The sequence below is a fragment of the Salinisphaera shabanensis E1L3A genome (assembly GCF_000215955.2).
GTDB lineage: Bacteria > Pseudomonadota > Gammaproteobacteria > Nevskiales > Salinisphaeraceae > Salinisphaera > Salinisphaera shabanensis.
In genome coordinates, this window is record NZ_AFNV02000010.1 from 1 (window position 1) to 57,671 (window position 57,671).

A 57,671-nucleotide genomic window follows, 5' to 3' on the forward strand; every position below is an offset into this window, starting at 1 on the left:
CAATTTACAGAACGAATGGTGCACTCCCCGCTAGTGCTTGAGGGCTCGAGCGCCGACATTCCTGTCGTAGGCGTGGCCTGTCGTGGGCGGCGCCAGGGTGGCTGGCGCACGTCCGCGTGCTACGCCTCGGGCAACATCGAGATGGCGCGTCCAATACTCGCGCGCCGGCGCACTGAACCAATGTCTTGGCGAGGTCGTGAATACCTCGCGCAAATAGTTGCGCCCGGCCAGGTCGACCAACTCGCACACATCGCGATACGTACCCACTGTCATTACTCGCGCTGCGATGCGTTCGGCAAGCTCGATTTCGGCGCAACAACCCGCCGGAAAGTACTTTTGCGCCATGGCAGCAAGAAACGCGTACAGCTCATCCGGGTAAGGTTCGACAGGTGTAACCATGAAGCCACCTCATGATCGATAGGTAGAAGGCGACGTTAGTGACCAGGCGTCAGCAGATCGCGGCAGTCATCACGTCGAATGCCCGATAGGGTGCGCCGCACAGGTGACAGGCATGCGACAGAGCAAGGCATTTTGATAATCGGTGGCGAAATACGAGCCCTAGCGGGGCCTTCGACTCAACTTAGACGGCTGAGTCATCAGCTTGGCCCCCCTACACCGCCTTGCAAGCGATTGGCGAGGCAAATTTATGGCTTGCCCTCCGCCCTCGAACTTGGCCCGTCTCGTGGACACCCAGACAATCTCAGGCTGGGCACGAAATACCGCAATCTCTCCCGTGGATATCAGCCTATTTTGTCGGGTCCCGACAGGCTGGCCAACGTTGTGTTCGGTTGTCACACCAAGCTGCGGATTTCGCCCCGAACCGCGCTCGGGCGGTGCGTACTTGCGAGATCCATGTCTATGCAACGGCGTTCCACGTGCGCACTCCCCGCGGCGGCGTCAGCGCCCGACTTGAAGCGCCGCTCGGTTTAGCGACACTAGCTACCGCGCTTCAATACCAACAATGGATCGATGCGTGTGGAAAACCAGGTCATGCCCCAGTGCAAGTGGGGCCCCGTTGCCCGACCGGTGGCACCGACTTCTCCGATAATATCGCCCTGCGTGACCGTGTCGCCGACCGCAACATCAAGCTTGGACAAATGCAGGAAATTCGAGCCAACGCCATAACCGTGGTCGATTAGAATCGTGCCCCCGGTGAGATACATGTCCGGCTCGGCGAGCACTACGGTGCCCGCCGCCGGCGCTTTGACCGGTGTGCCCTTGGAAACTGCGATATCCATGCCGGAATGAGCTGATCCCGGCGTCCCGTTATAGACTCGCTGGTTGCCGAATCGGCCGCTGATACGCCCGCGCACAGGCCAAATGAAATGCTCGGCAAACCCAAGCCCGTGGGTCGTGCTTGCACGCGCCGCAGTGACTTTCCGCTGCTCGCGTGCGATACGGCGTGCAATATCCGGCGGCGGCGAAACCGTCTTCGGCGGTACACCATTGACGCGCTCGATCGGCCAATCGCGGGGCCGGATCTCAACGTCCACGACGCGTTCGGCCGCCCGCGGCGGCGCTACGTGCAAACGAGCATTGCCGGACGCGTCGCGGCCGATACCAAACACCACGGTGCCGTAATCGGTGACATCGAGCCGGCGCCCGTCGTAGGTCACCCGGCTATCGGGCGGCACGCGCGCATAGACCAGCGCCCCCTGCTGCACATGGGCAGGGACGACAATCTCGCTATCGGCAGCGGGTTCGGCCCACGCAAGCGAAGCGCACATGAGCCAAAACGCCACGAAGGCCACGAAGGTCACGCTACGCAGCGTCACAGCCGCTGGGTTCGTCGATTTGATCAATGTCGGCACCTTGGTAAATATGTTGTTCAGCGAATGAAACCGACTCGCCGCATGCCAAGCGACAACGCGCGCGCATCACGAGCGCGCTAGCCGCGAAACGCGGCCGGCTTCATACGCGCGGTGTAGTGACCGATAGTGAGCTCACCGAGCGCTCTGACAGCGCCGCTGTATGCACGAGCGCCGCCTCGACAGGTTCCGGCCGGTGGAAATAATAGCCTTGGAATTGACGCACGTTCGCTCGCTTGAGCAGTTCCCGCGCCGCCTGTGTCTCAACGCCTTCGGCGATGATATTGATATCAAGCGTGGCCGCTACATCGGCAATCGAGCGCAACACGGCACGATCGATCGGTTCGTGCTCGAGATTACGCACGAATGCGCGATCGATCTTGATGCCATCGACCGAGGCATGCTTGAGAATATCGAAACCGGTATGACCGCCGGCAAAATCGTCAAGCCAGACCTCGAAGCCGCGATCGCGCAGGTTTTGTATCAGCTGCGGATAGTGTTCTCCGAACAGCGCCTCGCTTTCTGTGACCTCGAAAACCAATCGCCCGGCTCCAACCTCATGCTGATCCAGCATCGAGATCAGTTCAGCATGAAATAACGGATCGGCAACGCTGATCGGGCTGATATTGATGCTTAGATAACAGCCCTCGGGCCATAGGGCCCGTTGTTCGTAGGCTTCGATCAGGTGCAGCGCATGACGCAGCACCCAACGATCGATACGACTCATCATGCCCAGCCGGGTGGCGATAGGCAGGAATGTTTCCGGCCGAATCACGCCATCGGGCTCGGACAGACGTAATAATGCCTCGTAGCCTACAGGCGTACCGTCCCCATCAACTACCGCCTGCAGATACAGGATGAATTCATCCTTGTCCAAGCCGCGCTGCAACAGCTCGAGCGCACCCAGGTTTGCCACTGCCTGATCGCCTTCAGCAGCACTATCCTGATAAAACTCGTAGCGATTGCGGCCCGCATTTTTTGCGGCATAGAGCGCAGTGTCGGCATGGAGCAAAACGGAATCCGTGGAGTCCAGGCCCCGATCGAGTTCCGCCACCCCGATACTCACCCCTACCTCGAAACTACGGCCGTCATACGTGAACTCATAGTCACGCACGCGCTGGATGATCTTGTCGGCCACGACCCGTGCCCCGTCGGCATCGCCCGCGTGCACGATCGCCGCAAACTCATCGCCGCCCAATCGGGCGAGCACATCGCTATCGCGCAGCAATGAATACATGGCTTGGGCGATCTGTTGGAGCAGCTCATCGCCCGCGGCATGCCCGCATATATCGTTGACCGCCTTGAAATGATCCAGATCGAGATACATGACGAACGCATGCAGGGCGCCCTGCTGTACGCGCATCCATGTACGCGCAAGCGCTTCGTCGAACCCGCGCCGATTGGGTAGACCGGTCAATGGATCGTGGCTGGCTTCGTGCATGAGCTCCTGGGTGACACGCCGTGCTTCGCTGATGTCCTGAAACACGAATACCGCCCCGCGTACGTCGCCGGTTTCGTCATGAATGGGCGAAATCGAATCGACGATGGAAATGAACTCGCCGTCGCGGCGCCGCAGGCGCGTGAAGATCGGCACCCGCACGCGATCGCCCTCGCCCAGAACGCGCGGCATGGGGTCATCGATCGGGACTTCGTCGTCCGGATCGTAGAAGCGCACGACATCGCCGAAATATTCGCCCAGCATCTGTTCGCGCGTGCCACCCAGCAGCTGCACACTGGCGGAGTTGAGTTCGGAGATACGCCCATTCACGTCGATGCGAATCACGCCCTCGCCAATCGACTCGAACGTGATGTCCGCCAGTTCCTTGGCTTCGAACAATTCGTGCAGGGTGCGTTTGCTCTCCGAAATATCCTGAATATGGCAGATGAAATAGAGCGGCTCGCCGGCATCGTCGCGTAGCAGGGAAACGTCAAGCTGCACGTCGACGCTGTGGCCCTGTTTATGAAAATAGCGTTTTTCCATACGCCCGGTCAGCTTGCGCCCGCTGAGCAGATCGTCCACGTAGTCGAGATCCGTTTCGAGGTCGTCCGGGTGGGTAATGTCCTGAAACGTTCGCTCCAGCAGTTCGAGCTCGTCGTAACCCAGAATCTCGCACAGCGCCCGGTTGACGGTAAGCCAGCGCCCCTGCGGCGATACAAGCGCGATGCCGGTCGGCGCCTGCGTCAGGGTCTGGGTGAGGCGGCGTTTCGAAACGCGCAGGGCATCCTGCGCAGCACGCTCGGCCGTGATGTCGGACACGGTACCGACGATACGCCGGCCTTCGTCGGTATCGACAAGCCTGCCCCGCTCGCGAAGCCACACCGGGTCACGGCCCGGCAGCTGCAGCCGATACTCGCAGCTGTAGTCGGCCGTATTCGCCTCGAGATGAGCATCGATACGCTTTTTGCGTTCGCGTCGGTCGTTCTCGCCAATCCACGAATACCATTTGTCGCGATCGATCGCCGATTCGTCGGCATGGCTGAGCCCGATGCGGCTATTGAAGCGTCCGTAGACGCGGTACAGATCCTCGTAGAGGTCGATGTCGATCAGGCCGAGCCCGGCGTTCTCACCGGCCGTACGCCAGCGTTTGTTTTCCACGGCAAGGCGGCGTTCACGCGCGGCGCTGATATTGCGCTCTTTGACCTGATCGTGAACGTCGAGCAGCGCGCCGGCGAGCAAAGGCTGCTGGCCGTCGCGCAGTTCCACTTGCCCAATGGCCTGAACATGGCGCCGGGCCCCATCGGCACGTATCAGTTCGACCGTGAGACTGTAACCGCTGCCCTGGCGCTGCGCCCGGTCTATCGCCTGGCTGAGCGCATCCCGCGACTCCGACGTATAGAACGACAGGGCCGAGTCGAGTTGCGGGGTAAAACTCGCGCGATCGAGGCCGTGGATCGCATAGATACCGTCGGACCAATGGATCGCCTGTGTTTCCAGGTCGAAAGACCAGATACCCGCGCGGGCATGGCGTTCGAGAATTTCAATGCCGCTCAGCTGCATCGGGCGGCCCGCCAATCCCAGACGCGATCGCGTCGTTCACATCGGCTAAATATCGATAACATAGTCGCATTATACAATTAATGCGCCATGAACGCCCCCAATGGCAGGTGGGTTCGATCGCGCGGCCAAACCGCCCCGCCGCGAGTCCGGTTAAGAGCGTCCCTCAGGCAAGGCGACCGCACACAGCGACTCGGCGAATTCACTCAATCGGATGGTGCAGCGCTCGATGTTCGAGTACTGATTGAGTTCGTCCTCGATATACCCCATCGCGTCGCGCACCAGTGTATCCGCCTCGAGGATCTCGTACTGCGGCTCGAGTTCACGCTCTTCTGGGCCGACCGTAAGCAAGCCAAGCGAATACATATGGGCAATAAAGTTCGGTACTTGTGCGCGAAGAAGAACGCCGGCCTCCTTGCCAACGCTGGATGCATAAGATAACACACGCGTGCTCGCAAGCCCTGGCAATGAACCGGCATTGACATGAACCATCGGCCAGGTGCTGCCATCCGCCATCAATACGAGGATACGTGCCTGCGACGGGTTGAGCTGGCGCAGCAGGCGAACGTAGAAATCCTGTTCGATGGCCTGCTGGTCGGTACCGCGCGATGCATCGAGCAGTTCGGCAAAAATCTGGGCAGGCAGCGTGTCGCTATTCGGGCTCGAGTTGCCCAGCGGATCGGCCGGGCGGATGCCGGCGCGGTCGAGACGATCTCCCAGGCTCTTGAGCGCGCGGTATTCGGCACGGCGCAACGCTCGAATGCCCAGCCCGGCCACCGGCCGGCGGCCCAGCCATAACGCGGTTCGACGCAGCAGATGCAGCGGCAGCGGGGCGGTTTCTTCCGCCTCGAATTCCGGCGCGAACGCATCGTAGCGCTGCTGCTCATAATCGTATTGATTCACACAGGCCTCCTTGCCGTTCCCGGCTTATCCGCCGCCGAACAGGACCATAAACTGGAATACGCCAACCGCCAGACCCAGGCCCGCACCTACAGCGATCAGAATCCATTCGTCTTCTTCGAACGCCGGACGCAGCATGCCTTCGAACTTGCGTGGCGAGAGCTGACGCATGCGCTCGACCAACGTATCCTCGATCGCCATGGTGCGATTCGTATAGCTGATGAATTCCTGCATCGTTGGTGACGCGCTGCCCTGCGCGTCGGGCGTGTACTCGATCAGACGTTCGACCGCAGTTTGCTTGAGCCGGATGTAGTTCACGTCGCCCACGGTCCAGCTCATGAATGAGCCCACCGGCCCCGCGCTTTCATCCACCGCTTCGCCTACATGATGGGCGATGATGGTAAAGATTCGATCGGAGTACGGCCCCTTGAGCACTTGCTGGAGAATATTGGCTGGCGCGAGCACTTCGTTGGCCACAAGATCGCCATAAGCACGAGCGACATCGGCTTGGCGTTTAAAGAACAGCCCATGCAGTTCGAACGGGCCGATGCGATGCTTTTCCTTGGGATTGAAAATCATCTTCAGCGCGGCCCAGTTGGTGAACCACCCCACCAGCATGCCGAACACCGGTAGCAGCCACCACGGCTGAAAGAACATCCACACGAACATCTGAACCATACCCAGCGGAAAGCCGAAATAGGCGCCAGAGCGGGCGATGAACTTGAACTCCTCCTTGCCGGTTTCCAGGAAGATGCGGTTCATCAATTCCTTGTGATGTACCAGGTTGGTGACGACCATATCCTTCAGATCGAAAACCTGGTTCACGTCCGTACGCAGGTCGCGCACCGTATCGGCAATCGCCCCGGGCACAGCGGCTTGGACACGCGCGACGATCGTGTCGCGGGCGGCCTCGGGCGTGCGTGCCCAGACGCTGGGGTGATGTTGTTCCATCACCTCATTGACGAGATCCGCGGTCATTTCATTGAGCGGGCCGGTGAGTTTTTCGGCCACCGCATCCGGATCCAGCCGCGAAAAGATTTCTTCGCTATCGATCAGGTTCTCGGTGATGGTATCGGTCGCTATTGCCGACATCTTGGCGGCCTTGCGCGGCACGATACCCTGCCAGCCGAGAAACGGCTTCCAGATACCGACGAACTCGATCGGATGAAACATCATCCAGATCGCGACGCGGTTGGTGATATAGCCGATTATCGCGCTGATAAAAGGCATGGACGCATACTTCCAGAACGTCGCCGTTCCCAGAAACGCCAAGTCCATCATGAAGCCGGTCTCCTCGTGTCCTGCACTGGCAAGTCTTATTTTTATTTTCGCGATTCGGCGGCCGGCAAACCGGCTCGGAAAAGATCGCGTTTTCGAATTAACATACAGCCATTAACGAGTGCTGTCGCCTGTCGTGCACAATTTTTTGAGCTTGATTCCGGTTAACCACTAAAAAGGCCCCGCAAAGCGGGGCCCGTCGATGCACTCGCGTGGCAAGTGCGGTTCTAGCGCAACACGCCCGGGATACGCACGTTCTCGACCAGCTCCCGCACTTCCGCCGGCGGCGGGGGCGTTACACGGGACACCATGAAGGCCACGATGAAGTTGATCGCCGCGCCGATGGCGCCGAACGACTCCGGCTGAATACCGAGCATCCAGCTCGACGCATCGTCCGCAAACAGGTTTGTACCTGGCACGAAGAATACCCCCTTGTACAAGAAGATATAGACGATGGTCACGGTCAGCCCGGCCAGCATGCCGGCGATACCACCTTCCCGATTCATGCGCTTGGAGAACACGCCCATAAGCAGCACGGGGAACAGTGACGAGGCTGCCAAGCCAAACGCCAGTGCCACCACTTCCGCCGCAAACCCGGGTGGGTTGATGCCCAGATAACCGGCCACCAGAATCGCCCCGGTCATGGCGATACGGCCCGCCATGAGCTCACCCTTCTCGCTGATATCGGGCCTGAGCATGCTCTTGAGCAGGTCATGCGAAATGGCCGACGAGATGGCCAGCAACAACCCGGCCGCTGTCGACAACGCAGCAGCCACACCACCCGCTGCCACAAGCGCGATTACCCATGCCGGCAGCTGCGCGATTTCCGGGTTGGCAAGCACCATGATGTCACGGTCGACATTGACCATTTCATTGCCTTGCCAGCCATTGCTTTCGGCCGTGGCCTGGAACTCGGGGTTCTTGTCGTTGTAGTACTGGATCCGGCCGTCGCCGTTCTTGTCTTCGAAGCCCAGCAGGCCCGTGCCTTCCCAGGTCTTGAACCACTGCGGGCGTTGTTCGTATTCCAGATTGGAATTGGCCTCGCCCACCGGGCCGGTCTGTACCGTTTCCATCAGATTCAAGCGTGCCATTGCACCGACCGCCGGCGCGGTGGTGTAGAGAATGGCAATGAAGAACAACGCCCAGCCCACCGACTTACGCGCATCGCTGACCTTGCGCACGGTAAAAAAGCGGATGATCACGTGCGGCAAGCCTGCCGTACCGATCATCAGCGACAAGGTGAGCATGAAGATATTCAGCGTCGAATGCTCGGGGTTGGTAAATCGGTCGAAACCGAGTTCGGTAATCACCCCGTCGAGTTTTTCCAGCAGATAGACCCCGCTGCCATCGGCCATGGTCGAACCCAGCCCGATCTGCGGCAACGGCACGCCGGTGAGCTGAATCGAGATGAAGATCGCCGGCACCGTGAACGCGAAAATCAGCACGATGTACTGCGCGATCTGGGTGTAGGTGATGCCCTTCATGCCGCCAAGCACCGCATAGACGAAGACCACGCCCATGCCGATCAATACGCCGGTTTCGAACTCCACCTCCAGAAAACGTCCGAAGGCCACGCCCACGCCTTTCATCTGCCCGATCACATACGTAATCGAGGCCACGATCAGGCAGATGATCGCCACCGTACGCGCCACGTTGGAGTAATAGCGCGCGCCCACGAACGCCGGCACCGTAAAGCTGCCGAACTTGCGCAGATACGGCGCCAGCAGCAGTGCCAGCAGCACGAAGCCACCGGTCCAGCCCATCAGATAGGGCGAGGCGTTATAGCCCAGAAAGGCGATCAGCCCGGCCATCGAGATGAACGAGGCCGCACTCATCCAGTCCGCGGCCGTGGCCATGCCGTTGGCCACCGGCCCGACACCACCGCCGGCCACATAGAAGTCCTCCGTGCTCCCCGCACGCGAGGCGATCGCGATGACGAAATACAGCAGAAAACTGCCGCCCACCGCAAGATAAATCCAGGTTTGTGTATCCATGGGTGCGCTCTATTCCTTTTCTTCGACGCCGAATTCCCGATCGATCTTGTTCATGCGAAATGCATAGAAGAAGATCAGGAACAAGAACACGTAAATGGCGCCCTGCTGGGCAAAGAAATACCCCAGCGGATAGCCACCGATATGGAAATTGTTGAGCACGTCCACGAGCAGAATGCCGCAGCCGTAGGACACCACGAACCACACGACCAGCAGCTTGAGCACAAGCCGGATATTGGCTTGCCAGTACGCCGCGGCCGCATCTGATGGCCGATCGGACATATCCCCCTCCATTGTTATGAATTGTCCGCAACCATCCTCGGGTAGCGGTGGAGAAGCGACAATGAGACTTTCGGCTATTCAACCATTTGGGTAGCCAAAGCCGAAAAAAGCGTCGAAGAAGTAACTGTATTGAGCATGCATGAGCTTTAACGCTTTCAGCCCACGCCGTGAGCAACCAACCTTCATCGATGCTTCGGGCTTACTCAGCCGGCATACCACCAGAAGACGTTTAGGGTTGGCAGGCCGCGTATACGAACGCACCGCTTGAAAAACGACCGGCGAAAGTGCCCCGACGTTGGGTCGATGAGGTGGGAAACAGCTGAGAGGCGCAGCTTTTCTGGCGCCGGATCAATTACCCGGCGGCACCGCGACCGATATGGCGCCCAAATCGGTCATCATTGAACTAACCGCGACCATTTACGAATCAACGGACGACATCGCCGCGCGAACACAGGAATGCAGTCAATCAGCTTTTCCAGCGGCCGAATGACCAAAATAGCGGCCTGACTTCAACCGTTCAGGCCGCACCGATATTTTTAGAAGCGGCAATTTGAACCGAAAGGCGCTGGGTCGCGGCGGCTATTAATCTCACCCGGGCGTCGACTGCAAGCGGTTGTCTTTCGGTCATGACGCCCCGTCAGGGTTGTCCACCTGCTCTGGGAGCCTGTTACAGCCCGGACGCCTCATACTGCGTGGTCTCGGGGAACTGTATCCGGCGACGTGAACCGCCCCAGAATCGGGCCGTAGACCCGCCCGTTCATATGGATCAGCCCAACGTTGTCCAGATGCTCGTGGCCGGTGAAGCCTCTTCGGCGCTCGATCGCCAGATCGTAGAGCAGCGGGTCGCTGGGATTGGAAAACCAATCGTCAAAGCGGAGTTTGCCAAACGCGTCGTACGAGTAGTGGTTCTGTACGTCGCCCGAGCTGTCGGTCTTGGCAGTGGCCGACCCTAGCGGCATGAATCAATAGTGGTAGCGAAGCTGCGCAATGAGCAAAGCGCCGTCGGCAACCCGGTAAACGATACGATGTTCTTCGTTAATTCGGCGGGACCAGTAGCCAGCGAGGCCATATTTAAGCGGTTCCGGCTTGCCCACACCGTTAAACGGCTCTCGTTGTATCTCTTTAATCAGCTTATTGATTCGACGCAGGATCTTTTTGTCAGTTTGCTGCCAATACAAATAGTCCGCCCAGGCGTTTTCCGAAAAAACGATCCTCATTCAATAAGCGCTCGCTCCTGGCCTCCATCACGCTCCAGCTCGGCAACGGATTCCAGCAAACGACGGGCATTCCTAGGCGCACGCAGAAGATACGCCGTCTCCTGCAACGCTTCATAGTCTTCAAGAGACATCATGACCACGGATCGTGCCTTGTTCCGGGTAATGATCATGGGCGAATGATCTTCGCAGACCTGCTCCATCGTTCTCGCCAGATTGGTTCGCGCGGCCGTGTAGCTGATGGCATCCATAGAAGCATCCCTGTACCTATATATATTCCTGTACAGGATATTGTACGCCTCACGATTTGGCAATCAGCCGAATCGCCGGGGTCACACAAATCGCCGGAAATCGCCGGGGTCAGGTTTATCATCGTACTATTTAGCCGATTTACTGGCTCGCACGATCCGACCCCGATCCGACCCACCGTCGTGAAATGCACGCCGAAGTGGTCTGCAATCTGCGTGTAGCTGTATCCGCCACTCGCATGGCACGCCACAATCGCCTCTTCGCGCGTGGCGTGCCTGCGGGCAATTAGATCTAGCGGTGGCGGTGGCGCCCGTCGCTGGGACTTCGGAATATTGACGTCGTCCTGAACATTGGCATGCTTCAGGCTACGAGCGACGAATTCGTCATCGCCAAGAAACGACTGGGCCTGTAGATCGCGCCAGATCGAGTCCGCGTCAATTCCGTCCAAAACAAAGGCCTTGTATCGTTGGCGGGCGACACTACGACGCTTTCCAAACGCGGCCAATAGCCCGTCCGTGGCCAACCACGCGGGCGAGTGCACGATGCCCATCATCGCGGCGTAACTACTCCAGGGCCATTCGCCGGGTCGATTGACCATACGTGCGCGAACGGGATTGAGAACAACATATCGCGACAACTCCCGCAGATAGCTATCACCGTCGACGAGAATGCCCTTGAAGCGGCCTTGAAACAGGTGACCCGTGCGTCGATGACGACGGTTGCTGTACTGGGTATAGACGCCATTGAGTTGACGCATCCCCCGGGAGAGGTTGGCATCCGGTGTCTCGATGACCAGGTGGTAGTGATTGGTCATCAAACAATAGGCATGGCACACCCAGTTGAAGTCTTGCACGACCTGCCCAAGAGTTTCGAGAAAACGTGTGCGATCCGTGTCGTCTTCGTAAATCGCCTCTCGGCGATCACCGCGCGAAGTCACGTGATACAACGCGCCAGAAAACTCGATTCGGATGGGGCGGGCCATACGCCCGACATTAGCTTGATTTGGGAATCAATGCTACTTAGCTAGACCTGACCCCGTCATATGGTTCGTCATATGGATCCCGGGCTAAAGGAGCGGCTTTCCGGTCTCCACTCTCCAGCAGGCGGACAGCTTCGCGCTTGAATTCGGCTGAAAACGTTTGTCGTTCGGTCATTGAGCACCTCCGTCAGGATTGTCTCCTGATCTGGGTGTCCGTTACAGCCGGGACGCCTCATACTGTCCCCGGATATCCGGATATCGTGTCCCCGGATATCGGGCGGCGTTATCTGAACATGAACGAGGACGATAGCGAGTAGACCGATTACGCCAACGTCAGGATCGCGTTTTTACAGAACGGGTGTTGCTTATTCAAAATCAAGGATCGACCATTTAAAAAAAACATAAAGAGCGTAATCGATTCCAACCCAGACCATTAGCGCAGATACCAATAAAGCGAATAGTGGATAGACATCACTTTTCTCTTTTTTTAAATTAATTGATGCATAAGGAATCAGGATAGTGGTCTGAGCAAGATAGCCCCGAATATTCATTAAACCTAGCGCTAGAAAAGCCGCGGCAACAAAGTTCATGGCCACTAAACCTTCCCAAAAGCAGGTCATCAAGACATAGAGTATTGTGAGAATAAATACTAAAGCCCAGGCCAATTTATTCAATGAGCGGCTAGTAGCCACCGTGCAATCCATCGGTCACTATACTTGCCCCGATTCCCATCCCATCAGAAGCTGCGCCAAAGCCGGCACGCGCTGCCGTACCAGTTACACCCGCCCCTACTAACGGCGGCAGAGCTGTTTCTAAGCTCGGCTCAGCCGCAAAACCAATAGCATCTGCACCAATTAATACACCGTTAGCAACTCGACCCGCTACCGTGAATGGCGCCAAGACCGCAAACGGCGTCGACGCGACCTGGACTCTGAACAAAGTCTGATCGAGAACCGCCTTATCATGTTGTTTCGTCGCGGCGCCTTCGTGGTTCATAGAGCCTGCCATCATCGCGCACCTTGCGGTCGCACAATGACCGTTTAGGTCTTGTCGCACCATTTTCCCATCGACTATCTTATATTCTGTGTACTCAGGATCCCCGCTCGCAAACGCAAGGTCATTAAAAGCTTTGGCAAATGCTGCACTTACCGCACCATTTGCAAACTTTCCGCCCGAAAGCTCCGCAGCGGTTCCGCCTATCGTTGCTGCAATAATTACTTCTCCAGCAGGGCTAGTATTTTTGAATTCCGCATTGAACTTCGCGGTCGCAAACTGGGACGCTGCGGCACCTATAAATGCATCTGTAAAGCTACCGCCCTGCAGATCACTTGAGGCACCACCCACGACACCATGCACAACGGCTTTTGCAGCATAGTAGCCCGCGCTGCCCTGCCCGCCTAGCACATCTGTAACGCCCGGCAATTCAAAGCCGGCATGTACGCCCGCAAAGGCAGCCGCAGTAGCCGCACTATAAAGGCCGGCCTTTAGGTTGCCGCCACTCGCGGCAAATCCCGAGCCAAAGCCGACGCCCACTGAGGGTAGGAACCCAGGCGTCGCTGCGCCGATGATCGCAAACCCCACTTGCGTAAGTAGCGGCTCATCCAGGACTTCGCCGGTGGCAGCAATCGCCGCCCCGATAATTGCCACGGTGACCGGATCAATAAGATGCCCACTAGCATCCGTATACGACAACGGATTGTTATTGACATACGTATACCGGTTGAACCCCTGCGTGGTCTCCGGGAACTGTACATAGGTATCCGGCGACGTGAACCGACCCAGAATCGGGTCATACACACGCCCGTTCATATGGATCAGCCCGACGTTGTCCAGATGCTCGTGGCCAGTGAAGCCTCTTCTGGGCTCGATCGCCAGATCATAGAGCAACGAGTCGCTGGGGTTGGCAAACCAGTCGTCGAAGCGGCGCTTGCCAAACGCGTCGTACGAGTAGTGGTTCTGTACGTCGCCCGAGCTGTCGGTCATGGCCGTGACCGAGCCCAGATGATCCCGGTGTAGGTATTCCGTGTCGTTGTCGTTGTTGTCGCGTTCGATCCGGATCGCGATGGTCTGGCCACCGGCCTGGATATAGGCGCGGTCTTCGTGCGGTTTTGTTGCGTTGTCGTGGTGTTCGTATATACCGCCGACGTAAATGATCGTGGACTGGAGGAAACCATCATTCGTTTCCTGGTTGCGCAACTGCTTGTAGCGGCTGCGATCCGGGCCGTAGAAGAACGCGGAGGCGTTCGAGGCATAGAGAGCGTGCCGCCGTTGTAGAACGTGCCACTCGGCGGGTTGGCATCCCGCACGATCGCCCGCGGTTTGTTGAAGGCGGTCCATTGGATGGCCCGGTCGGCACCGCTGGTCATGTTGCCGTTGGCGTCGTAACTGTAGGTGGCGTTACGCGGGCCGTCGATGACTTCGCTGACGGCATGGGGGCGGGTGTTGTAGTTGTATTCACCCACGTCAGATTTATAGACGATATTGCCGATGTCGTCGCAGTCGACATACAGCGGTTCGATATAGCTCGGACCCTGCGTAATCGTGGCCTGGATCAGACGATTGAGATTGTCGTACTGGAAGTCTTCGACCAGACCGTTCTGGTTTTCATCAGTGCGCGAGATCAGGTTGCCGACCTTGTCCCAGGCAAAGCTCAACGATTGGGCTTCAGTGCCGAGGGTGGTGCCGGTCAGAACACTCTCCAGATAACCCGTCGCGGCGTTGTAGTCGCGGATGGTGGTGTTGCCGTTGCCCAGGGCCACTTCCACGAGATTACCGCGGGCGTCGCGGGCGTTGGCCTGCCAGTAAACGACTGGGTCGCTGGTGTCGGCATCCGTGACCGTTTTCAGGTAGCCGTACGCGGCCGGGGTCAGGTCTTACATTGTGCGCACGATACAAGACTTGACCCCATAACTCACTTTCAGAATGCTTTCGTGAAATATACAGCCTGATTTTCTTCAGGTATTTTCATGCCGCGTTGATAAATCGGGACAGCTATCTCAGGCCGAAATACCGCTCGGCCGGCCGGAAATCCAAGAGATTATCTGACCCCGCCTTGCGCCCAAGGAACGCGGCAGGTCAGACTAAATCCATCGCTTTATGTACGACCGTCATTGTGCTGAATGTCAAATTTAGTCATAGACAAACAGCCCACTCCAGAGATAAACCTGATCAATAACGACTAACAACAAAGCGATAATAAGCACTGCTATCAAGGTAAATCTTAGGCTTAGTATATTACTTATCTTTTCTTCCTTAATGAATTTTCGCAATTTCTGCTTAGACCACAGACCAGACATAACGTACGGGATTACGCCTTCCGTTTTTTTTAAAATACTCCAATTAGTGTGCTTCAAAACCAAAAACGTATATACGCAAGAAAGCAGAAACAAAAACAAGAACTGGAAAATTATCGCGGCAACCAAAATATCCAGAATAGACATCATGGCTTCCTTACCAAACCTACCGGCGGATTATCGTACGAATAACTTTTTTGATAAGAGGTAACATTTAAATCGACTCCTACCGCAAGATTATACCCGGCAGCCACTCCAGTAGTTCCAGTAAGTGCTTTAGCTCCTATCGCTGTCGACACGCCCGCTGTGGGACCAGTGCCCATTACGCCTGTCAAGTTATATGACACGCCAGCTCCTTCTAACGCAGATGAAGAGGCAATTCTAGCTACACCAATACTTTGCTGCGCGCTGGCTCCGCCACCTAGTCCGCCGCCAACGCTGATGTATGAGTATTGCAGAATCTGATCAGGAGCAAAAACATAAATATCACCAAACCCGTACGAAGCGAGCCCTATGTCAATTGATACGGCATCCACACGTATTGGATAGTAGCCAGCGTCTAATTTGGGCGGCGCCGCGCCATCGCTACCTAAACCAAGATGGGCGTCGCCTTTCGGACAAGTCGGATGTCCACAAGCGTTGAACCCTATGGCAAATGCCGCGGTAACCGCCCCATTCGCAAATTTACCACCGGACAGCTCAGATGCCGTGCCTCCGATGACCGCACCCGCGATAACATTGGCAGCGACACCCTCGACGTTTATGGCGCCAACACCAGCTTCGGCAACTGCCGCCCCGACAAAACCATCGGTAAAACTCCCACCCTGAAGATCGCTGGCAGCGCCACCGACCAGACCGTGCACGACACCCTTCGCGATGAGGCGGTCAACCCCATCCTTCCCGACAGCATCGAAACCAAGCCCACCCTCTTCAAACGATCCACCGACAGCACTGAAGGTCGCTGCCGTCGCCGCGCTATAAAGGCCAGCCTTCAGGTTCCCTCCACTGGCAGTAAAGCCCGAGCCGAAACCAATCGCCGCCGCGCCGAACGGATTACCCCCGAGACCGGCGCGAGCACCGCAAACCCCACTTGCGTCAATAGCGGCTCATCAAACGCTTCCCCGGCGGCAATGAGGGCGGCTGATACCGCAATCTGCGTCGAGTTCGCTGCAATGAAGCTCCCGATCGCAGCCGCGGAAACCCCAATAAAATGCCCGCTGGGATCGGTATACGACAACGGGTTGTTATTGACGTAGGTATACCGGTTGAACCCCTGCGTGGTCTCCGGGAACTGGACATACGTATCCGGCGACGTGAACCGTCCCAAAATCGGGTCGTACACCCGCCCGTTCATATGGATCAGCCCAACATTGTCCAGATGCGCGTGGCCGGTGAAGCCTCTTCTGGGCTCGATCGCCAGATCATAGAGCAACGAGTCGCTGGGGTTGGCAAACCAGTCGTCGAAGCGGCGTTTGCCAAACGCGTCGTAGGAGAAGTGGTTCTGCACCTCGCCCGAGCTGTCGGTCATGGCCGTGATCGAGCCGAGATGATCCCGGTGCAGGTATTCCGTGTCATTATCGTTGTTGTCGCGCTCGATCCGGATCGCAATGGTCTGCCCACCGGCTTGGACCCGCCCCCGCATCAACCCCTTGTGACGACTCGATCGGCTGATCCGGCCCGTCCGGATTCGCCCAAACCATCGGCGCCCCCAACACGATCAGAAAGCTCGCCAACCCCGATACGGCAATACGCCGCATCCTGTTCAATAACAACATTAAATCCCGCTGATTCTTACAGACCTTATCAAGATCGATTCGCACGCCCCATACCGCTCGCTCACGCTAATTGAGCATCCCCGTACAAGCGCACGCCGGTACTAGCGTATACCGCTGACAAACTAGCAAAACCACAGGGTAATATGTGTACCCACAAAAAAGCCCGGCCGCGAAGCCGGGCTTTTTCATAACGGGCGTGTGGCGGGTATCAGCCGTTGGCCCGCTTGGCCTTGAGCTCGCGACGGCGCGCGTGCAGGACCGGTTCGGTGTAGCCGGAGGGCTGTTCCAGACCCTTGAAGATCAGGTCGGAGGCCGCCTGGAAGGCTACGGAATCGTCGAAGTTCGGCGCCATGTTGTGGTAGTTGGCGTCGCCTTCGTTCTGGCGATCCACCACCGCGGCCATACGCTCGAGGGTTTCGCGGACCTGCTGTTCGTTGGTCACCCCGTGGTGCAGCCAGTTGGCCACATGCTGCGAGGAGATACGGCAGGTCGCGCGGTCTTCCATGAGCTGGGTGTCGGTGATGTCCGGCACCTTGGAGCAGCCCACGCCCTGATCGACCCAGCGCACGACATAACCCAGGATGCCCTGGCAGTTGTTGTCGAGTTCTTTCTGGATCTCGTCGTCCGACAGCTCACGGTCGAGCAACGGAATCGTGAGCAGGTCGTCGAGATAATCCTCGTTGCGCGATTCCAACTCGGCCTGGCGTTCCAGCACGTCACAGCGATGATAGTGGATCGCGTGCAGCGTGGCGGCGGTCGGCGACGGTACCCAGGCACAGTTGGCGCCGGCCTTGGGATGGCCAATCTTGGCTTCCATCATGTCGGCCATGTTGTCTGGCGCGGGCCACATGCCCTTGCCGATCTGCGCCTTGCCGCGCAGGCCAACGCTCAGGCCAGTATCAACGTTGTTGTCTTCATACGCCTTGAGCCAGGGCTGCGATTTCATCTCGCCCTTCGGCAGCATCGGACCAGCTTCCATCGAGGTATGCATCTCGTCGCCGGTGCGATCGAGGAAGCCGGTGTTGATGAAGATGGTGCGCTCGCGGGCTTGCTTGATGCAGGCCTTGAGGTTGACCGTGGTGCGGCGCTCTTCGTCCATGATACCCACTTTGAGCGTGTTCGGCGCCATGCCGATGGCCTTCTCGATGGCTTCGAAGAGCTCGACCGTGAAGTTGACCTCGGCCGGGCCGTGCATCTTGGGCTTGACGATATACACGCTGCCGGCACGGCTATTGGTATGCGGACCGTTGCGCTTGAGATCGTGGATAGCGATCGTACCGGTGCACAGCGCATCCAGAATGCCTTCCGGAATTTCGTTGCCTTCGCTGTCGAGCACCGCCGGCGTGGTCATCAGATGGCCGACGTTGCGCACCAGCATCAGGCTGCGGCCGGGCAGCGTAAGCGTGGAGCCGTCAGGCGCGGTGTATTCGCGATCGTCGTTGAGCTTGCGGGTGATGGTCTTGCCGCCCTTCTCAAGCGATTCCTGCAGGTCGCCCTTCATCAGGCCGAGCCAGTTGCCGTACACCAGCGCCTTGTCTTCGGCATCGACCGCGGCGACCGAGTCTTCGCAGTCCTGGATGGCGGTGACGGCGGCTTCCATGAGCACGTCTTTCACGCCGGCTGCATGATCCTTGCCGACCGGATCGTTCGAGTCGATCTGGATTTCGGAATGCAGACCGTTGTTGGTCAACAGTACGGCTTTCGGCGACGCGGCGTCGCCCTGATAACCGGCAAACTGCTTGCTGTCCTTGAGCGTGGTGTGGCTATCGCCGACATCCACGGCCAGCGTGTCGTTGTCGATGCGATACGCGGTGGCGTCGGCATGCGAACCGTCAGCCAGCGGGAAGGTGTCGTCAAGGAACTTGGCCGCCCATTCGACCACTTTGGCGCCGCGTTTCGGGTTGTAGCTCGTGCCCTTCTCGGCGCCGTTGTCTTCGGGAATGATGTCGGCGCCGTAGAGCGCGTCGTACAGGCTGCCCCAGCGCGCGTTCGCCGCGTTGAGCGAAAAACGTGCGTTGGTGATCGGCACGACCAGCTGCGGACCCGGCACGGTGGCAATCTCGGGGTCGACGTTATCGGTCGACACCTGGAAGTCGCCCACATCGCCGACGATATATTCCAGCTCTTCGAGCAGCTTGCGGTATTCGCCCTTGTCGAAGGCGTCGCCGCGATGCTCGCGGTGCCACTTGTCCAGGGTTTCCTGGATGTCTTCGCGATGACGGAGCAGCTGCGCGTTGCGATCGCCAAACTCGGCAACCAGCGAAGCCAGCGTCTGCCAGAACGTGTCGGAATCGACACCGGTGCCCGGCAGGGCTTTTTCGATCAGATCATGCAAGGGCTTGCCAATCTGCAGGCCCGCTTTTTCGATACGGTCGGTCATAAAACGCCTTTTCTTTTGCCTATCGCGACCGTCCTGGCGAGGGGTCACGAAAATTTGTCAGGCCGGCATCATAACAAAGCACCGCCGACCTTGGTTTTTGCGGCTACCCGGCTCGCCGGCGCACACGCGCGCGTGTGCGCTGCTGCAGCCGATGCAGAAACTCGCCCATGATGCGGTCATAAAGGACATCGCCCAGCACGGCGTCTTCGATGCCCGCGTCCAGGCTCGGGTTGTCGTTGACTTCAATCACGCGGATGCCGGCGGCGGTCTGTTTGAGATCGACACCGTACAAGCCGTCGCCAATCAGATTGGCCGCGCGTACCGCAGTTTCCACCACCTCGGGCGGCGCCTCTTCGACCGCCAGGGTGGCCGAATCGCCTTCGCTGTAATCGCCGCTGTCTTCGTGCTTGACGATCTGCCAGTGCCCGCCGGCCATGGCGTATTGGCAGACATACAACGGCTTGCCGGCAAGCACGCCCACCCGCCAGTCGAACTCGGTGGGCATGAACTCCTGGGCAAGCGCGAGTTCGGAGTCGTCGAGCAGGCGTGCGGCGATGGCATCGAGTTCTTCGCGATCGTTGGCCTTGAATACGCCTTTCGAGAACGCGCCTTCCGGGGCCTTGAGCACCATCGGAAAACCCAGCAACTCCGGCAGGCGTTTCACTTCGCGTTCGCCAAAGATACAAGCCTTGGGGGCGGCCACTTTGTAGCGCGTCAATAGCTCGGCGAGATAGACCTTGTTCGTGCAACGCAGAATCGACGTCGGATCGTCGATCACCACCAAACCTTCGCGCTCGGCGCGCCGAGAAAAAGCATAAGTGTGATGCGCCAGGCGCGTGGTTTCGCGAATGAACAGGGCATCGAACTCGGCGAGCCGGCCGAAATCGCGCCGGCCGATGATCTCGACCTCCAGACCCAGGCGCTTGCCGGCCGCCACGAACTTGTCGAGCGCTTCCACGTTCGACGGCGGCTGCGGATCATCCGCGTCAACGAGCATGGCTACATCGAAACGAGCCGCACGGCGTTTGCGCGCGCCGCGCCAGCCCTTGGCCACATGTGCCTGCAGCGCCTGATCGAGAAAGACGGCCTGCTCGGCGTCAAGGGAACGAATCGAAAGCGTACGCAGGCCATCGACGCAGACCTTGTTCTCGCGTCGGCGCAGTTCCACATGCAGCAGTGGCACCGCAAACTGTTCGAACAAGCGGCGCGCCAATGGCCCAAGCAACCGGTTTTCGCACTGGCCCAAATAGACGTTGAACGCCGCAGGCAGGCTCGCGCGTTCGTCATCGCTCAAGCGGTCGAGATACTGTGCCAATGCGGGGATTTCACTGCCGTAGATGATCTTGCGAGACAGATCCTGCAGCGTGGCTACCGAGGCCAGTACGCGATGGCCCCGCGCCTCAGCCAGCAGCGAGCAGTAATAGCCCAAACTCTGATATCGCGTGCTGCGACACAGATTGATGACGTGTAGCTCGGATTCGGCAAATGCCGGGTCGGCCAGATAATCGTCGGCGAGCACCAGGCGCACCGACGGCGCGGGCGCTTTCCAGTCCCGCAGAGATTCCACCACCACGATCGGCTCGGCCATAAAGGCGTTCTACTCGCTAGTTGTTGAGATACTTTTCCAGTCGAACACCGTCTTCATGCCCGCCGTCGGTGCCCGGATAATAATCGACAAGCCGTGCGACTTCGCGATAACCGGCATCGGCAAACAGGCGGCGCGATGCATCGTTCGAAAGCCGCGCCTCGGCCCGCATGAGCCGACACCCCTGTGCGACAGCGTGAACGTGCGCCTGTTCCAGCAGACGCCGTGCCATACCCTGTCCGCGTGCCGCCTGTCCCACCGCGATCGAATACAGCCGGGCCACGCGCGTACCGCGGCGATAGAGCACGATCACGTCGCCCACGATCGCCCCATCGGCGACCGCCACCAGGAAATCACCGTGGGCGTGGGCGATGAGATGGCGCAGGCTGCGCCGGCTTTGCCCGTCGAGGACGAAACACGCCTGTTCGAGCGCATGGACGCCGGTCAGGTCGTCGAGACCGGCCGAGCGAATCGTGGGCGAAGAAGTCACCGGCATCGGCCGAGTATACGCGTGGCGCTATGGCTATTTCGGCTGCAATTGCGCAATGAGAATACGGGCGGTGGCCGCGGACGACGCCGGGTTCTGGCCAGTCACCAGATTACCAGCCAGAACGACATGTGAAGCCCAGTCCTTGCCGCTGGAAAACTGCGCGCCGTTTGCGGTGAGCATGTCTTCAACGCGAAATGGCACCACGTCGGCCAGGCCCACCGCCTGTTCTTCGCTATTGGTGAAGCCGGTGACTTTCAGCCCATGCACGAGTGGCCCGCCGCTTGCGTTCTTCGCATGCCGAAGCGCGCCCGGGGCATGGCAGACCAGCCCGAGCGGCGTACCGGCCGCATACTGGCGTTCGAGCAATGCAATCGAGTCACGATCCTCGGCCAGATCCCAGAGCGGGCCGTGTCCGCCGGGATAGAAGATCGCATCGAAGCCATCGGTGGCCACGTCCGAGAGCTTGCGCGTGGCGGCCAGTGCGCTCTGCGCATCGGCGTCGTTCTTGAATCGCTCGGTCGCGGCGGTCTGTGCATCCGCACTGTCGCTGGCCGGATCCAGCGGCGGCGCACCGCCCGCGGGCGAAGCCAACACGATCTCGGCCCCGGCATCGAGGAATACGTAATAAGGCGCTGCAAATTCCTCCAGCCAAAAACCGGTCGGTTTACCGGTATCGCCGAGGCGGTCGTGCGAGGTCAGTACCATCAAGACCTTCATCCAACATCCATTGTCGTGACGTCAATCAGACAAGAATGCGGCCAGCCAATGCCGCATTCAATTGCCCGACAGCATCAACCGTGCGACGTGTGGTTCGAATGCATCTTTGCCTTGTGCCGGGTACGTCTGATCAGGTCGACCAGCATGCGTGTGAGGATGTCCTGGACCGGCGTATAGATGACCAGAGGCACCGCGACGAGCGCGGTGACCACGCCGCCGATGATCGCGTCGCTGAACCAGTGCGCGCCACTGACCAGCCGCGGCAATACGAAAAGCGTGGCAAATATGGCCGAGATGAGCCCGTAGCGCCGTCCCGCAAAGAACCAGAGCAGGAAGGTGAACGTTGCCACCACAGTGGCGTGATCGCCGGGGAAACTCTGGGTCGAATGGTCTTTGGCATCGAACGGGGCGTGCTCGGAGAGCATCGTGAATGGTTCCAGCACGAGCGACGGGCTGTCCCGTGCGACGTCCTTGAACAAGAACTCACGGGTGATCGCGACCAGCAGAATCAACAGCACGCCCACGACGATGGAGCGGGCGATGCGCACCTCGCGCGGTGCGTTGTCGCCGCGCAGGACATACGTGATCAATACACCCAGGAGAATGACCGCAGCGATGTAATCGAACACTCGCAGGTTCGCGAACGCCCAGAACAACTGCTCCGGATAGCTTGTCTGCACCAAAGAGTTCAGGCCGAACGCAATATGACGGTCGAGACCGTCCCAAAGCATACGCGTGGGCGCCCACAGATAAGACAACACCAGAAGCGCGGCAATGCCATAACTGACGACCAGTCCGCGCAGGTTCCAATAAGGCTCATTCATGGCAGTCACGGCGGCGTACCTCGCTGTCGCGCAACATCACACAAACGGCGTCTTAACTTTTTATTGATATGGTGTATATAACATCTATAGCGCGACTGTCCGCGGTAATCGAATAACGACGGCCAACCCGCCCTGTGGGCGATTGGACAGCGTGATTTCACCGCCGTGGCCTTGCACGACCGAGCGTGCGATCGACAGCCCCAGGCCGGTACCACCAGTATCCCGACTGCGCGAGGTTTCCAGCCGCACGAACGGGTCGAACACGCGCCCCATCTCGTCTTCGGCAATGCCCGGACCCTCGTCCATTACCTGAATCGTGACCGCCTGGTCGTCGTCAAACAACGCGAGTTGTGCGGTCTCGCCGTACGTCAACGCGTTGTCGATGACATTGCGCAGCGCGCGCCTGATCGCCGCCGGGCGGCACACCAGCGCAAGGCGTGCACCCGGTTCGAACACCACCGCCGCACCCGACGCGCGATAGTCCTCGCACAATGCATCCACCAATGCCGACAGATCGACGTTACGCGTGGCCTCGGTTGCGGCTTCTTCACGCATGAAGGTCAGCGAGGCCTCGCTCATGCGGGCCATATCTTCCAGCGTCGCGGCCATCGACCGCGTGTTGTCGTCGTCGGGTAAAAACTCCAGCCGTAGCCGCAATGCCGTGATCGGCGTCCGCAGATCGTGGGCGATGGCAGCCACCATGCGCGTGCGATCGGCAACGAAACGCGCCAGCCGTTCGCGCATGCGATTGAACGCGGCCACCGACCGCCGGATATCCTCGGCACCATATTCCGGCAACGGCTCCACGTCTTCGCCGCGGCCAAAGCGTTCGGCCGCGCGCGCCAGATCGCGCAAGGGCGCGGTGATACGGCGGCTGGTCAGCACCACGATGACGACCATTAACAGTGCGCTCACCACTAACGTCATCAAGGAAGAACGCGCCCAGTGCCGGGTTGGGTCGAACACCATCTGGCGCGCGCGCAACCAGACGCCATCATCGATCTGCACAGCCATACGCAGGGCATCGCCCGCGCGCCGGTTCGGCCCGCGTGCCAGGCCAGGGCCGATCGCCACCCGAACGCGCGTTGTCTCGATGCCCATATTGCCGGCCATGTCGTGCGCAAACGTATTCGCTGCGTCACTCCGGCCTGCGAACGCGCGCCCTGGCGCGGCGGCCAGGCGATAACGCAGATCGCGGGTCGATAGCGCGGCCACTGCTTCGGCACGGTCGCCCTCGGGCACGAATTCGAGCGTACGCATGGCGGCGGCGACGTTGTCGGCCATATTGCCGAGGATCACGCGTTCGAGAAAACGATCGCGCTCGTGCATGAACAAAAAGAAACTCACCAGTTGCGAAATCACCAGCGCCAGCAGCGTGAGCGCCACGATCCGTCCGGACAGACTGCGCGGCCACATCCGCATCAGGTGCCCTCGCAGGCGGCGGCGAAACGATAACCACCGCCCCATACGGTCAATATCAGGCGCGGGTTGGCCGGGTCGATTTCGATCTTGCGGCGCAGCCGACTCACCTGATTGTCGATACTGCGATCAAAGACCTGGGCTTCCTTACCCTGAGTCAGATCGAGCAGCTGATCGCGCGAGAGCACGTGGTTGGGATGACGCACGAACGCCAACAGCAGTCGATATTCGCCAGTCGACAAGGCAACCGCCACGCCGTCGTCGTCGACCAACTCCTGCTGCGCGGCATGAAAGGTCCAGCGATCAAATCGCACCGCACTGCTGTCGGGCTGGTTGCGCTGCGCCGGCAACGCGGTCGCACGACGCAGCACCGCACGGATACGCGCGAGCAGTTCGCGCGGCGAAAACGGTTTGGTGACATAGTCGTCCGCGCCCATTTCCAGCCCGATAATGCGATCCGTCTCGTCGGCTACTGCCGTGAGTAGTACGATCGGAATTTCATGGGTCTCGCCCAGCCACCGGCACAAACTCAAGCCGTCTTCGCCGGGCATCATGATATCCAGCACCACCAGATCGAACGCCGATTCGCGCCCCAGCCGGCGTGCGGCCGACGCGTCGGCCGCCGCCGAGGTCCGGAAACCGTGATCGCGCAGATAGCGCGTGAGCGAATCACGAATATCGCGATGATCGTCGACAACGAGAATATGCGGCTGCGGCTCGGCCATGACGGCTCGTGAACGAATGGCCGCGCCAATATAACGCGCTCGGCGGGCCCGCTAGCGGCCGCCTTGTATCGAATCTCCCCCATACCGGGGCAGCGACACACTTTGCGACAAATTCGGGGCGCGCCGACAGATTTGCACGACATTTCTGCGCGTTAATAGCTCTCGAGACAGGGCTACACCGGCCCGAATCCATGTCCATCGGAGAAATATATGAAACACCGCATTCTCATGACCGCACTGGCCGCCGGCCTGGTCGGCATCGGCAGCGCGCACGCCAAACCCATGCACGATGCCGACAAGCTGTTCGACGCGCTCGATGCCGATGGCAACGGCAGCCTGAGCCAGTCGGAACTTTCGAACATGCGCCAGGCGATGGCCAAACTTCGCTTCGACTCGGCCGATACCAACGGCGATGGCCAGATCGACAAGGACGAATTCATGGCAAAGTCCAAGGAACGTGCCGAGCGCATGTTCGAACACATGGATGCCAACGATGACGGCCATCTGGACGCTAAGGAAGCACGGCCACCGCACCACGGCAACCGTGATGGCGACCACACCAAGCGCATCAAGGACGACACCAAGCACGATAGCGACGCTGACGGCACGAAGCATCACGCCAAGCGCGGCGACCTGTTCAAGAAAATGGACAGTGACGGCGATGGCAACGTGTCGCGTGAAGAATTCGATCAGGCCATGCAGAAGCATCACGATCGCATGAAGCCGGACCACGACGAGCAGCCCCAGTAATTCGATTCCCGCTCGCGCTTCACAAGGGCGGGCCTGGCTCAGGGCCACCCACACCGCCGGCGTTCGCGCCGGCGTTTTTTTTCACAGCCGTTAAAATGAGTACCCATCACCCGTGATGCTTTCTTCGCCCATGCGTTTCGCCGCTCTTGCCTGCCTGTGTCTGGCGTTCGCCGGCTGTGCGACAACGCCGCTCGAAGAACTGGCGCAGCCGGCATTCGAAATGCCGGCACGCTTTGGTGCCAGCGGTGAATCGGCCGTGGACACGCGCTGGTGGACCGCCTTCGACGACCCCGGACTCAACGCGCTTGTCGAGCGCGCGCTCGGCAACAATTTCACCCTGGCCTCGGCCTATGCCCGTATCGAACAGGCCCGTGCCACACTCGCCAGCGCCAACGCCGACCTGTTTCCGACCGTCGATGCCAGCTTTGAACAAAGCGGCACCCGGCGTTCGAATAGTGGCTCCGGCATCAGCGGCAGCACCGCCGGCAGTAACGGCATCGTGGTCGACCAGAACAGTTCGAACTGGAGCGAGACTCGAACGCTGCAGTTCTCGGCCGCCTACGAGCTCGACGTATGGGGCCGGTTGCGCAATGCGCGCAGTGCCGCGGTGTTCGATGCGCGTGCAACGGCCGCCGATTACCAGGCAGCCGCGATCACACTCACCGGCGATCTGGCCAGCAATTGGTATCAGCTACAGGAACTGCGCGCGCGCGCGTCGCGCTGCTCGAAAGTCAGATTCAGACCAATCGCGATGTGCTCGATCTGACCACTTATTCGTTCAAGTACGGTCAGGCCCAGGCCGCCGATGTACTGCGCCAACGCCAGGCGGTCGAATCCGTGCGCGGTCAGTTGGAGCAAGCCCGGGCCAGCGAAACCGTGCTCGAACACGCATTGGCCACTCTGGTGGGCGTTGCGCCCGACCATCTGGACATCCCCGAAGGCGATCTGATCACGTTGCCCGCGCTGCCGGACACCGGCGTGCCGGCGACCGCACTCATGCGTCGCCCCGATGTACGTCAGCAATTCTATTCGCTTGCCGCAGCCGATCGTCGTGTGGCGGTCGCCGTGGCCGATCGTTACCCACAGTTGTCGCTGTCGGCGAGCTTGTCGGCCAGCAACGATTCGGGCGACCTGCTTTCCAACTGGATCACCCAACTGGCCGCCAATCTCACCCAGCCGATATTCGACGCCGGATCGCGCGCTGCCGAAGTCGATCGTAGCGAGGCAGTGGTTGCCGAAGAAATCGCCGACTACCAGCAAAGCATGCTCGAAGCGCTCCAGGAAACGGAAGACGCGCTGACCAACGAATACCGCCAGCAGCGCTATCTGCAACGCCTGGATGAACAACTGCGCCTGTCGCGCGAAAGCGTTGCCAACCTGCGGCTGCGTTATCTGCGCGGCGCGACGGACTATCTCGACGTGCTCGACGCCCTGCTCACCCGTCAGAACCTGCAGGTGGATTATCTCGCCGCCCGTCGTCAGCTGCTCGACTACCGCATCAATCTCTACCGCGCGCTTGCCGGCGATATCGATAGCCTGCCCGACGCCGGTATCGATAACCCGCCCGTTCCCATGCGCGCCGCACCAACCGAAGATCGCCCATGAACACTGAGTCGCCGCGCCGTACGATGCCTCGACTGGTCTGGATCGCCTTGCCTGCACTCGTGCTGTGCGTGGGCGTGGTCATCGCCTTTCTGATCCTGAAAAGCACCCCGACCGCGCCCAAGGCCACACCGCGCGAACGCCAGGCACGGCTGGTGACGGTAACGGCCGCCGAAGCCGCGCCCACCACGCTCGACTTTTCAGCCAACGGCACCGTACAGGCCGCGGATTCGACCACGCTGCGCCCGCGCGTGTCCGGCCAGATCGTCACGCTCACCGATAAACTCGCCCCCGGCACACGTTTTGAAAAGTCCGACGTGCTGGCGCGTATCGACGACGCCGACTATCAGCTCGCGCTCAACAGCGCGCGTACCGACCTGGCCAACGCACGCGCGTCATTGCGCGTCGAAAAAGGCCAGCAGGCCGTCGCCCAGCGTGAGCTGGCTCTGGTGGGCGCCGATGTGAGTGCCGACGAACGCGATCTGGCCTTGCGCGGTCCGCAACTCGAACAGGCCCAGGCCGATGTCGAAGCCGCCCGTACGGCGGTCGCACAGGCACAGCTCGACCTGGAACGCACGAAGGTACGTGCGCCGTTTGCCGGTATCGTTACCGAACGCAGTGCCTCGATCGGCGATGTCGTGAGCACCAGCGACACGATTGCAACGCTGGCCGCGACCGACACCTACTGGGTCGACGTGGCCGTGCCGGTCGATCAGCTGCGCTTCATTCATGCGGCCGACGGCCAGCGCGCCGGCACATCGGCACAGATCTATTACCCCGACGGCTGGGGCGCCGATGCGTTCCTGCCCGCCGAGGTCCTGCGTATCCAGCCGGCGCTCGAAACCTCTGGGCGCATGGCGCGAGTGTTGCTGCAAGTGCCTGATCCGCTTGGTGACAACACCCCGGCAGACACGCGGCTTCTCATTGGTGCCTATGTGCGGGCCGCGCTCGAAGCGCGCCTGCCCGGCAACAGCGTGCTCATCGATTCGGCGTTCGTGCACGAAAACAACAACGTCTGGGTGATGACCGACGACAACCGGCTGGATATCCGCAGTGTCGATATCCTCTATCGCGATGCCACGCAGACCGTAATTTCAGCCGGCCTCGAACCCGGCGATGCCGTCATCACCAGCGAGCTGACCGCGCCGATTCAGGGCATGCCCATACGGGTCGATTCGAGCACCGCCGAACCCGCGACAGGCGATAGCCCAGCGAGCGATAACCCAGCCGACGCCGAGCAACCGGAACCTGCAGCATTGGTACGCGACAGCGGCAAACTCGGCCTGCGCCTGAGCGGCCCACCGGATAGTCTCGCCGCCGGTTCGACTACTACGGTATCGGCGCAACCCGCCCTGGCCACGGCGAAAAGGGAGCCGAATTCGTGAGCGAAACACCCCGCCGCGGCCCGATGGACTGGATGGTCGCCAACCGGGTCACGCCGAATCTGTTGATGCTGGTGCTACTGGCCGGCGGCCTGTTAATGACCACGCTCATCAAGCAGGAAGTCTTTCCCGAGTTCAGCCTCGACATGGTGACGGTATCGGTCTCCTACCCGGGCGCCACCCCAGAGCAGGTCGAACAGAACATCGTGCTCGCCATCGAAGAGAAGGTGCGCGACGTATCGGGCATCGATGAGATGACCGCGAGTGCGGCCGAAGGCGGCGCTACTGTCACGCTGGAGCTGTCCGAATCGGCCGATGGCCAGGCCGTTTTCCAGGATGTGCAACAGGCCGTGAGTCAGATCACGACCTTTCCGGACGATGCCGAAAAACCGGTGATCTCGCTTTCGGATCATCAGCGCGATGTACTCGATATCCAGCTCTATGGCGACGTCAGCGAGAACGCACTGCGTTCCTATGCCGAGGAAGTCCGTGATCGCTTACTCCAGTCGGCGGACATTACCCAGGTCGAGCTCGAAGGCGCCCGCGACTACGTCATTCGTATCGCCATTTCGCAGGAACGCCTGCGCAGCTTCGGGCTCACCCTCAACGATGTTGCGGACACCGTAGCCGCCTCGGCCGTGGACGTGGCCGGCGGCAGCGCGGATACCGCCGCCGGCGAAGTGCTGTTGCGACTCAAGGGCCGGCGTGATGCCGCGAGCGAATTCGAGCGCATACCGCTGCTGACCACGCCTGAAGGCGCCGTCGTGCGGCTGGGCGATGTAACCACTGTCGAGAACGGCTTCGAGGACAGCAAGACCGAAGCCACCTACGACGGCGCGCGCTCGATCGGCATCGGCATCTATCGCGTCGGCAAGCAGACGCCCATTTCGGTGTCCCAGGCCACGCGCAAGGTCATGGCCGAACTCGAAAACGACCTGCCGCCCTCGTTGCACTATGCGATCAACGGCGACAGCTCGGAAATCTACCAGCAGCGCCTCGAACTACTCCTCAAGAACGCCTTCATGGGGCTCGTGCTGGTGCTGGCCGTGCTCAGCCTGTTCCTGGAAATCCGACTCGCGTTCTGGGTGACGATGGGCATTCCCACCGCGTTTCTCGGCGCGTTCCTGTTTCTGCCGCTGATGGGCGTGACCATCAACATGATCTCCATGTTCGCCTTCATCATTGCCCTGGGCATTGTGGTCGACGATGCGATCGTCGCCGGCGAAAACATCTACGAGCACCGCGAACGCGGTGCCAGCGTCATGCAGGCCGCGATCGCCGGCGCGCGCGATGTGGCCATGCCGATCTCGTTTTCTATTCTCACCAACGTCGTGGCGTTTTTGCCGCTACTGCTGGTGCCAGGTTTTCTCGGCAAGCTCTTCGGTGTGATTCCTCTAGTGGTGATCACTGTATTCCTGGTGTCCTGGGTCGAGGCCTTGTTCATCATGCCGGCCCATTTGGCCCACGAACGCAAACACAAGCGCAACCGACTGTCGGCTGCGATCCACGCGCGGCAGCAGGGCTTCTCGCGCGCCTTTTCGCGTTTCGTGAGCAATTACTATGCGCCGTTTGCCTCCCGGCTGGTGGTACACCGCTATCTGACCTCGGCGCTCGGCGTGACGGTGTTGCTCATCGTACTGGCCTGGGCGTTTTCCGGGCGCATGGGCTTCGCGCTCATGCCCAAGGTGGAGTCCGACCGGGCACAGGCCACGCTGACCCTCCCCTATGGCAGTCCGATGGATCGCGTACAGGCCACGCGTAACCGGCTTGAAACCGCCGCCGAGAAGGTTATTGCCGAAAATGGTGGTGACGATCTGGCGACCGGCGTATTCGCCACTATCGAAGAAAACGTGGTCGAGATGCGAGTCTATCTGCAACCGTCGGACGTGCGCCCGATCAGCACCTCGGCCTTCATTACCGCTTGGCGTAAACAGCTCGGCGATGTAGCCGGCCTTCAGTCGGCCCAGTTTCAGTCCGATGCAGGCGGGCCCGGCGCCGGCAAGGCGATTACCGTGGAGCTATCGCATCGCGATACCGACACGCTCGATCGCGCCGCCGAGGCACTCGCCGCACAGCTGGGCGAATTCGCGGGTACCAACGATATCGATAGCGGCGTAGCCGAAGGCAAGAATCAGATCAGTTTCACGCTCAACGATGCAGGTCGCTCGCTCGGGCTAAGCAACGCCAACGTCGGCGCCCAGGTTCGTGCCTCGTTCTACGGCGCTGAGGCACTGCGCCAGCTACAGGGGCGCAATGAAGTCAAGATCATGGTGACCTTGCCCGAGTCCGAGCGCGATAGTGCCGCGTCGATCCGCAATCTGCTCATTCGGACGCCGGATAACACCTATGTGCCGCTGTCCCAGATCGCGGATATCGATTACACCCGAGCTTACACTCAGATCACCCGGCGCGACGGCCGGCGCAGTATCGAAGTCACGGCCAACGTCACGCCGTTCGATGCCACCAGTCGCATAACGCAGACCCTCAACGCCGAGACGTTACCCCAGCTCGCCGCCGATTACCCCGGCCTGACCTACGGCTACTCGGGCCGTCAGGAAGATACTGCCGACTCGCTACACGCATTGTTCGTCGGCTTCGTGTTCTCGATGGCCGGCATCTACATGCTGCTGGCGATTCCGTTCGCAAGCTATCTGCAGCCGATCATCGTGATGATCGCGATCCCATTCGCCGTGGTCGGCGCCATTCTCGGCCACGAGATCATGGGCTACTCGCTATCGGTGATCAGCCTCATGGGCGTACTCGCGCTTGCCGGCGTGGTGGTCAACGATTCGCTGGTGCTGATTCACTACGCGAACACGCTGCGTAACGAAGGCGAAAGTCCGGCGAACGCCGTTCGCCTAGCGGCCGTACGCCGTTTTCGCCCGATCCTGCTGACGACGCTCACCACCTTCGGCGGCCTGGCGCCGATGATCTTTGAGACATCGCTACAGGCGCGTTTCATGATACCAATGGCGATCTCGCTGGGATTCGGCATCCTGTTCGCCACGGCGATCACGTTGGTGCTCGTGCCGTGTTTTTATGTGATCGTCGAGGACATTCGCTACGCGCTGGGGCGTCGAAGCTCGAGCTGACGCGTATTTCGTTCATCGTTTTCGCGCTGATCACATTCCTGCTTGATCTGGCGGATGGTCGGCATGATATCCATAAACAGCTCAACCAAGCGGGGCTCGAAATGGCTGCCCGATTCGGCGACTATCGTGCGCACCGCGTCATCGATCGACCAGGCAGGCTTGTAAGGCCGGGTCATGGTCAGTGCGTCGAAAACATCGGCCACCGCGGTCAAGCGCGCACTCTCGGGAATATCGGTGCCGGACAAGTACGCTTGCAACCGTCGTGCGATAAAGCAATTCCACGAACGTTGCCACGCGCCCGGAGTGAGCGATTCGACCCACCTGGGGGTTAATGACCGGCTTGCTACCGACGATGTGGATTACGCCGCCTCTGTAACGCCTTAACGACTTCGCCCATCGACGAGCAGCGGGTATCCTGTAGTCCCATGTCCGTGCAGAAACCGATGACGCTACGCAAGATTCCGTCGATCGCCCTGGCGATTACGCTCTACGGCATGCTCAGCGCTTGTGCCGGGGCGCCATTACCGCCGGCTGACAACGGCGCCTCGCGAGCGGTCGCGGTTCCGGCTGGCGACGGGCTGCTTCTCGAACGCCTTCGTGCCAGTCTGCGCGCGCGCGGTTGGGCGCTGATGTCGTACGACGCGAACGCACTTGAGCAAAACCGGGCTTATAATGGTTTGGCCCGGCAGGCCAAATATCGACTTACGCTTTCGGAAGACCGGATCGGCAACTGCCAGGATGGCATGCCCAGCTTTCTGTATAACGCGGCCGTGATTGAGAATCTGAACGGCCATGTCGTGTTCGCACTCACGGGCGCAAACTGTCTGGATACGACCATCTCGCGCTTTGAGGCCGGTCTGGACCGCAACGACCTGCAGGTGCCACGGATCGGCGCAGGCGGCTAGTCTGGCTCGGCCTTGAGACTCGCTGCCAGGCCGTCGTGAAAATCTGCGAACGCGAGTTCATAACCCATATCGTCGCGCAGGCGCTGGTTGCTCAAGCGACGGGACTCTCGCAAAAACGACAGCCGCATCGCGGAAAATCGTTGCTCAGCCTCGGCCCAGGAGATGCGCGGCGGCGGCGAGACACCGAGCATATCGGCGAGCATATCGTAATACACACCCAGCCCCGTCGGGTGGCCGTCGCTGGCGTTATAGATGTTATGCGTTAACGCCTGGGTACCCGCCAGCCAGGCGATCGTGGCCAGGTCGTCGATATGAATACGGTTGCTCCAACCGCCGTCTGTATCGTTCAGAATCGGCGTGCCTTCCTGCACCCGCTCTACGGGCAACCGGTTCGGACCGTATATACCGGGCGCACGCAACACCCTCGCCTGCGGGGAAAATTCGAGCATCTGGCGTTCGGCATCGACGCGACGCTTCGCGCGTTCGCTCTCGGCGTTCACCGGTCGTGTTTCGTCGACCCAGGCATCGCCACAATCGCCATAAACGCCGCTGGTACTGATATAGACCGTATAGGTCGGCACGCTATCGATCGCGTGTAGTACGCGCGCCATGCGCGTATCGGTATCGCCTTCGCGCTGCGGCGGCGCAAAGTAGAACAACCGGTCGCAGGCGGGCAGATCCAACACGTCGGCATCGAGATCGACTCTCAACGCATGTGCGCCCACGGCGCGCACCTTGGCCGCGCTGGGCTCGCTGCGCACGACACCGGTAACCGTATCGCCGGCTGCCACCGCGCGCGCGGCAACGCGCACGCCGGTGTCGCCGCAGCCAATGATCAGGCTATGCACGGCAACCTAGCGATCGGCGTCGCGTAGCTCAAGCCCGCGACGATAGGCGGACCGCGCTTCTTCTTTTTCGTTGATTTCTTCGAACAGACGGCCGAGTTCGAGCAACGCGTCAGGCCGCGACTGGTTCTTCTGGCTCGCCTCGAAATAGCTGCGTGCCCGCCCCCATAGACGGTTGCGCAGGCACAGACGGCCGGCGACCAACAGCAGCTCGGGCTCTTCGCCATATTGCTTGAGCCAGTTCTCGACCGTGGCCAGTTGAGCGGTGCGATCGGCGCATTCAAGATCGCCAAACAGCAACACCAGCGATGCACTCCATTCGTGTTTGAGCGTTTCGCGCACGACGTCTGCTGCCTGTTCGTCTGCCCCCGCCTGCCTGAGCAGTTTGGCGTAGCGCTCGACCATGCCGGGCTTGGAGCGAAGGCGCTTGGGCACTCGCTTCCATGCGGTGGTCAACGCAATCGCGTCTTTCTGCTGATTGTGGGCCAGATCGTCGTTCCAGGCATCCACGGCCAGCCGATCGATATTCTCGGTCGGCATTTCACCGTATTTGTATAGCGCCGGCACCAGTGCCCGCAGCTGTTTGTAATCCCCCACGCTCGCGGATTGCGCTGCATAAAGCTGGAGCACCTGCGGGTGCGTCGGCTCCATCTGATAGAGCCGTGCAAGGCTGGCCATGGCTTCGGCACTCTGACCCTGCTGAATCTGCAGTTGTGCCTGAGTCAGCAAAACGGCCAGCTCGCTGGCCCCCTTCTTGGACGAGGCCAGTTGCAGGAAGCGATCTCGATCCGACACATGCCCCTGAAACTGCGCGGCACGCGCGGCCAACAGATAATTCAGACCGGGCGCTTCGTGCCGATCGGCCAAACGGCTGAGTTCGGTCTGCGCACGCGACCAGCGGCCTTCGAGCAACAGCTGCAACCCGTCATAAAGCGAATGCCGGGCTTTACGCTCGCGGCGCTTGGCCAGACGATTGCGCACCGAACGCGGCAGCAAGACACCCGCGACAATGAGCCTCCAAAGCCCGATCCCGATCGCCAGGACGACGATCAATGCGGCAACCGCAAACAGTAGCGAGGTTTCGACCTCCCAGCCGCCAAACGAGAGCAGCAGATAGCCCTGCTGATCGCGAAAAACCAGCGCGACGACGATGCCGAGAATGACGAATAGGCAGAAAGCCAGCAACAGACGGCGCATCACGCACCTTCCTGGCCGGACTGCTCACCGGCACCTGCGTTATCGCTCTCGCCAGTCGACGCATTGGAACCACCGCCATTACCCGCCGACTGGCCGCCGCCACGTTGCGACTTGAGTTCCTCGAGCATAACCAGGCTGCGCGAGATATCCGGTGTATCCCAGTCGAGCTTGACGTTGCTCATCTGATCCAGGCGCTCACGCATGTTGGTGACGGCGGCCGCATCGGTGTCGTAGTAATCTTCGAGCCACTGACGTGCGGTGGCCAGACTGTCGCGATAGTTCTGGGTATCGCGTTCGAGCAACGCAAGCCGCGCGCTGCGCAGTTCCAGCTGCAGATTCTGGTTGAGGAAGAACGCCTGGTCCGGCGGCAACAGCGCACGCTGCGTGCCGTCCGAACGCCGGATAGTCATCATGCCGGAGAGCGCATCGCCCACCGAGTTCTTGAAATGGTCCCAGCCCTGGCTGAACTGCGACTGGAACTCGTCGAAGCTCATGCCTGAATCCTCGTCCGAGCCTTGCGACGACTCTTCCTGTTCGGCCTGATTGTCGTACTCGCTGGGCACACTGGAATCCAGCGGCAACTCGGGCACTTGTTCGATCAAGGCCGCCAGTTGCAGGGAAAGCCCTTCGATATCCGGCGAAGGCAGCGCCTGGAGCGCGGCCACTTCGTTGGCGATCTCGCCGCGAATATCGAAAAGACGCGGATCGTTCTTGCGCGCAATCGCGTCGCTGGCCATCTCGAGCGCACGTGTGGCGCTCTGCGGGTCGTCGTAGAGCTGCAGGCGCTGGTTGGCCGCGCGCAGTAGCGACTCGATCTGATCGAGCTGTAGTCGGTTGGCGCCGTCGTTGCGCGCATCCGAGAGTTCGGCGAGCTGTGTCTGGGTCGATTCCAGCGATTGCTGCAGTTGCGACACCGTTTGCCCACGGCTGTCGACGCGCGTGCTCAGATCACCGATATCCGAGTCGAGCGACTGTAGCCGCGAATCGAAACGCGACAGGCGCGGCATGACAATGTCCTGCACGCTCGATTGCACGCTCTTTTCGACCGTATCCAGCCGCGAATCGGCCGAGGCCAGCCGTTGTTCACCGCGATAGAGCAGCCACCCGGAAATCGCCAACGCAATGACGGCAATCACGACCGCCACGATGGCGATAATCGGCGGATTGCTGCCACCACTGCTTCGATGGGCCGTAGCGCCCGGCCGATTCGGTGTACCTGTACCACCTGCCGCCGAAGCGCCGCTGGCACGATTCGACGTACCGCTGGTCGCAGCCGAAGACGAACCGCTCGTCGGCTTCGGCTTGGCCGTGTTCGACGCGGCGCTCGAGGCAGAGCCCGACTTCGCCGCGCTCGATTTGTCCGCGCCGGCCGCTTTTGCACCCGCTGTGGCGCTCTTCGTGCCGGCTTGGGCTGCGGTCGACTTGTCGGCCTGTTTGTTACCGGACGATTTCGGCGCGCCCTTCGTGGCACTGGCCGATTTCGAGGCGCTGGCCGCGCTCTTGTCCTGGTCAGTGCCCTTGTTCGAAGGGGCGTCGTTACGCTTTTCTTCACTCATGTGGTGGCGGATTCCCCCGGTAGCCGATAGCCCGTAGCGATGGTTGCTATTGTCGGTCGCCCGTCGACAGCCGCGCAAGCGCGGCCACGATGGCCTCGCCGTTGATGCGTTCCACGATCAGCGGCGCGTGTTGCCAGTTCAGGCGTTGATCGACCTGTTTTACCACACGCGTGCTTGGCGCCACCAACCGACAGCGTTCGAGACAGCTGCGCAGAGCTGAATTTTCCGGGCCGCTGACGAGGTCTGCCAGGTGCGCCAGCGCCTCGCCGCTGGTCACGATCGCCGTATCTGCCCGCGTAAAGATATCGTGCAGCCGAGCCGGGGACGGTGTCAGCCAGCGACGTCGATAAAGCGCGATCTTCTCCACCCGTGCGCCGCGCGCGGTGAGTGTTTCCACCAGCACGTTGCGCCCGCCCTCGCCGGACAGGATCGAAATATCCAGCCCGTCGACGTGCATGAGCGAATCCATGCTCAACAATGCTTCGCTCGTGAACGCGCCCTCGGGGCGTTCGACCGCGCGCCCTGCCGCTGTCTCGAGTGCCTGTGCGCTTGCGCTGCCCACACCATAGAGGCGCCCGGTCGGCGCGAAATCCGGCCTCAACCGCCAGGCGGCATCGATGGCATTGGTACTCGTGGCGATCACACAATCGGCGCTGACGGCGCGTGCCAGCGCCTGATGCGCGGCGGCGCGGTCAGGCGTGGGCTCGATCGCCATCAGCGGCTCGACGATAACCGTCGCCCCCGCCTGGGTAAGAAGCTCGGCCCACGCTGCGCTTTGATGCGCAGCGCGCATGAGCCATACGGTCTGGCCGGCCAGCGGCAGTTTCATCAGCCCAGATCGGCCAGAATTTTGTCGGCCCCGGCTGCCAGCAAACGATCAGCCAGCCGATGTCCAAGCTCGGCGGCCTCGCCGGTCGGCCCGCTGATTTCGTCGCGCACCATCACGCTGCCGTCGGGCTTGCCGACGCAGGCGCGCAAGCGCAGCGTCTGGCCGTCGTGTACGGCGTGTGCCGCGATCGGCAGATGACAGCTGCCTTCCAGACGCGCATTGACCGCGCGTTCGGCATCGATACGGATGTGGGTGTATTCGTCGTCGAGGGCTGCGATGTGGGCCGCCGTTTCGTCGTCATCGGCACGGATTTCGATACCCAGCACGCCTTGTCCGATTGCGGGCAGGCTTTGCTCGATCGTGAGTTCGCTGGCGATACGCGAGGCCAGCTCCAGCCTTTCGAGCCCCGCGCAGGCCAGCACGATGGCATCGAAATCACCGCGATCGAGCTTGGCCAACCGTGTTTGCACGTTGCCGCGCAGGCTGAGAATCTCCAGATCCGGACGCAGATGCTTGATCATCGCCGCACGGCGCAGGCTCGAGGTACCCACGCGTGCGCCGTCGGGCAACGATTCCAGCGTGTCGTAGTGGTTGGATACGAACGCATCCAGCGGGCTGCCGGGGGCGAGCACGGTGGGCAGCGCAAAGCCGGGCGGCAGTTCCGCCGGAACATCCTTCATTGAATGCACGGCCATGTCGGCTTCGCCAGCCGCGATGGCGGCTTCAAGCTCTTTGAGAAAAAGCCCCTTGCCGCCGATTTCGGCCAGTGGACGATCGAGCACGCGATCGCCTTCGGTGCGAATAGGTAACAGCACCACATCGATTTCGGGCAACGCCGTCTGCAGGCGCACCTGTACGTGCTCGGCCTGCCACATTGCGAGCTGGGACTGGCGAGTGGCGATACGCAGGGTCTTGGACATGAACGAAAGCCTTGTTGAAGACGGCGTAGCACGCCGCCGTGAAAAATCGATAAGGGACGCGGATTCTACTGCTCGATCAGCGCGCGCACTTCGGCAAGCCGACGTCGGCTGACCGGCACCGGCTCGCTGACGTGACGCAGGGTAAGCGCTGCGCCCTCCGCGCTGTCCAGGCGCAAACCGGTGATGTGGCGTTTGGCCACCAACGCCTTGCGGTGAACGCGCATGAACGCATCGCCCAGCGACTCTTCGAGCGCGAGCAGCGACTGCTCGATGAGGAGCTCGCCGTGCATATGATAGACGGTGGTGTATTTCTGGTCGGCCCAGAAATACAGGATATCGCTCGCGGCCACGCGCTCGATACCGTCGCGGGTACGCGCGCTGATATAGGCCGGGCCGTTGCCGGTGACCACGCCACCTAGTGCAGATACCTGTGCACGGCTGGGCTGGCGTGCCCGCGATAGAGCAGCCGCCAGGTCGTCCCGGCGTACCGGTTTGAGTAGATAGCCGGCCGCATGGTTGTTGTGCGCCGACAGCGCGTGTTCGCTGTGCGCGGTTACGAAGATCACGGCCGGCGGCACATCGGCACACGCAAGCTGGCGTGCGACCTGCAGCCCGTCCATTCCCGGCATATGCACGTCGAGCAGTACGGTATCGGCACTGGTGTCGTTGACACAGTCCAACGCGCTCGCCCCGTCACCGGCCTCGCCAACGACATCACAGCCTGGAAAGGCTTCGATCATCCGGCGCAAGCGCTCACGGGCCAGCGGCTCGTCGTCGACGATCACGATTCGCATCTCGGTCCTGTCATCGCTGTTTGCTTGAGTCCTTGGGTTCAGCGATCTGCGGCACGATCATGGCGACCGTAAAGCGATCGGCCTGTTCGTCTACCCGCAGTACCGCTGCATCACCGTAGCGCAACGCCAGCCGATTGCGAATATTGGCCAGCGCCTGGCGGTTACCCGGAACGGCCGCGGCATCGCCTGCCAGCGGGTTCGATACCTCCAACACCAGCGCGTTGCCACGTCGATTGGCGGTGATCGCGACGGTGCCGCCCTGGGGCAGACGCGCGACGCCGTGGCCAATGGCATTTTCCACCAGCGGCTGCAACGACAACGCCGGCAACCGACAACGCCGCGCTGTATTCGAGATATCGATATCCAGGCACAGCCGCTCACCCAGGCGCAAAGACTCGATACCGACATAGGCATCGACCAGCGTCATTTCCTCGGCCAGTGTTACATCTGCGGGCCCCTGCTCCGATAGACGTGCGCGCAGCAACAACGCCAGGTCTTCGAGTGCCGTTTCGGCATCGGCCGGGCGCACCGCGATCAGCGCGGCCACACTGTTGAGACTGTTGAACAGGAAATGCGGCTCGATACGGGCCTGCAACGCTTCGAGCTTTGCACGCATCTCGGCCTGGGCATGATTCTGCCACGCCGAGCGCAGCCAAAAATAGCGCAGCGCCAGTGCCGCAACCACGGCACAGATCCCCACGCTGCGTGCCAGAAAACCGTCGTGTGACGCGTCTTCAAGAAGCAGCGCGAACCCCGAATAACGTCCGGCGACGTATGTGATCTCGGTAATCGATAGGGTGACCAGCAACAGCACCAAATAGGCGAGCAACGCCATTCCCCGCGCCGACAGCGGGCTCGCATAGCGTTTGATCAGACAAAGTGCAGCGGCACTGCACACGCCGATCCACTGCAGATAGATCGAGAGCAACAGAAAACGAAGCGGCAGTTCATCGGTCAGCGAACCGCCCAGCGCAAGCACGATGGCGACGGCTTCACACACCACCAGAACACGCAGTACCCGAGCGCCGGTACAGAAATCGGGCAGAAATTCGATCGGTTCGCGCGCGCTCTGCATCGGGAAAGCTCTTGTTGAATCCTCGCGGGCCGCCTATAGCGCTGTAGCGGCGTATATAGAAAGCGAATCAAACCCCGTCTTGCCCAGGCCGCTCAATCGGGCCGAAATATGCCTCGCCGCGCTCGCCCATCGCTGGGCACGCACCGTAAGAGCGGTGCGCAGCGGCTACGGTACAACAAGCCCGTGGAAAACATGCACGCCGGCGCCGCCCCGCTTGAAGCACACGCACTTGGCGTCTAGAGCCTTTGTACGGCGTTGCTATACTCGCGCGCCGGAAAGCGGCGTTCGGCGTCGCGACAATCGATGCAGCAACGAGCGATCACCATGACGAACACCACGAACGATCACGCCGGCCACCAGACCTGGGGCGGACGGTTTTCGGAAAGCCCGGACGCCCGCGTCGCGGCGTTTACCGAATCCGTATCTTTCGATGCGCGTCTGGCCGCCCACGACATCCGCGGCTCGATCGCCCATGCGCGCATGCTGTCGAATGTCGGCGTGCTGACCGACGACGAGTTTACCCAGATCGAAGCCGGGCTGAACGCCATCGGCGCACGTATCGCCGCGGGCGATTTCAGCTGGGATCCCGCGCTCGAAGATGTGCACATGAATATCGAAGCGCGCCTGACCGACGATATCGGCGCGCTCGGTAAGAAGCTGCATACGGGCCGCAGCCGCAACGATCAGATCGCAACCGATATCCGCCTGTGGCTGCGCGATGCCATCGACGCACTGATCACCGAGCTCGAACGCTTGCGTACGGCGCTCATCGGCGTCGCCGAGCGCGAGGCCGACACGATCATGCCCGGTTTCACGCACATGCAGGTTGCCCAGCCGGTGACCTTCGGCCACCACATGCTCGCCTGGGAAGCCATGCTCGCGCGCGATACCGAACGCCTGCGCGATATCCGCAAGCGTGTGAACCGTCTGCCGCTGGGCGCGGCGGCACTCGCGGGCACCACCTTTCCAATCGACCGTGAAATGGTCGCCGACGAACTGGGCTTCGACAGCGTGATCGACAACTCGCTCGATGCGGTATCCGATCGCGACTTCGCGATCGAGTTCGTGTCGGCCGCATCGCTTGTGATGACGCATCTATCGCGCCATTCCGAAGAGCTGATTCTGTGGATGAGCCCCGCGTTCGGTTTCATTGACCTGCCGGATCGCTACTGCACCGGCAGCTCGATCATGCCGCAGAAGAAAAACCCGGATGTGGCCGAACTGGTACGCGGCAAGACCGCACGCGTGAACGGTCATCTGGTGAGCCTGATCACGCTGATGAAAGGTCAGCCGCTGGCCTACAACCGCGACAATCAGGAAGACAAGGAGCCGATCTTCGACGTCGTCGACACGGTCACGAACAGCGTGGCTCTGTATGCTGACATGATGCCGCACGTAACCGTGCATGCCGATGTTTGCCGCGAGGCAGCACGCCAGGGCTTTTCGACCGCAACCGATCTGGCCGACTATCTCGTACGTCAGGGTGTAGCGTTTCGCGATGCACACGAAATCGTCGGCAAAAGCGTTCAGCATGCGATTGGCGCAGGCTGCGATCTGGCGGATCTCGACCTGGCCACGCTGCGCGGCTTTTCCGAGGCAATCGGCGAAGACGTCTACGAAGTACTGACGCTGGAAGGCTCGGTCGCCGCACGCAACCATATCGGCGGCACCGCGCCGGCCCAGGTACGCGCCGCGGCGGCGCGGGCACGCGCCGCGCTGGCGTAGATGAAGGACCTGGCAAACCGCTACGGCATGGAACCGGTCGCGGCAGTCACGGTCTGATCTTTATAGAAATATATACAACAGGATAGTCATGTCACGTCGTCTTTATTTCCTGCTCCCCGATATCGGTACGGCACACCGGGTCGTCGACCAACTCAAACAGAACGATGTGTCCGAAGACGATATGTCCGTGGTGGCACGCGATAGCGTGCAGACGAGCGATCTGCCGCAGGCCGATGTGTCGGAAACGTCGGATCTGGTCGGTTCGGCCGAACGCGGTGCCGCGGCGGGCGGCGTGACCGGCGTGGTAGCCGGTCTTGCGGCTATGGCCTTTCCGCCGGCCGGGCTGGCCATTGGTGGCGGTCTGGTCGCGGCGACCGGTCTGGTCGGTGCAGGCTTTGGCGCCTGGGCGTCGAGCATGATCGGGATTCGCCACGACAACTCGCAGATCGAGACCTACGAGAAGGCGCTAGAAAACGGCCAGGTACTGGTGATGGTCGATGTGGCCTCCGAGCGGGTCGACGAGATCGAGCGCGTCATCCAAGACGCCGCGCCGGGCACGAAAGTCGAAGGCACCGATGCGCACAAATCGGACGCCGACACCTAGCGCGAGACGCTCGGCGTTGCCTCGTGGCGCTGAATAGATAAGGCCGGCAGAACGCCGGCCTTTTTCGTGCGCGCTGCGTCGAAGCGTTAGCGGTCGAACAAATCGCGGCGCGCGCGATAGAGCGCGGAAATATCTTCCTCGCCGTAGCCCTGCTCCATGAGCTTTTCGTACTCGGCCCGGGTCTGGGCCGACAACGGCAACTCACCGCCATTGAGCTCGGCCATATGCAGACAGATGCCGAGGTCTTTGTGGTGGTGCTTCATCTTGAAGCCCGGGTCGAAGATGTCCTTGACCATCGTCTTGCCCCGATGATTGACGAACCAGTTGCCCGCCGCACCGGAGCCAACCACGTCGACCACCTTGTCGAGCGGCAGATCGAGCGCCGCCGCAAAGCGCATGCCTTCGCATACGGCCTGATTGATGCCCGCACACAGAATCTGGTTGACCGCCTTGGTCGCCTGCCCGGTACCGACCTCGCCCATATGCGTGATGCTCTTGCCCATGGCTTCGAGCACCGGCATGGCACGTTCGAATACGGCATCGTCGCCACCCGCCATGATGGAAAGCGTACCGTTCTTGGCGCCTTCGGTACCGCCTGAGACTGGCGCATCCACAAACCCGGCGCCCTGTTCCGCGACGCGCCTGGCGGCTTCGCGGGCGGTATCGCTGGCAATGGTCGAACAATCGATGACGATATGCTCATCGGTGAGGCCGGGGGCCAGCGCATCCACCATCGCCAGCACGTCGTCGTCGGCGCTGACACAAATGACGATCGCCTGCGCTTCGGCCGCTGTTTCGCCTGGTGTGCTCACGGCTTTCACGCCGTATTCCTTGGCAAAGGCGTCGGCTTTTTCGGTGGTGCGGTTGTAAACCGCGTTGAGCAGGCCTGCGGCCTGGAGGTTGGCCGCCATGCTGTAGCCCATGCCGCCAAGACCGATGAATGCAGTTTTCATATCGAACGTGTGTCGGGAAACGAACTGCCGATGATAAGGTTTGAGTTCCGGGTGGCAAATGTTGTAACAAAATGAAGTTTTCACGGCGCACAAAAAGCGCTCTCGTCGCGCTGTGTGTGCTTGCCGTGTTGCTGGCGGCCGCCCTCGTCTGGCTGCCGTCGATTGTCGTGCGCCAGCTGACTTTGCACTACCTCGATCAAGCAGGCATAACAGCCACCATCGGCGATGTAGACGTCAATCTGTTCGCCGGCACCGTGGTGTATGACGACATGCAAGCCAGCGCTGCCGAGGGCGAACGTATCGCCATAGGCCGGCTTGCGGTCGCGCTGGAATATGCGCCGCTGTTCTCAAAACGACTGGTGCTCTCGCATCTTGCTATCGACAACAGCGCCATCGATATTCATCGCGGCACCGACAACACGCTGCGCGTGGGCGGTTACCCGATCGGCGCCAGTTCGTCCGACAACTCCTCCCTGGACTGGGGCCTGGCTGTCGAGCAACTTGCACTACGCGGCTTGCGCGTGCACTACAACCAGCCCGCCAATGGCAACCAACCGCCCATCGATCGCGAACTGATCCTCAACGATTCCAGCGCGCGCGATGTCGTCAGCTGGGAACAAAACAACGATGTGCCGGTGGACGCCGACATGAGCGTCGGTGATGGCCGCATCCGTCTGTCGGGAAACATTACGCCGTTTGGCGATCGGATTACGGGCCATATCGGACTCGTAACCCAACGCTTCGCGCTCGAAATGATTGCACCGCTGGCCACTGGCACGAGCCTGCGCGAGCTCTCCGGCCTCGTCGACAGCGACCTGCAGATCGATTTCGAATACAACGCAGAAAACGCGCTGGCCGTGACGCTCCAGGGCGAGGCCGCCAGCCACGGTTCGGCGTTGGCACTGAACAACGGCCCGCGTGTGCGCAGCAGCCATCTCAGCTGGCAGGGCAAAATCGACATGCAGCTGCTTCGTACCCAGGGCCAACCAGGCACGATCGCAAGCGACGGCACGATCGACGCCGAGGGCCTCGCCGTTGCGAACGGCGACAGCTTGCAGCTGGCGCAACGCGCCGCGCATTGGCAAGGTAAAACCCGGCTGACTCTCGCGGCCCAAGCCACCGAGCTTGCCCTCGACGGGGCTTACACGGTCGACGCGCCCGAGCTGAAATCCGGCGCAGCAACATTGGGCAGTGCCAGTGCGACATGGAACGGCAAACTCGACGGCAAGTTCGGTACGAACACAAGCAATCTGACTATCGACGGCAGGATCGAGGCACAGACACCGCATTTTTCAAGTGCCACCACCCAGGTAAAAACGCCGCGTCTGACTTGGCAGGGTCATATCGATACCGCACTTGCTGATCGCACGCGTGTAAACACCGACGGTCGCCTGGACACCGGCGCGCTGGCGATCGATGCCGACGGCCTGCGCACCCGCACCGCGGCACTCGGCTGGCAAGGCAAGATAGCCCTTGCCGGGATGAACGATATCGATAGCGACGGGCGCCTGCGTACCGATCGGGTGACATTGTCATCGCCCGGCTCACTCGACATGGTGCTCAGTACCATCGACTGGCAAGGCGCGGTCGATATCGATACCGCCCGCCACACGCGGATACAAAGCGACGGCTCGCTGAACGCTGCGGCACTGACCTTCGACGTGCCCGAAACCGCGCTGTTGGAAACCGGCGATCTGAACTGGCGCGGTAGCACCGATTTCGATATCGGCACACTGTTCGCACGCGGCGCACGCGGGCGTGTGATCGTAAAGAACGCGCATCTCGACCTGCCAGGACAACCGCTCGCACTGCGCGCCGACCGTCTGGTTTATAACGGCGCGTACAGCGAACAACCTGTCGGCGGTGCACTCAAACTGCGCATGGACGGCGACATGGTCGGACAGAACTTCGCGGTCGACAATACGGCGCTGGATGCCGCCTGGCTGTCATCGCGTGACACCGAGCTCTATCGTCTCGTCGTCGACGGCGTAAACGATATCGCGTTCGACAGCGTCAGCGCCAAGGGCGTGCGTGTACTGGGCGATACCGATACGTCCTCGGCGGTGTTGCAAGCGATTTCGGCCAGCGCCCGCGATTTTCGACTGACCGACCTGGCGGATTACCACCTCGGCAATCTCGATATCGACGGCGCCAATATTCATATCCGTCGCGACAACGGCGGCATGGGCGTGATGGCCCTGTATTTCGCCGGCAACGACAAAAACGAAGACACCGCCAGCGCGTCGAACAGCGATGGCCCAGTCGAGTCGAGCTACAAGATAGACCATCTATCGATGACCGGGCCTCAGATCGTGTTCAACGACGTAGCTGTCACGCCGAACGTATCGCTTAGAGGCTCGTCGCTGGTGTTCAACCTCGACGGGCTGGATACCGGCCACCCGGAACGCGACGCCAGTTATCGACTGGCCCTGGACGTCGGCGAGTACGGCCATCTGGACAGTCGCGGCACGATTGCACCGCTGGCTACCGGCGGCATCAATATGGATATCGATGCCTGGCTGCGCTCACTCGCGCTGGAACCGTTGTCCGGCTATCTCAATGCGGCCATGAGCCGGCGTATCGCCAAGGGCGTGGCGGACGGTACGCTCAATCTGATTGCTCGAGATGGCCAGCTCGACGGCAATCTCGATACCACGCTTTCGAACTTTCGTCTGGTCGACAATCCCGATCAGGAAACCGAGATCGTACTCGGCATTTCCATGGATACCGCGCTCGCGCTGGTACGCGGGCAAAGCGACACGATCAAGTTCCAGACCGCCATTCTGGGCGACGTGACCAATCCCTACTTCTCGGTTCGAAATCTCGTCCGCGAAGCCGTGCTGGCCGGCCTGCGCACCACGATCATGAGCGATTATTCACCGGTTGGCCTACTCAACAAGGCCAAGAACGCGCTGCTCAACATCGGCAGCTCGCTGGTATCGGATCCGGTCTTCTTCGTCGCCGATCGAGACTATATTCGTCCCGACGATCGTCCCTATCTAGGCAAGATCGCGCAAAAAATGAGCGATAAGCCCGGCCTGCGCCTGACCATTCAAGGCCACGCAACCGCACAGGACGCCGAGGCGATGTCGCTTTTCGGCAGCGCTACGATCGACGACGACAACGAAGCAGCGCTCCGGGCGCTCGCGCGACGCCGGGCCAAATCGGTGGGCGACTATCTGGCGGCACGCGATGTCGCGGCCGAGCGCTTCACCCTGGCCGAACCGGTGATCGACCGCAGCGAGGACGCCCGGCCCCGGGCAACCTTTACGCTATCAGGCAAATAGGCACTGCCTACGACTCGACCAGATAGGTATACCCGGCCAGCCCCGCCTCGAGCAGCGCTTCGGTTTCGCGCTTGAGCCGACCGCTGAGCCCGGACGCCGCCAGCTTGCGCCGATAGGCGGCACGTAGGTCGTCGGGTTCGAAATGCACATAGCGCAGCAGCTCGTCGGTGCGATCGCCCTGCTCGGCATCCGCCAGTCGCCACCCCTGTTCGCTATTATCGACCTCCACGTTGACCACGTCGGTATCGCCGAACAGGTTGTGCATGTCGCCCAGGTTTTCCTGATAGGCGCCGACCATGAAGATGCCGAGTCGATACGCCTCGCCTTCACGCAGCGCATGCAACGGCAGCGTACTATCGACGCCGTTTTCGTCCACGTAGCGATCAAGCCGGCCATCGGAATCACACGTCAGATCGCATAGCCGCGCGCGTTCGTCCGGGCGCTCGCTCAGGCGTGCCAATGGCATGACCGGAAATATCTGGTCGAGCGCCCAGACGTCGGGCACCGACTGAAACACCGAAAAGTTCACGAAATACTTGGCCGCCAACTTCTCCTGCGCCGCCGTGACTGCCGCCCGGTCGTCATCATTGTCGGCCGCGTGGGCCGCGACCGCGCGATAAACCGAAACCGCTTCGGCCTCGGCCGCGGCACGCTCTTTCAAGCCGATATCGCCGGCAAGAAAACGGGCTTGCACATCGGCCATGGTGCGTTCGGCGCGATCGAGTGTCGCGCTTGGCGACAGCTCGGATTTCAACTCGGCTGCCCTCGGCGTGCTGGCCAGCTCGCTATCGATGACCTGCGTGAGCAGCACCGCGTGGTGCGCGGTCAACGCACGGCCGGATTCGCTGATCAGATCCGGCATGGGCAGATCGAAGGCACAGCATACACGCGCCAACGCGCCGACCACCGCATCGGCATAGTCGGGCACGCCGTAGTTCATGGAACAGAACGAACGCGCGCCACGGCCTTCGTAGTCGACGGCCAGACCACCGCCCACATCCACGCAGGCCACCGGCGCACCGAGCGCACGCAGACCGCGATAGAGGTGCGCGGTTTCGTCCATCGCCCGCGAGAGTGCGCCGTGATCGGCCACCTGCGAGCCCACATGCACGTGCAGCATGCGCACACAGTCGGCATAGCCGAGTTGGCGGAGCCGTTCGACCGCATCGACCACCTGGGTCGCGGTCAAGCCGAACTTGGATTTCTCGCCGCCGGTATTCTGCCAGTGCCCGGCGGCCACGCTGGCCAGACGCACGCGCAGACCGATGTTCGGGCGCAGACCGAGTTCGTCGGCGATCTCGGCAATCGGTTCCAACTCAGAGGGCTTCTCCACCACGATATAAACGCGATGCCCGAGCTGCTGGCCGATCATGGCCAGGCGCAGAAAAGCGCTGTCCTTGTAGCCGTTGCAGACAATCACGCTACCCGGCGCGGCCAGCGCGAGCACGGCCATCAGCTCGGGCTTGCTGCCGGCTTCCAGGCCCGCGCGTTCGCCGCCCGCGGCCACGAGCCGCTCGACCACGGCCCGCTGCTGGTTGACCTTGACCGGATAAACCACCGTATAACGGCCGTCATAATCGTGGCGCGTGCGTGCCGTTTCGAAGGCATGGCAGAGCCGATCGATACGATCGCCCAGAATATCGGTGAATCGCGCCAGCACCGGCAAACGCAGGCCGGCCCGCTGGATTTCATCGGTCAGCGCATCGAGATCGATCGACGGGGCGCCCACTCGGGGCGTCACCGTGACTGCCCCGCGATCGTTGATATCGAAATAGCCTTCGCCCCAGGTCGCAACGCGATACAGGGCTTTGGCATCGTCGATGTGCCAGCGATGGGTAGCGCGCGGATTCAGGTTGGATCGTGACATGAACATTCGTGTTGCGTGGCTGGCTTATACTGCGTGGCCAATCTGGCTCGAAGACTGCGCGAACGCGCACAGCAAGGGAAACGCATGGTACTCGACGACAACTGGTATACCGAAGCAAGCGATGATCTGGGTCTCGGCTTTTCGTTGCGAATCAAGTCCAAGCTGCATGAAGAGCAGTCGGCGTATCAGACCATCGCCGTCTACGAGACCGAAACCTTCGGCCGGCTACTGACCATCGACGGGCTGGTGATGCTCACCGACCGCGACAATTTCGTCTACCACGAGATGATGACCCACCCGGCGCTGTTCGCCCACGGCGCCGCCAAGAATGTGGTGATCATCGGCGGCGGCGACTGCGGCACGCTGCGCGAGGTACTCAAGCACGACAGCGTGGAGCGCGCCACCCAGATCGAGATCGACGAGCGCGTGACCCGTATCGCCGAAGACTATTTCCCGGCGCTGTGTGAATCCAACGACGACCCGCGTGCCACCCTGGCCTTCGAGGACGGCGTGGCCTGGATGAACAATGCGCCCGATGGCAGCGTCGATCTGATCATCATCGACAGCACCGACCCCATCGGCCCGGCCGAGGGTCTGTTCAATGAAGCCTTCTACAAGCAATGCCATCGCGTGCTCGGTAACGGCGGGCTGCTGGTTCAACAAAGCGAATCGCCGCTGGTGCACAGCGAACTGATCGGCGAGATGCATGGCGGTTTAAGGGCGGCCGGTTTTGCCGACACGCAATTGCTGAGTTTCCCGCAGCCGAGCTATCCGACCGGCTGGTGGTCGGCCACGCTCGCCGCACGCGATACGCGCACGCTGTATGCGCCGCAAGGCGACCTCGGCTTTCAGACATTCTATTACACGCCGGCCATACACAACGCCGCCTTCGCACAGCCAGCCTTCATGGCCCGTATTCTCGCCGACTAAACCTAGCGCGGCGCCGGGCATTGCCCCGGCGCCGTTGCCAGATGCCGACTACTTGTCGGCTGATCCGAGCGCTTTCTCGAACGCATCCGAGGCATAGAACGCGCCCAGGCGCCGACGCACAAGATCCTCGAGCAGACCGCTTTCGGCCAGACCTTCGATCACCGGCGGCGCCAGTGTTTCGGCTTCTTGGCGCAACAGATCTCGACTGACACCGACGTCGCCCAGCACCTCGGTAAGTTTGCGCGAGCCGTTACGTTCGAAATACGACACGACCGCGGCATCGACCAATTCGCCGACATACTGCGTCTCACGCAGTTCCTGCCAGATACGCAGGCCGTAATCGACCAGCTTCTGCAGCTCGTCGTTGTCGACCACGTCCTCGATCGACAGCTTCTTGTCGTGAATCTCGGCCCAGATTTCGGATGCGATCGTCCGGATACGCTCCTCATCGAGCGACTCGATCAAAAGCTCCTGGCTACGCGCGAGTGTCTTCGCGGTATTGTTCTCGATATAGGCACGCACGCGTTTTTCGACCTGGGCTTCCAGGCCCGGCATGCGCTTGCTCAGGGCACTGCTCGACCCCTTGAGCAGCGAAGAAACACCCGGAATCGATTTGATCGCGCCGGTATCGGAAAAGATGTAGTCCTTGATGCCCTGATAGAGAACGTCCGAAGCGAGTGCGGTATAAACCGGGCTGTCCAGCAGCCGCGTGATCAGGCGTGCGCGCAGGGCTTCGAGTTCGACGAACAGCGATACGCCGTCGTCGAACAACGACTCGTCGATGACATCCTGTACCCGAGTCTTCTTGTTCACGTCGTGGCAGATCAAGTCGTTGGCGATGCCACCGATCACCTCGGCCAGATCGTCGGGTAACGACATATCGAGCGCCAGACGCTCGGCGGCACCGCGCACGGTATCGACCGATACCACGGTTTCCAGCGATGTCTGCTCGGCCCACTGCCAGAACGCATCGACTTCGTCCTGCAAGCGCTTGATCGCGCCATCGCCGCGCCACTGTTCGAGCTCGAATGCCACATGGGCTTCGAAAATCGCGTCTGCCGTCGAATTCATCTTTTGCGACTGTGTCATGCGTCAATGCAACGATTGAATGGTGCCGCGAGCTTACGCGTTAACGCATGGCCGGGCGAGCGTTTTGGGCAACCTCTGCATCACCTCTCGTGGTTCGCATTTGAGGCCGAACCGCTCAGCGGCCGGGGCCTGACCGCGCGAGGTTATGCAAAGTTTCCTTAGGTATTAGCCCGTATTGAGTCGACCCGGGTGGACGCTTACGTTGACGTTGCTGTTTTGAAGACGTCACCAAGGACAACGTCATGAACGATGATCAATTCGAAGGCAAGTGGGATCGCATGAAAGGCAAGGTGCGCGAGCACTGGGGCCGCCTGACTGACGACGACGTCGAAGAGGTCAAGGGCAAGCGTGAAAACATGCTGGCCAAGATCCAGGAAAAATACGGCGATACCAAAGAAGCCGCCGAAGAGAAACTTGTCGAATTCGAACGCAAGTTCTAGATCACCGATTGCGATAACGCCGGCGCCTGAAATAATGCCGGCGTTGTTTACCAACCCGGAGGCAAACGATGCGAAACGACGATTACATAACGCGTACGAGCCGCCCCGAGCCGCGCTACATGCGCCGGGATCCGGTTGTACATTCCGATACGCAAGACCGCTGGCAGGGCCCACTCGATGAAGTGGCGCTGTCGAATTTCGAACGCGATGGCTTTCTCTGGTTCGAAGGTTTCTTCTCTCAAGAACGCATGACGCCGTTCTTCGACGAGCTGGAACAGATGAGCCAAGACGATGAGCTGCTCAAACAGGATGGCGTGATCCGCGATCCGAAATCCGGTGCGATTCGATCGGTTTTCGATATGCACCGCATCTCCGAGCGCTTCGCCGAGCTGACCCGCGACCCTCGTATTCTGGGCATGGTGCGCCAGTTGCTGGGCGGCAACGTGTACATCCACCAGTCGCGAATCAACGATAAATACGGATTTCAGGGCGCCGGCTTCGACTGGCACTCGGATTTCGAAACCTGGCACGCCGAAGACGGTATGCCGCGTATGCGCGCAATCAGCGCTTCGATCATGCTCACGGATAATAACGAGTTCAACGGACCGTTAATGCTTATCCCGGGCTCGCACCACCAGTTCGTGCCGTGCGTGGGTCAAACGCCGGACGATAACTGGAAGAGTTCGCTCAAAGCCCAGGAAGCGGGCGTGCCCAGCCAGGAGAACCTGCAGGCGCTGGTCAACCGTGGCGGTATCCAGGCGCCCAAGGGCCCGGCCGGGTCGTTACTGTTGTTCGAGTGCAACGTGCTGCATGCCTCGAACTCGAACATGTCGCCCTGGCCGCGTTCGAACCTGTTCTTTGTTTACAACAGCCTCGAGAACGCGCTTGAGCAACCGTTTGCGGCAGATAAGCCGCGGCCGTCGTTCCTCGCCAATCGGGATCACCCGGAAGCGCTGGAAATGCACGATCCCTATCGGGATGTTCGGTTCGCCAAATCAGCCTAGAATATAGGCTTGGGCGAAAAGCGCGGCGCCCTGGTGCCGCGCTTTTTTCTTTTAAAGCAAGCGAAGGAGCAAATCATGGCCCAACAATGGATCGTCGTCAGCGACGCGGCGCGTGCCCGAATCTTTGCCCGCAGCGGCGCCGACAGCGGCCTGAAACTGCTCGACACGCTCACTCATAGCGAAAGCCAGGCCCACAAGGGTGATCTGCGCACCGGTGGCAAGGGCGAAGTGCACGACAGCGGTGGTTCCAGTGTCCATCAGGCCGACCCACAGACCACAACCTCGGAAAAGCATGCCGACATCTTCGCCAAGGAAGTGATCGAGCATGTGAAGTCCGGCCTCAACGACAATGCGTTCGATGCGCTGATTCTTGTCGCGGATCCGTCTTTTCTCGGCCGCCTACGCGACAAGATGGACGGCCCGATCGAAAAGTCGGTAACCAAGACCATCGACAAGAACTGGGCGCAACACGACGCGGATCAGATCGAAAAACAGCTCGCCAAACAGCTGTAATAGAAGAGCGGCAAAATTTACTTGCTGAATACAATTTTACGGCATACTGGCGATGCAGCTTCGCGCCAGTACTGATTGGCGCTGTTAACGCGTTGGCCTGGCTCAGCAATATCTGCCAGGCCAAGCGACTGCATACACAATCAAGGAGAAGACCATGCTGGGTTGGGCAATCACTTTCTTTATCGTCGCTATCGTCGCGGCGCTGTTCGGCTTTGGCGGGATCGCCTCGGGCGCGGCCGGCATCGCGAAGATTCTTTTCTTCATCTTCCTGGTGCTGTTCGTGATCGCGCTGGTATCGAACGCAGTACGCGGACGCGGGCCGAAGTTGTAGCGTTTAGCGCTACCGACGATAGGTGTTAAAAAAGCGCCGTCGAGTCTCGGCGGCGCTTTTTTCTAGGCGGTTTCAGGCCTCGGGTACTTCGACCAGATGTCCTGCCGAAAGCCAGATACGTACGAGATGCGGCAGCGATTCGGCGTTGAGCTTCTGCATGATATGCACGCGGTGGGTTTCAACCGTACGCGCACTGATCCCCAACTGACCGGCGACCTGCTTATTGGCGAGGCCGTCCACGATCATCGACATCACCTGCTTTTCGCGTGGGGTGAGCAATTCGATAAGTACGGCATGCTGGCGCGCTTCGCGCACCGCCAAGTCATCGGCATCGGTCGCCTTCGACAACTGCTGAATCCTTTTGAGCATGCTGTCCGGCGAAAATGGTTTTTCGACGAAGTCCACGGCGCCGAGCCGCATCGCCGCCACGGCGTGCTCGATATCGCCATAGGCGCTCATCATGATGACGCTCACCGCCGCATTCCTTGCGATGAGTTCTTTCTGCAAGGTGAGGCCATCCATATCCTTCAGGCGCAAGTCGATGAGCGCGCACCCGCGACGCGGCGCACGCACATTCAGAAAGGCTTCAGCGCTCGAGTAGCAATCGACATTGAAACCTGCATCGCTTAGAAGGCCTTTCAGCGATTCGCGAATCGCCGGATCATCGTCGACGATGTGTATTACAAACGGCACCGCGCCCCCATTTTTCCAAACGACGTTTCGACCTAGCCTAGCGCTGATCTTTTAATGTATTCAGCCTGTTTTGACAAGGCAAAGCGGCCGATAGAATTTCCAGCCCCCGCGTTTTGTCTGACCCAACGGAAATAACGCCATGACCGATCGTGAGTCCGAACAACTCGACTACCAGCAACCCGCCACGCTGGAAGCCGCGCGAGCGCGTATCGAGCAACTCGAGCGACAGCTGCAGGCCGAGCGTGAACGCCGTCGGGAAATCGAGGCGAACGAGCGCTGTTTTCGCGAGCTTGCCGAGCATATCAGGGAGGTCATATGGATGACCGACGAAACCGGCGACGAGCTCGTTTACGTTTGCCCGGCCTACGAAAAAATCTGGGGTCAGAACTGCGACGATCTATATGACGATCCGCGAGAGCGTCTCGCCAGGGTGCACGAGGAGGACAAGCCGCGCGTGCTGGAAGCATTTCGTCAGAATGCACGTACCGGCAATTATGATGAAATCTATCGTATACAGCGTCCCGATGGCGAGCTTCGCTGGATTCGCGATCGTGCATTCCCGGTGGAAAACGAACACGGCCAAGTTTATCGACTCGCCGGTCTCGCGCTCGATATAACCGACCGTATCGAGTTCAACGATCGTATTTCCAATCTCCAGACGAGCATTAACACTCACGACCGAATGAGTGTATTCGCCTCCCTCGGTACGGGCCTCGCTCACGATTTGAGCCAGCCGTTGACCGCCGCACGCAACTTCATCGCACGGGCGCGAATGGGCTTTCAATCCAGCCCGGATGAAATTCGACAGACACTGGAACGCGCCGACACAGAAATCTCACGCGCCGTGGCGATCATCCATCATCTACGTGATTTCGCCCGACAGGGACGGCCCACGCGCAAACATCAGCCGCTGGGCCCGATCATCGACGATGTGCACCAGCTCCTCGACCCGGCGTTGCGCGCGAACAACATTCGCTATGACGGCCCGTCGGTGGCCTCACTGAAGAACCTCGATCTACCTGTCGACGAGGTGTTCATCCAACAGATACTGCGTAACCTAGTCAGCAACTCGATCGACGCGTTCGACGCCCATGAGAACGCGACGAAGTCGCTGGCGGTCAACGTCAACAGCGACGATGGCGAATTCGTAGATATCCACATCAGCGACAACGGTGCAGGAGTCGACGATTCGGTCGAAGTATTCGAGCCGTTTGCCACAACCAAGCCCGACGGTGTGGGTTTGGGCCTGGCGGTCAGCCGGACACTGGCACGCAGCCACGGCGGTGATCTTCTATTGGCCTCTCGGGGCCACGCCAGTGCGAATGGCGCGGAAAACGCACGTACTGTGTTTACGCTACGCCTGCCACGGCACTAACGATTGTAGGGCTGGCTACGCCCGCCGCGCCTAGCGCGGCGGGTGCATAACCCGCATGAACACGGCCACGCCAAGGCCCCAGAAGCCGTTGAGTGCCAGTCCCACCCCAACGCGCGCCATACTCAGACCATCGAATATCTCGGTCATGGTCTGGCCTTTGAGCCATTGCACGATAAACAGATACACCAGGGTCGGGCCGATCGCACCGAGAATGATCGCACCAACGTAATAACCAGCAGCCAACGCGCGGCGGATCAGCAGCCACAGCAGCATGCCCCACAAGCCACCCCAGAACGCCAGCGATAGGACCGACGGGATATCGAACGGCGGTACAGGTGCCATGTTCCAGGGCGTGCCGCCGGGAATGATCTGCGCTGCGATGAATATCCACAGCAGGCCCTGATGAAATGTCAGCGTGGATACGAAACCGGCCACGAAGGCCTTGATGAAAGCGAACATGGTCTCCCCTTGTATGTCGTACGTGCGCCGCCTAACGGCCGCGTACCGTATCTGCGGTCTGGTTGAACAAGCGCTCGCGCGCCGCTTCGGTTTTGGGCTGGCCACCGCGCCATTGCTTACCGAGATCGACGCCACGTTGCACCGCCTCGCGCGCCTTGATGCGCTGGCGCCACGCTGCGACCTGCGGGAAGTCGTCGAGCGGCTGACCCATGGCCTTGGCGATGAGTACCCACGGCCAGTTGACGATATCGGCGATCGTATACGTCTCACCGACCAGATAATCGCGATCGGCCAGCCGACGTTCGAGCACACCCAGACAACGATGATATTCGCCCGTATAGCGCTTGTACGAATACGGGTGATCGCCCGGCGCATAGTTGACGAAATGGCTCATCTGCCCGCCCATCGGTCCGAGATTACCGACCTGCCAGAACAGCCATTCATCGACTTCCTTGCGCAGACGTGCATCGGCGGGCATTAGCTGGCCGCTCTTGTCGGCGAGATAACGCGCTATAGCCCCCGACTCGAAGATCGGCAGCGGTTCGTCACCATAATCGGGCGCCGGATCGTGGTCGACGATCGCGGGCATCCGGTTGTTGGGCGAGATTTCCAGGAACGCCGGCTCGAACTGGTCGCCGGCGTTGATATCCACTGGAATCAGGTTGTAATCGAGGCCCAGTTCTTCAAGCAGAATGGAAATCTTCCAGCCGTTGGGCGTGGGCCAATAGTAGAAATCGATCATGACGACTCGTGGGTTGGGCCGATCGCGCCGGCTGCTACGAGCGCATCGATATCGGATTCGGAAAAACCGTTGGCCGCCAGCACCGCATGCGTATCCGCGCCAAGGGCCGGCGCACCGCGGTAATCGGCGGCCGGCATTTGCGAAAAGCGCGCCGCAGGACGAGCCTGACGCAACCGACCGGCTTCTTGATGATCGGTTTCGATCAGGATGGCGTTCGCGGCGATCTGATCGTGCGAGAGCAGATCGGTGCGAGTCAGCACAGGCGCACAGGGCACGCCGTGCGTACTCAGCCGCTCGAGCCAGTGTTCGGCACTGTTTTCGGCGAGCTTCTCCTGGGTGAGCTGAAGACGCGCATCGATGTTGTCCTGACGCGACGCCGGCGTGTCAAAGCGCGGGTCGTCGTTCCATTCGGGCGTATCGAGCGCAGCGATCAGCGCCTGCCATTCCTTGTCGGTCTGTACCGCTACGCTTATATAGCCGGTGGTCGTTTCATAGATGAGGTCGATGAAACTGGCCGCCCTAGCCTGATCGAACTCATCGCCCACGAAAGTCTGGCTGTTCATGTCCGAATGCCAGAGAAAATCGATGACCGCATCGAGCATCGACACGCGCACGTGCTGGCCGGGCGCGCCGTTCGCGCGCGCCAGCAGTGCGGCGGTGATCGCCTGCGCTGCGATATAGCCGGTGAGCTTATCGGGGACGATAGTACGAACCAGCCGTGGGCGCGCTTCGTCGGCACCGCCCTGGATACTGGCCAGGCTCGACAGCGCCTGCACCAACGGATCGTAAACCGGGTAGCTGGCATAGGGGCCGGCATCACCGAACCCCGAGATCGAACAGTAGACGATGTCGGGGGCGACGGCGCGTATATCGTCTTCGCCGATGCCCATACGCTCGGCCACGCCGGGACGAAAGTTCTGGACGAATACGTCGGCGTCCGCGCACAGGCGCAGCAGCGCATCGCGCCCGGCCTTTTCCTTCAGGTTGAGCGCGACTGAACGCTTGTTGCGGTTGTTGTTGAGATAGCTCGCAGAAAAACCGTGGCGCTGATTCGACGCGAGACGCGTGTAGTCGCCGACATCCGGGCGCTCGATCTTGAGTACTTCAGCGCCCTGATCGGCCAGCTGCATGGTCGCGAGCGGGCCGGACACCATAGCCGTGGTGTCGATAACGCGATAACCGGACAAGGGTTGTTTCATGCGCGCTAGTTTAATGCCCTATACACACGGCGCCAACGCACCGCGCTTTCAACCGACCGCGCGCTTGGCGACAATAGCGGCCATCGACCCGCGTTATCGACCAGGATTTTCAATGAGCACGATCGGCACCCCCGGTTCCGAGACCGCAACACGCGTCATGCTGCTGGGCAGCGGCGAACTCGGCAAGGAAGTGGCTATCGAACTGCAGCGTTTGGGCTGCGAAGTGATCGCCGTGGATCGCTACGACCGCGCGCCGGCGATGCAGGTCGCTCACCGCCATCATGTACTCGACATGGGCGACGGCGAGGCGCTGCGCCGCGTGATCGAGGCCGAACAACCAGCGCTGATCGTGCCCGAGATCGAGGCCATCGCCACCGCAACACTGATCGAACTCGAAGCCGAAGGCTTTACCGTGGTGCCGACAGCGCGTGCGGCACGGCTGACCATGGATCGCGAGGGTATCCGCCGACTCGCCGCCGAAGAACTGGCACTGCCCACCTCGCCGTATCGCTTCGCCGAAACCGAAGCCGACTATCGTGCCGCAGTCGAAGCTGTCGGCCTGCCCTGCGTGGTCAAGCCGGTGATGTCGTCTTCAGGCAAAGGTCAGAG

At 60.7% G+C, this 57,671-nt stretch carries 55 protein-coding genes (1 of these 55 running past the window's edge); 17 read left to right on the forward strand and 38 right to left on the reverse strand.

Annotation, left to right across the window (positions count from 1 at the left end):
- Positions 1–30: 30 nt before the first annotated feature.
- The 23 genes from SSPSH_RS07645 to SSPSH_RS07755 form a co-directional block, all read right to left on the reverse strand.
- On the reverse strand, positions 31–399 hold the full coding sequence (locus SSPSH_RS07645; RefSeq protein WP_006912172.1) for a hypothetical protein: 369 nt from the start codon (positions 397–399) through the stop codon (positions 31–33).
- Between the two features lie 536 nt (positions 400–935).
- Positions 936–1,727: a M23 family metallopeptidase gene (locus SSPSH_RS07650; RefSeq protein ID WP_006912173.1), complete on the reverse strand. Its 792-nt coding sequence runs from the start codon at positions 1,725–1,727 to the stop codon at positions 936–938.
- A gap of 184 nt (positions 1,728–1,911) precedes the next feature.
- On the reverse strand, positions 1,912–4,806 hold the full coding sequence (locus SSPSH_RS07655) for a PAS domain-containing protein (protein WP_021031567.1): 2,895 nt from the start codon (positions 4,804–4,806) through the stop codon (positions 1,912–1,914).
- A gap of 150 nt (positions 4,807–4,956) precedes the next feature.
- A complete protein-coding gene (locus SSPSH_RS17875; RefSeq protein WP_006912176.1) occupies positions 4,957–5,706 on the reverse strand; it encodes an Abi-alpha family protein in 750 nt (249 codons plus the stop codon).
- Between the two features lie 24 nt (positions 5,707–5,730).
- On the reverse strand, positions 5,731–6,984 hold the full coding sequence (locus tag SSPSH_RS07665) for a DUF445 family protein (protein ID WP_006912177.1): 1,254 nt from the start codon (positions 6,982–6,984) through the stop codon (positions 5,731–5,733).
- Positions 6,985–7,208: 224 nt separating this feature from the next.
- Entirely contained in the window at positions 7,209–8,975 is a 1,767-nt protein-coding gene (locus SSPSH_RS07670; protein ID WP_006912178.1) for a sodium:solute symporter family protein, read from the reverse strand.
- Positions 8,976–8,984: 9 nt separating this feature from the next.
- The gene (locus SSPSH_RS07675; RefSeq protein WP_006912179.1) at positions 8,985–9,254 is read right to left on the reverse strand and encodes a DUF4212 domain-containing protein; all 270 of its coding nucleotides are present in this window, start codon (positions 9,252–9,254) and stop codon (positions 8,985–8,987) included.
- A gap of 683 nt (positions 9,255–9,937) precedes the next feature.
- Positions 9,938–10,213, reverse strand: a complete 276-nt coding sequence (locus SSPSH_RS07680; protein WP_006912180.1) for an RHS repeat domain-containing protein — start codon at positions 10,211–10,213, stop codon at positions 9,938–9,940.
- 3 nt (positions 10,214–10,216) lie between these two features.
- On the reverse strand, positions 10,217–10,471 hold the full coding sequence (locus tag SSPSH_RS07685; protein WP_006912181.1) for a Txe/YoeB family addiction module toxin: 255 nt from the start codon (positions 10,469–10,471) through the stop codon (positions 10,217–10,219).
- The gene (locus SSPSH_RS07690; protein WP_006912182.1) at positions 10,468–10,719 is read right to left on the reverse strand and encodes a type II toxin-antitoxin system prevent-host-death family antitoxin; all 252 of its coding nucleotides are present in this window, start codon (positions 10,717–10,719) and stop codon (positions 10,468–10,470) included. The genes SSPSH_RS07685 and SSPSH_RS07690 overlap by 4 nt, the downstream gene beginning before the upstream one ends.
- Positions 10,638–11,699, reverse strand: coding sequence for a transposase (locus SSPSH_RS07695; protein ID WP_006912183.1), 1,062 nt, complete (start codon positions 11,697–11,699; stop codon positions 10,638–10,640). Before SSPSH_RS07695 ends, SSPSH_RS07690 begins: the two co-directional genes overlap by 82 nt.
- 362 nt (positions 11,700–12,061) lie before the next feature.
- Entirely contained in the window at positions 12,062–12,388 is a 327-nt protein-coding gene (locus SSPSH_RS07700) for a hypothetical protein (RefSeq protein WP_006912184.1), read from the reverse strand.
- A complete protein-coding gene (locus SSPSH_RS07705; RefSeq protein ID WP_161627820.1) occupies positions 12,378–13,679 on the reverse strand; it encodes an RHS repeat-associated core domain-containing protein in 1,302 nt (433 codons plus the stop codon). Before SSPSH_RS07705 ends, SSPSH_RS07700 begins: the two co-directional genes overlap by 11 nt.
- Positions 13,676–14,461 (reverse strand): RHS repeat domain-containing protein, encoded by a 786-nt coding sequence (locus SSPSH_RS18975; RefSeq protein ID WP_161627821.1) that lies wholly within the window; start codon positions 14,459–14,461, stop codon positions 13,676–13,678. The genes SSPSH_RS07705 and SSPSH_RS18975 overlap by 4 nt, the downstream gene beginning before the upstream one ends.
- Before the next feature lie 674 nt (positions 14,462–15,135).
- Positions 15,136–15,852 carry a hypothetical protein gene (locus tag SSPSH_RS18700; protein WP_021031572.1) on the reverse strand — a complete coding sequence of 239 codons (717 nt, stop codon included), beginning with the start codon at positions 15,850–15,852 and terminating at the stop codon, positions 15,136–15,138.
- Positions 15,853–15,980: 128 nt separating this feature from the next.
- Positions 15,981–16,631 (reverse strand): RHS repeat domain-containing protein, encoded by a 651-nt coding sequence (locus tag SSPSH_RS07720; RefSeq protein WP_006912188.1) that lies wholly within the window; start codon positions 16,629–16,631, stop codon positions 15,981–15,983.
- 341 nt (positions 16,632–16,972) lie between these two features.
- Positions 16,973–19,144: a malate synthase G gene (locus tag SSPSH_RS07725; RefSeq protein WP_006912189.1), complete on the reverse strand. Its 2,172-nt coding sequence runs from the start codon at positions 19,142–19,144 to the stop codon at positions 16,973–16,975.
- A 103-nt stretch (positions 19,145–19,247) separates the two neighbouring features.
- Positions 19,248–20,732 (reverse strand): RimK family protein, encoded by a 1,485-nt coding sequence (locus tag SSPSH_RS07730; protein WP_006912190.1) that lies wholly within the window; start codon positions 20,730–20,732, stop codon positions 19,248–19,250.
- 16 nt (positions 20,733–20,748) lie between these two features.
- On the reverse strand, positions 20,749–21,225 hold the full coding sequence (locus tag SSPSH_RS07735) for a GNAT family N-acetyltransferase (protein WP_006912191.1): 477 nt from the start codon (positions 21,223–21,225) through the stop codon (positions 20,749–20,751).
- Between the two features lie 27 nt (positions 21,226–21,252).
- Positions 21,253–21,936 (reverse strand): type 1 glutamine amidotransferase domain-containing protein, encoded by a 684-nt coding sequence (locus tag SSPSH_RS07740; protein ID WP_006912192.1) that lies wholly within the window; start codon positions 21,934–21,936, stop codon positions 21,253–21,255.
- A 74-nt stretch (positions 21,937–22,010) separates the two neighbouring features.
- Positions 22,011–22,760 carry a phosphatase PAP2 family protein gene (locus SSPSH_RS07745; protein ID WP_006912193.1) on the reverse strand — a complete coding sequence of 250 codons (750 nt, stop codon included), beginning with the start codon at positions 22,758–22,760 and terminating at the stop codon, positions 22,011–22,013.
- 84 nt (positions 22,761–22,844) lie between these two features.
- A complete protein-coding gene (locus SSPSH_RS07750) occupies positions 22,845–24,182 on the reverse strand; it encodes an ATP-binding protein (protein ID WP_021031574.1) in 1,338 nt (445 codons plus the stop codon).
- Complete coding sequence (locus SSPSH_RS07755; RefSeq protein ID WP_006913942.1) at positions 24,182–24,904, reverse strand: response regulator; 723 nt, start codon at positions 24,902–24,904, stop codon at positions 24,182–24,184. Before SSPSH_RS07755 ends, SSPSH_RS07750 begins: the two co-directional genes overlap by 1 nt.
- 210 nt (positions 24,905–25,114) lie before the next feature.
- Here SSPSH_RS07755 and SSPSH_RS07760 point away from each other — a divergent pair, with 210 nt between their 5' ends.
- The 5 genes from SSPSH_RS07760 to SSPSH_RS07780 all read left to right on the forward strand — a co-directional run bounded on the left by SSPSH_RS07760 (position 25,115) and on the right by SSPSH_RS07780 (position 31,730).
- A complete protein-coding gene (locus tag SSPSH_RS07760; RefSeq protein WP_006912196.1) occupies positions 25,115–25,654 on the forward strand; it encodes an EF-hand domain-containing protein in 540 nt (179 codons plus the stop codon).
- Positions 25,655–25,769: 115 nt separating this feature from the next.
- Positions 25,770–26,420, forward strand: coding sequence for a TolC family protein (locus SSPSH_RS07765; protein WP_040607764.1), 651 nt, complete (start codon positions 25,770–25,772; stop codon positions 26,418–26,420).
- Positions 26,408–27,259 carry a TolC family protein gene (locus tag SSPSH_RS07770; protein WP_021031576.1) on the forward strand — a complete coding sequence of 284 codons (852 nt, stop codon included), beginning with the start codon at positions 26,408–26,410 and terminating at the stop codon, positions 27,257–27,259. The genes SSPSH_RS07765 and SSPSH_RS07770 overlap by 13 nt, the downstream gene beginning before the upstream one ends.
- Positions 27,256–28,641 carry an efflux RND transporter periplasmic adaptor subunit gene (locus SSPSH_RS07775; protein WP_006912197.1) on the forward strand — a complete coding sequence of 462 codons (1,386 nt, stop codon included), beginning with the start codon at positions 27,256–27,258 and terminating at the stop codon, positions 28,639–28,641. The genes SSPSH_RS07770 and SSPSH_RS07775 overlap by 4 nt, the downstream gene beginning before the upstream one ends.
- Complete coding sequence (locus SSPSH_RS07780; protein WP_021031577.1) at positions 28,638–31,730, forward strand: efflux RND transporter permease subunit; 3,093 nt, start codon at positions 28,638–28,640, stop codon at positions 31,728–31,730. Before SSPSH_RS07775 ends, SSPSH_RS07780 begins: the two co-directional genes overlap by 4 nt.
- Here SSPSH_RS07780 and SSPSH_RS07785 read toward each other — a convergent pair.
- Positions 31,700–31,975, reverse strand: coding sequence for an HD-GYP domain-containing protein (locus tag SSPSH_RS07785; protein ID WP_006912199.1), 276 nt, complete (start codon positions 31,973–31,975; stop codon positions 31,700–31,702). The genes SSPSH_RS07780 and SSPSH_RS07785 overlap by 31 nt on opposite strands.
- 180 nt (positions 31,976–32,155) lie before the next feature.
- On the opposite strand from SSPSH_RS07785, the gene SSPSH_RS07790 reads away from it, so the two are divergent.
- The gene (locus tag SSPSH_RS07790) at positions 32,156–32,635 is read left to right on the forward strand and encodes a hypothetical protein (protein WP_006912200.1); all 480 of its coding nucleotides are present in this window, start codon (positions 32,156–32,158) and stop codon (positions 32,633–32,635) included.
- Here the strand turns inward: SSPSH_RS07790 and SSPSH_RS07795 are convergent.
- From SSPSH_RS07795 to SSPSH_RS07805, 3 genes are read right to left on the reverse strand one after another with little or no spacing between them, the layout of a single operon-like run.
- Positions 32,632–33,483: an SDR family oxidoreductase gene (locus tag SSPSH_RS07795; RefSeq protein ID WP_006913943.1), complete on the reverse strand. Its 852-nt coding sequence runs from the start codon at positions 33,481–33,483 to the stop codon at positions 32,632–32,634. The genes SSPSH_RS07790 and SSPSH_RS07795 overlap by 4 nt on opposite strands.
- Before the next feature lie 6 nt (positions 33,484–33,489).
- Positions 33,490–34,677, reverse strand: a complete 1,188-nt coding sequence (locus tag SSPSH_RS07800; RefSeq protein WP_006913944.1) for a heme biosynthesis protein HemY — start codon at positions 34,675–34,677, stop codon at positions 33,490–33,492.
- A complete protein-coding gene (locus SSPSH_RS07805; RefSeq protein ID WP_161627822.1) occupies positions 34,677–35,813 on the reverse strand; it encodes a uroporphyrinogen-III C-methyltransferase in 1,137 nt (378 codons plus the stop codon). Before SSPSH_RS07805 ends, SSPSH_RS07800 begins: the two co-directional genes overlap by 1 nt.
- A 10-nt stretch (positions 35,814–35,823) precedes the next feature.
- Here SSPSH_RS07805 and SSPSH_RS18980 point away from each other — a divergent pair, with 10 nt between their 5' ends.
- A complete protein-coding gene (locus SSPSH_RS18980; RefSeq protein ID WP_006913946.1) occupies positions 35,824–36,270 on the forward strand; it encodes a hypothetical protein in 447 nt (148 codons plus the stop codon).
- Between the two features lie 9 nt (positions 36,271–36,279).
- Here the strand turns inward: SSPSH_RS18980 and SSPSH_RS17880 are convergent, their stop codons facing one another.
- From SSPSH_RS17880 to SSPSH_RS07830, 4 genes are all read right to left on the reverse strand, one after another.
- On the reverse strand, positions 36,280–37,062 hold the full coding sequence (locus SSPSH_RS17880; protein ID WP_006913947.1) for a uroporphyrinogen-III synthase: 783 nt from the start codon (positions 37,060–37,062) through the stop codon (positions 36,280–36,282).
- Positions 37,062–37,982, reverse strand: a complete 921-nt coding sequence (hemC, locus tag SSPSH_RS07820; RefSeq protein ID WP_006913948.1) for a hydroxymethylbilane synthase — start codon at positions 37,980–37,982, stop codon at positions 37,062–37,064. The genes SSPSH_RS17880 and hemC overlap by 1 nt, the downstream gene beginning before the upstream one ends.
- Before the next feature lie 65 nt (positions 37,983–38,047).
- On the reverse strand, positions 38,048–38,776 hold the full coding sequence (locus SSPSH_RS07825) for a LytR/AlgR family response regulator transcription factor (RefSeq protein WP_006913949.1): 729 nt from the start codon (positions 38,774–38,776) through the stop codon (positions 38,048–38,050).
- Between the two features lie 10 nt (positions 38,777–38,786).
- Positions 38,787–39,851: a sensor histidine kinase gene (locus SSPSH_RS07830; RefSeq protein WP_006913950.1), complete on the reverse strand. Its 1,065-nt coding sequence runs from the start codon at positions 39,849–39,851 to the stop codon at positions 38,787–38,789.
- Positions 39,852–40,175: 324 nt separating this feature from the next.
- Here SSPSH_RS07830 and argH point away from each other — a divergent pair, with 324 nt between their 5' ends.
- Positions 40,176–41,576 (forward strand): argininosuccinate lyase, encoded by a 1,401-nt coding sequence (argH, locus tag SSPSH_RS07835; protein WP_006913951.1) that lies wholly within the window; start codon positions 40,176–40,178, stop codon positions 41,574–41,576.
- Positions 41,577–41,664: 88 nt separating this feature from the next.
- On the forward strand, positions 41,665–42,180 hold the full coding sequence (locus SSPSH_RS07840; RefSeq protein WP_006913952.1) for a hypothetical protein: 516 nt from the start codon (positions 41,665–41,667) through the stop codon (positions 42,178–42,180).
- Between the two features lie 86 nt (positions 42,181–42,266).
- Here the strand turns inward: SSPSH_RS07840 and SSPSH_RS07845 are convergent, their stop codons facing one another.
- Complete coding sequence (locus tag SSPSH_RS07845) at positions 42,267–43,193, reverse strand: NAD(P)-dependent oxidoreductase (RefSeq protein ID WP_420852596.1); 927 nt, start codon at positions 43,191–43,193, stop codon at positions 42,267–42,269.
- 11 nt (positions 43,194–43,204) lie between these two features.
- Between SSPSH_RS07845 and SSPSH_RS07850 the strand changes: the two genes are divergently transcribed.
- On the forward strand, positions 43,205–46,420 hold the full coding sequence (locus tag SSPSH_RS07850; RefSeq protein WP_006913954.1) for a DUF748 domain-containing protein: 3,216 nt from the start codon (positions 43,205–43,207) through the stop codon (positions 46,418–46,420).
- Between the two features lie 7 nt (positions 46,421–46,427).
- Here the strand turns inward: SSPSH_RS07850 and speA are convergent, their stop codons facing one another.
- Positions 46,428–48,293, reverse strand: a complete 1,866-nt coding sequence (gene speA, locus SSPSH_RS07855; RefSeq protein WP_006913955.1) for a biosynthetic arginine decarboxylase — start codon at positions 48,291–48,293, stop codon at positions 46,428–46,430.
- Positions 48,294–48,371: 78 nt separating this feature from the next.
- On the opposite strand from speA, the gene speE reads away from it, so the two are divergent.
- On the forward strand, positions 48,372–49,217 hold the full coding sequence (speE, locus tag SSPSH_RS07860; RefSeq protein WP_006913956.1) for a polyamine aminopropyltransferase: 846 nt from the start codon (positions 48,372–48,374) through the stop codon (positions 49,215–49,217).
- A gap of 48 nt (positions 49,218–49,265) precedes the next feature.
- On the opposite strand, the gene SSPSH_RS07865 is transcribed toward speE, so the two are convergent.
- Complete coding sequence (locus SSPSH_RS07865; protein WP_006913957.1) at positions 49,266–50,306, reverse strand: hypothetical protein; 1,041 nt, start codon at positions 50,304–50,306, stop codon at positions 49,266–49,268.
- A gap of 242 nt (positions 50,307–50,548) precedes the next feature.
- Here SSPSH_RS07865 and SSPSH_RS07870 point away from each other — a divergent pair, with 242 nt between their 5' ends.
- The 4 genes from SSPSH_RS07870 to SSPSH_RS18405 all read left to right on the forward strand — a co-directional run bounded on the left by SSPSH_RS07870 (position 50,549) and on the right by SSPSH_RS18405 (position 52,594).
- Entirely contained in the window at positions 50,549–50,746 is a 198-nt protein-coding gene (locus tag SSPSH_RS07870) for a CsbD family protein (protein ID WP_006913958.1), read from the forward strand.
- A gap of 68 nt (positions 50,747–50,814) precedes the next feature.
- The gene (gene thpD, locus SSPSH_RS07875; protein ID WP_006913959.1) at positions 50,815–51,750 is read left to right on the forward strand and encodes an ectoine hydroxylase; all 936 of its coding nucleotides are present in this window, start codon (positions 50,815–50,817) and stop codon (positions 51,748–51,750) included.
- 75 nt (positions 51,751–51,825) lie between these two features.
- On the forward strand, positions 51,826–52,263 hold the full coding sequence (locus SSPSH_RS07880) for a host attachment protein (RefSeq protein ID WP_021031579.1): 438 nt from the start codon (positions 51,826–51,828) through the stop codon (positions 52,261–52,263).
- 154 nt (positions 52,264–52,417) lie between these two features.
- Complete coding sequence (locus tag SSPSH_RS18405) at positions 52,418–52,594, forward strand: DUF1328 domain-containing protein (RefSeq protein WP_006913961.1); 177 nt, start codon at positions 52,418–52,420, stop codon at positions 52,592–52,594.
- A gap of 72 nt (positions 52,595–52,666) precedes the next feature.
- Here the strand turns inward: SSPSH_RS18405 and SSPSH_RS07890 are convergent, their stop codons facing one another.
- Positions 52,667–53,287 carry a response regulator transcription factor gene (locus tag SSPSH_RS07890; protein WP_006913962.1) on the reverse strand — a complete coding sequence of 207 codons (621 nt, stop codon included), beginning with the start codon at positions 53,285–53,287 and terminating at the stop codon, positions 52,667–52,669.
- Positions 53,288–53,426: 139 nt separating this feature from the next.
- On the opposite strand from SSPSH_RS07890, the gene SSPSH_RS07895 reads away from it, so the two are divergent.
- Positions 53,427–54,662: a PAS domain-containing sensor histidine kinase gene (locus SSPSH_RS07895; protein WP_006913963.1), complete on the forward strand. Its 1,236-nt coding sequence runs from the start codon at positions 53,427–53,429 to the stop codon at positions 54,660–54,662.
- Between the two features lie 30 nt (positions 54,663–54,692).
- Here SSPSH_RS07895 and SSPSH_RS07900 read toward each other — a convergent pair whose 3' ends face one another.
- From SSPSH_RS07900 to SSPSH_RS07910, 3 genes are read right to left on the reverse strand one after another with little or no spacing between them, the layout of a single operon-like run.
- Complete coding sequence (locus SSPSH_RS07900) at positions 54,693–55,121, reverse strand: hypothetical protein (RefSeq protein ID WP_006913964.1); 429 nt, start codon at positions 55,119–55,121, stop codon at positions 54,693–54,695.
- 31 nt (positions 55,122–55,152) lie between these two features.
- Complete coding sequence (locus SSPSH_RS07905; RefSeq protein ID WP_006913965.1) at positions 55,153–55,863, reverse strand: glutathione S-transferase family protein; 711 nt, start codon at positions 55,861–55,863, stop codon at positions 55,153–55,155.
- Positions 55,860–57,062 carry a CaiB/BaiF CoA transferase family protein gene (locus SSPSH_RS07910; RefSeq protein ID WP_021031580.1) on the reverse strand — a complete coding sequence of 401 codons (1,203 nt, stop codon included), beginning with the start codon at positions 57,060–57,062 and terminating at the stop codon, positions 55,860–55,862. Before SSPSH_RS07910 ends, SSPSH_RS07905 begins: the two co-directional genes overlap by 4 nt.
- Positions 57,063–57,174: 112 nt before the next feature.
- Here SSPSH_RS07910 and purT point away from each other — a divergent pair, with 112 nt between their 5' ends.
- Positions 57,175–57,671: the 5' portion of a formate-dependent phosphoribosylglycinamide formyltransferase gene (purT, locus tag SSPSH_RS07915; protein ID WP_006913967.1), read on the forward strand. 694 nt of this gene lie beyond the right edge of the window; the window shows 497 of its 1,191 coding nt (coding positions 1–497); it begins with the start codon at positions 57,175–57,177; the stop codon falls past the right edge of the window.

Coding starts and splice junctions, on each gene's coding strand:
- speE (WP_006913956.1), top strand. CDS start 48,372: ATGGTACTCGACGACAACTGGTATACCGAAGCAAGCGATGATCTGGGT.
- thpD (WP_006913959.1), top strand. CDS start 50,815: ATGCGAAACGACGATTACATAACGCGTACGAGCCGCCCCGAGCCGCGC.
- SSPSH_RS07775 (WP_006912197.1), top strand. CDS start 27,256: ATGAACACTGAGTCGCCGCGCCGTACGATGCCTCGACTGGTCTGGATC.
- SSPSH_RS07800 (WP_006913944.1), bottom strand. CDS start 34,677: ATGCGCCGTCTGTTGCTGGCTTTCTGCCTATTCGTCATTCTCGGCATC.
- SSPSH_RS17880 (WP_006913947.1), bottom strand. CDS start 37,062: ATGAAACTGCCGCTGGCCGGCCAGACCGTATGGCTCATGCGCGCTGCG.
- SSPSH_RS07765 (WP_040607764.1), top strand. CDS start 25,770: ATGCTTTCTTCGCCCATGCGTTTCGCCGCTCTTGCCTGCCTGTGTCTG.
- SSPSH_RS07685 (WP_006912181.1), bottom strand. CDS start 10,471: ATGAGGATCGTTTTTTCGGAAAACGCCTGGGCGGACTATTTGTATTGG.
- SSPSH_RS07670 (WP_006912178.1), bottom strand. CDS start 8,975: ATGGATACACAAACCTGGATTTATCTTGCGGTGGGCGGCAGTTTTCTG.
- speA (WP_006913955.1), bottom strand. CDS start 48,293: ATGTTCATGTCACGATCCAACCTGAATCCGCGCGCTACCCATCGCTGG.
- SSPSH_RS07655 (WP_021031567.1), bottom strand. CDS start 4,806: ATGCAGCTGAGCGGCATTGAAATTCTCGAACGCCATGCCCGCGCGGGT.
- SSPSH_RS07665 (WP_006912177.1), bottom strand. CDS start 6,984: ATGATGGACTTGGCGTTTCTGGGAACGGCGACGTTCTGGAAGTATGCG.
- SSPSH_RS07755 (WP_006913942.1), bottom strand. CDS start 24,904: ATGGCCGAGCCGCAGCCGCATATTCTCGTTGTCGACGATCATCGCGAT.
- SSPSH_RS07725 (WP_006912189.1), bottom strand. CDS start 19,144: ATGACCGACCGTATCGAAAAAGCGGGCCTGCAGATTGGCAAGCCCTTG.
- SSPSH_RS07675 (WP_006912179.1), bottom strand. CDS start 9,254: ATGTCCGATCGGCCATCAGATGCGGCCGCGGCGTACTGGCAAGCCAAT.
- SSPSH_RS18980 (WP_006913946.1), top strand. CDS start 35,824: ATGGCGATAATCGGCGGATTGCTGCCACCACTGCTTCGATGGGCCGTA.
- SSPSH_RS07910 (WP_021031580.1), bottom strand. CDS start 57,062: ATGAAACAACCCTTGTCCGGTTATCGCGTTATCGACACCACGGCTATG.
- SSPSH_RS07750 (WP_021031574.1), bottom strand. CDS start 24,182: ATGCGGATGTGGCCGCGCAGTCTGTCCGGACGGATCGTGGCGCTCACG.
- SSPSH_RS07760 (WP_006912196.1), top strand. CDS start 25,115: ATGAAACACCGCATTCTCATGACCGCACTGGCCGCCGGCCTGGTCGGC.
- SSPSH_RS07865 (WP_006913957.1), bottom strand. CDS start 50,306: ATGACACAGTCGCAAAAGATGAATTCGACGGCAGACGCGATTTTCGAA.
- SSPSH_RS07790 (WP_006912200.1), top strand. CDS start 32,156: ATGTCCGTGCAGAAACCGATGACGCTACGCAAGATTCCGTCGATCGCC.
- SSPSH_RS07680 (WP_006912180.1), bottom strand. CDS start 10,213: ATGCCGCTAGGGTCGGCCACTGCCAAGACCGACAGCTCGGGCGACGTA.
- SSPSH_RS07900 (WP_006913964.1), bottom strand. CDS start 55,121: ATGTTCGCTTTCATCAAGGCCTTCGTGGCCGGTTTCGTATCCACGCTG.
- hemC (WP_006913948.1), bottom strand. CDS start 37,982: ATGTCCAAGACCCTGCGTATCGCCACTCGCCAGTCCCAGCTCGCAATG.
- SSPSH_RS07880 (WP_021031579.1), top strand. CDS start 51,826: ATGGCCCAACAATGGATCGTCGTCAGCGACGCGGCGCGTGCCCGAATC.
- SSPSH_RS18405 (WP_006913961.1), top strand. CDS start 52,418: ATGCTGGGTTGGGCAATCACTTTCTTTATCGTCGCTATCGTCGCGGCG.
- SSPSH_RS07705 (WP_161627820.1), bottom strand. CDS start 13,679: ATGACCGACAGCTCGGGCGACGTACAGAACCACTACTCGTACGACGCG.
- SSPSH_RS07745 (WP_006912193.1), bottom strand. CDS start 22,760: ATGAATGAGCCTTATTGGAACCTGCGCGGACTGGTCGTCAGTTATGGC.
- SSPSH_RS07825 (WP_006913949.1), bottom strand. CDS start 38,776: ATGCGAATCGTGATCGTCGACGACGAGCCGCTGGCCCGTGAGCGCTTG.
- SSPSH_RS07690 (WP_006912182.1), bottom strand. CDS start 10,719: ATGGATGCCATCAGCTACACGGCCGCGCGAACCAATCTGGCGAGAACG.
- SSPSH_RS07645 (WP_006912172.1), bottom strand. CDS start 399: ATGGTTACACCTGTCGAACCTTACCCGGATGAGCTGTACGCGTTTCTT.
- SSPSH_RS07905 (WP_006913965.1), bottom strand. CDS start 55,863: ATGATCGATTTCTACTATTGGCCCACGCCCAACGGCTGGAAGATTTCC.
- SSPSH_RS07720 (WP_006912188.1), bottom strand. CDS start 16,631: ATGCGGGGGCGGGTCCAAGCCGGTGGGCAGACCATTGCGATCCGGATC.
- SSPSH_RS07840 (WP_006913952.1), top strand. CDS start 41,665: ATGTCACGTCGTCTTTATTTCCTGCTCCCCGATATCGGTACGGCACAC.
- SSPSH_RS07870 (WP_006913958.1), top strand. CDS start 50,549: ATGAACGATGATCAATTCGAAGGCAAGTGGGATCGCATGAAAGGCAAG.
- SSPSH_RS07650 (WP_006912173.1), bottom strand. CDS start 1,727: ATGTGCGCTTCGCTTGCGTGGGCCGAACCCGCTGCCGATAGCGAGATT.
- SSPSH_RS07895 (WP_006913963.1), top strand. CDS start 53,427: ATGACCGATCGTGAGTCCGAACAACTCGACTACCAGCAACCCGCCACG.
- SSPSH_RS07730 (WP_006912190.1), bottom strand. CDS start 20,732: ATGGCCGAGCCGATCGTGGTGGTGGAATCTCTGCGGGACTGGAAAGCG.
- SSPSH_RS07850 (WP_006913954.1), top strand. CDS start 43,205: ATGAAGTTTTCACGGCGCACAAAAAGCGCTCTCGTCGCGCTGTGTGTG.
- SSPSH_RS07740 (WP_006912192.1), bottom strand. CDS start 21,936: ATGAAGGTCTTGATGGTACTGACCTCGCACGACCGCCTCGGCGATACC.
- SSPSH_RS07830 (WP_006913950.1), bottom strand. CDS start 39,851: ATGCAGAGCGCGCGCGAACCGATCGAATTTCTGCCCGATTTCTGTACC.
- argH (WP_006913951.1), top strand. CDS start 40,176: ATGACGAACACCACGAACGATCACGCCGGCCACCAGACCTGGGGCGGA.
- SSPSH_RS07695 (WP_006912183.1), bottom strand. CDS start 11,699: ATGGCCCGCCCCATCCGAATCGAGTTTTCTGGCGCGTTGTATCACGTG.
- SSPSH_RS07735 (WP_006912191.1), bottom strand. CDS start 21,225: ATGCCGGTGACTTCTTCGCCCACGATTCGCTCGGCCGGTCTCGACGAC.